We start from the raw sequence: 53,275 nt of genomic DNA, 5'->3' as shown, positions 1-53,275 counted from the left end.
GGTGCAGTACGCATCGATTAAAAATCCCCCGCGCCGCGAGGGAGTGACTCTCCATTAAAACCGGGATACCTCAGACCCTCAGGGTCCGACCCCGGAACTTGCCGCTGGGTTGACGCTTACCGGTGCGGCGGCGTCAGCACGCTGGCGATCGCCTTCGGCAAGGTCTCGGGATAGTCGCGGCTGAAGTGCAGGCCGCGGCTTTCGCGGCGCGACAGGGCGCTGTTGACGATCATCGAGGCGACGTCGACCAGGTTGCGCAGTTCCAGCAGATCGTGGGTGATGCGGAAATTGCGGTAGTACTCGTCGATTTCTTCCTTGAGCAGGGCGATGCGGTGCTGGGCCCGCTCCAGGCGCTTGGTGGTGCGCACGATGCCGACGTAGTTCCACATGAAGCGGCGCAGTTCGTCCCAGTTGTGGGCAATCACCACTTCCTCGTCGGCGTCGGTGACGCGGCTTTCGTCCCAGTCCGGCAGATACGGCGTGCCCAGCTTTTCCTTGCTTTCGATATCCTGCGCGCAGGCGCGGCCGATCACGATGCATTCGAGCAGCGAGTTCGATGCCAGGCGATTCGCGCCATGCAGGCCGGTGCAGGCCGTTTCGCCGACCGCGTACAGGCCCGGCAGGTCGGCGCGGCCGGCCAGGTCGGTCACCACGCCGCCGCAGGTGTAGTGGGCGGCCGGCACGATCGGGATCGGCTGTTTGGTGATGTCGATGCCCAGCTCCAGGCAGCGCGCGTAGATGGTGGGGAAATGTTCTATCAGGAATTCGGCCGGCTTGTGGCTGATGTCCAGGTGCACGTAATCGAGGCCGCGTTTCTTGATCTCGAAGTCGATCGCCCGCGCCACCACGTCGCGCGGCGCCAGTTCGGCGCGCTCGTCGTGGGCCAGCATGAAGCGCTGGCCGGCCGCCGCGCCTGCTTCCGGCGGCAGTTTCAGCAGGCCGCCTTCGCCACGGATGGCTTCGGTAATCAGGAAGGACTTGGCATACGGGTGGTACAGACAGGTGGGGTGGAACTGGATGAATTCCATGTTCGACACGCGGCAGCCGGCGCGCCAGGCCATGGCGATGCCGTCGCCGCTGGCCGTGTCCGGGTTGGTGGTATATAAATACACCTTGCCGGCGCCGCCCGTGGCCAGCACGGTGTGCTCGGCGGCAAAGGTCAATACCTTGCCGGTCTGCTCGTCCTGCACATACAGGCCGTGGCAGTGCGGCTGAGCGTTGCGCTGCACCGGTTTCATGCCCAGCTTGTCGGAGGTGATCAGGTCGATCGCGCAGTGGTGTTCGAACAGGGTAATGTTGGGATGGGCGCGCACTTTCTCTTCCAGCGTCACCTGCACGGCGTGGCCGGTGGCGTCGGCCGCGTGGATGATGCGGCGCTGGCTGTGGCCGCCTTCGCGCGTCAGGTGGAAACCCAGTTCAGCCGTCGCGTCGCGCGTAAACGGCACGCCTTGCTCGATCAGCCATTCGATCGCTTCGCGGCCGTGCTCGACGATATAGCGCGTGGCGCTCTCGTCGCACAGGCCGCCGCCGGCGACCAGGGTGTCTTCGATATGCTGCTGGTGGCTGTCGCCCGAGTCGAGCACCGCGGCGATGCCGCCTTGCGCCCAGTTGCTGGCGCCATCCAATAGCGCACGTTTTGAAATGATCGCGACCGTGCGCGTCTCCGCCAAATGCAGTGCAACCGAGAGACCCGCCAGGCCACTGCCGACAATCGCTACATCAAATTTCATGACATTTATATTTTTTTAGGGGAAGCATACTATAGTCCATTTCACATCAATCGGTCATGTGTTGAGATAAATTCTGTAAATCAAAGATAGCTGAGGTTGCGGCTTGCGGCTGGTCAAGGCTTGCGTTGAACAGTTCGCCATGATTGCAAGACTAGCTCCTGCCTGCAATTTTCCTGTCGGCATGAGCCTTGCTTCCGGGGGAGACATGATCCGCATATTCAGCCATTACGTGTCGAAGACAGCCTTTGTGCTGCTCTTGCTGGAAATTTTGATATTGCTGTTTTCAGCGACCTTCACTTCCCTGGTCGGACTGGCCGACAGCCTTGGCGCGCTGCGCGCAGGCGAGGTCTACCTGGCGTCATCGATCTTTGCGCTGGTGATGGTGCTGTCGATGAGTGCGCTGGGCATGTACCAGCACCGCTCGCGCGAGGATATCCGCAACACCCTGTTGCGCATCCTGCCAGCCTTTGCGCTTGGTTTCGCCGTGCTGAGCTTGCTGGTACGCTTTATTCCCTCCCTGCATTTCGGGCGCGGCAGCGTGATAATTTTCGGCCTTGGCGCCATCGGCGTGCTGCTGGCGCGGCTGGTGGTGTTCAAGTCCTCGCAGTCGGCGCTGATGGAGGGGCGTTTGATACTGGTCGGCGGCGGCGCGCTGGCCAGGGAGTGCATGGACCTGGCGGCCAGCAAGATCGGCTTTCATCAATTCACGGTGGTGGGCTGCATCAATGTGCCGGGCGAGCAATGCTGCGTGCCGGCCTCGTCAATGTTGCCGGCCGGCTTGTCGCTGCTGGCGATGGCGCGCCATTATGACGCCCAGGAAATCGTGGTGTCCGTCAGCGATCGGCGCAATGGGGCTTTTCCCGCGCGCCAGCTGCTTGAATGCGCGCTCGGTGGCGTGCGCGTGATCGACGCGGCGACGTTTTTCGAACGCGAAACCTGCCAGATCCGCATCGACTCGCTGCAACCGAGCTACCTGATCTATGGCGGCGGCTTCGACCAGAGTTTTATCCGCGCCGCCTCCAAGCGATTGTTCGATCTGGCCGCCAGCGCCACCATTTTCGTCGCCTCGCTGCCATTGATGCTGCTCGCCATGCTGTGCATCCGGCTGGAAGACGGCGGCCCTGTGTTTTACGAACAGGAAAGAGTGGGGCGCGATGGCGCGCCGTTCAAGGTGCTGAAATTTCGCAGCATGCGCTGCGACGCCGAGCGCGACGGCACGCCGACCTGGGCCCAGGCCAACGACAGCCGCGTCACGCGCGTCGGTCACTGGCTACGCAAGCTGCGCATCGATGAGTTGCCGCAGATGCTCAATGTGTTTCGTGGCGAGATGAGTTTCGTCGGGCCGCGCCCCGAGCGCGCGTATTTTGTCGACCAGCTCAAGGAACAGGTGCCTTATTACAATATTCGCCACAGCATCAAGCCTGGCATCACCGGCCTGGCCCAGGTGCGCTATCAATACGGCGCCTCGGTCGACGACGCCGTCAAGAAACTGCAGTACGATCTGTATTATGTGAAAAACAACAGTCTCTTTCTGGACCTGCTGATCCTGCTGGAAACAGTGCAGGTGGTTCTTTTCGGCAAGGGGAGCCGGTGACTGCCAGGCCCGTCCTGCTGGCGGTGGCCGACGCGGCCGCGCTCAGCCATGGCGTCGCTTCGCTGGCGTTTTTCATGCTCTCGCTTTTGCTGATCAGCAACTGGCGCGCCCGCCGCCAGGCGCGCGCCTTGCTGGCCGCCTGCCTGGTAACGGGCGCGTGGGCCACCGGCGTCGTCATGCTGGTGCTGCTGGAGCGCCGCTGGTCGCTGTTTGGCGATGCCCTGGAGTTGCTGCGCACCCTGGCCTGGCTGGTGTTCCTGCTGCTCTTGATCGCGCCGTCGCGCGCGCGACTGCTGGCCCTGGTGGCGGGCGGCAGTGGCGTGGCGGCGATCGGCCTGGTGCTGTGGTGGTCGGCCTTGCCGCAACTGGACGCCGGCCAGGCCGCGTTTGCGCGTACCGCCGCCATCGCCTGCCGGCTGCTGCTGGCGGTGCTGGGCATGCTGCTGGTGGAGCAGTGGTACCGCAATACGCCGCCGCTCAAGCGCTGGGGCATCAAGTTCGCCTGCCTGGGCGTGGGCGGCCTGTTTGCCTATGATTTTTACCTGTACAGCGACGCGTTGCTGTTTCGCGAGATCAACGACGATATCTGGGCCGCACGCGGCATCGTCGATGCGCTGTGCGCGCCGCTGCTGGCGGTGTCGGCCGCGCGCAATCCGGGCTGGGCGCTGGGTTTGTCGGTGTCGCGCCAGATGCTGTTCCGCTCGGCCGCCTTGCTCGGCTCGGCCATCTATCTGCTGGCGATGGCGGCCAGCGCCTATTACCTGCGCTATTTCGGCGGTGCCTGGGGCGCCCTGATGCAGATGGCCTACCTGGGTGGCGCCATGCTGCTGCTGGCCGGCGTGCTGTTTTCGGGCGCGCTGCGCGCCAGGCTCAAGGTATTCATCAACAAGCATTTCTACAAGGCCATCTTCGATTACCGCGAAGAATGGCTGCGCTTTACGCGCGCCTTGTCCGAAGACGGCCCGGCCCTGGGCGAGCGCAGCATACAGGCCGTGGCGCAACTGGTGGAAAGCCCGGCCGGCGGCCTGTGGATATTGCGCGAAGAAGGCAGGCTGAGCCCGGCAGCGAGCTGGAACTGGCCGCCCCAGCTGCCGTTTGAACCAGCTGACGGCCCCTTGTGCCGTTTCCTGGAAGCGCGGCAATGGGTGATCGAGGTCGACGATTGTCATCGGCAGCCGCAGCATTATGGCGGCCTGGCCTTGCCGCCGGCGCTGCTGGCGCTGCCCGCCATCTGGCTGCTGGTGCCCTTGATGCTGCACGGAAAACTGTTCGGCGTGGTGGCGCTGGCGCGGCCTCGGGCGCGTCTGGGCCTGAACTGGGAAATTCGCGATGTGCTGAAAATTGCCGGCAGCCAGGCTGCCAGCTACCTGGCGCACCGCGAATCGCTCGATACGCTGACGGTGTCGCGCCAGTTCGACTCGTTCAACCGCATGTCGACCTTTATCGTGCACGACCTGAAAAACCTGGTGTTTCAATTGTCGCTGCTGCTCAGCAATGCGGAAAAGCACCGCGCCAATCCGGCTTTCCAGCAAGACATGCTGGCCACCCTTGAGCATTCCGTGCAGAAAATGAAGACCCTGCTGCAAAAGCTGGCGCGTGGCGAAACCCCGGACGCCGCTTCGCCGCTGCAGCTGGACGGCTTGCTGCAGCAGGCGGTGGCGGCCAAGGCCAGCCTGGCACCAAAGCCGCAACTGGAAATTGTCGATGGCGAACTGACGGTGCTGGCCGACCGCCTGCGCCTGGAGCGCGTGCTGGGCCACCTGATCCAGAACGCCATCGAGGCCACCGCCAGCAACGGCCAGGTGGCGGTGCGCCTGCGGCGCGAACAGCGCACGGCGGTGGTTGAACTGAGCGATACCGGCGCTGGCATGAGCGAGCAATTCATCCGCGAACGCCTGTTCACGCCGTTTGACACCACCAAGACGGCCGGCATGGGCATCGGCGTGTTCGAGAGCCGCGAATATATCCGTGAAGTAGGCGGCAGCCTGGAAGTGCGCAGCGAACCGCAGGTAGGCACCACGTTTCGCGTGATCCTGCCGCTGCACCCGGCCTGAGCCACCACCACACTGCGCAAAGGAAACCGCATGGGCAAGCAGAAACTGCTGGTGATCGAAGACGATCTCGGCCTGCAAAAGCAGTTGCAATGGAGTTTTGACGGCTATGAGGTGCTGCTGGCGGGCGAGCGCGAGACAGCGCTGGCGCTGGTGCGGCGCCACCTGCCGGCCGTCGTCACGATGGACCTGGGCTTGCCGCCCGACCCGGACGGCGCCACCGAAGGGCTGGCCACCTTGCAACAGATACTGGCGCTGGCGCCCGACACCAAGGTGATCGTGCTGTCGGGCAACCAGGAGCGCGCGCATGCGCTGAAGGCGATCGCCATGGGCGCCTATGATTTTCACCAGAAGCCGTTCGATGCCGACATGCTGGGCCTGGTCATCGCGCGCGCCTTTTACCTGCACGCGATGCAGCAGGAAAACCGCCGCATGCTGCAAACCCAGGCCGACTCGCCGCTGGCCGGCATCGTCAGCCGCGATCCCGGCATGCTCAAGCTGTGCCGTAGCGTGGAAAAAGTGGCACCCTCGTCGGCCAGCGTGATGCTCTTGGGCGACTCGGGCAGCGGCAAGGAGCTGATCGCGCGCGGGCTGCATGCGCTCAGCAGCCGCAGCAGCCAGCGCTTTGTCGCCATCAATTGCGCGGCGATACCCGAAAACCTGCTTGAAAGCGAGCTGTTCGGTTATGAACGGGGCGCGTTTACGGGCGCGGCGCGGCAGACCCTGGGCAAGATCGAACTGGCCCATGGCGGCACTTTTTTTCTCGATGAAATCGGCGACATGCCGCTGGCGCTGCAGGCCAAATTGCTGCGCTTTTTGCAGGAGCGCGTAATCGAGCGCGTGGGCGGGCGCGGCGAAATCGCGGTCGATGTGCGCGTCGTCTGCGCCACCCATCAGGACCTGAAAGCCCTGGCCGGTCAGGGGCGTTTCCGCGAAGACCTGTATTACCGCCTCAGTGAAATCGTGCTGCGCATCCCGCCGCTGCGCGAGCGGGCCGGCGACTGCGCCTTGCTGGCCCACCATTTCAAGAACAAGTTCTGCGCCAGCGAAGGGCGCGCCAGCCTGCATTTCAGCAATGACGCCCTGCAGGCAATCGAAGCGCATGACTGGCCCGGCAATGTGCGTGAAGTGGAAAACTGCATCAAGCGCGCCGTCATCATGTGCGACGGCCCGCAGATCACGGTTGACGACCTGGGCCTGCCGGACCATGTGCAGGCGGCAACGCCCGACGGCAGCGTCAACCTGCGCCAGGCGCGCGACGCGGCCGAGTACAAGGTCATGGTGCGCGCGCTGGCGCGGGCCGACGGCAATATCGTCAAGGCGGCCGAGTTGCTGGGCGTGAGCCGCCCGACCCTGTACGACCTGATGAACCACCACGGCATCAAATAGGCGCACCATACTGGTTCAAATATCAAGTTTGTGTATGGCGTCGCACATACGCAGGCGGCGCGGCGCGGCATCCTTGTACTCATCAACTACAAGGAGGCGCCATGAACGCAATCAGCTTATTAATGAAGGATCACAAGGACGTCAAGGCATTGTTTGCCCAGTACGAAGGCCTGAGCGACCGTTCCTTTGCAACCAAGAAAAAACTTGCTGATCAAATCTGCCACGAACTGACCGTGCACACCCAGCTGGAAGAAGAAATCTTCTATCCGGCCGTGCGCCGTCCCATCCACGATGGCGACCTGATGGACGAAGCAATCGTCGAGCACGCCAGCGCGAAGGAACTGATCGCGCAAATCCTTGCCATGGACCCCAGCGAAGACCTGTATGACGCCAAGGTCACCGTGCTGTCCGAGCAGATCGAACACCATGTCAAGGAAGAAGAGGGCGACATGTTTCCCAAGGTGCGCAAGACCGGCGTCGACCTTGATGCGCTGGGCGAGGAAATGGCCGCCCGCAAGCAACAGCTGGCCGTTGCAGGCGTTTGAATCACACGATAATATTTTCATTACAGGGGAAACTCATGCAAGCTACGCAATTGTCCGTTTCGGACCTGAATCAACCTGGCGTCTCCTGGGGCGCCGTCATCGCCGGCGCCGCAGCGGCCGCCGCCTTGTCCTTCATCCTGCTGATCCTGGGCGTGGGCCTGGGCCTGTCGTCGGTCTCGCCATGGTCGTTCAATGCGACGGCGATCGGCGTGGGCACCATCGCCTGGCTCGCTTTCATGCAGCTGGCCGCGTCCGGCATCGGCGGCTATATGGCCGGCCGCCTGCGCGCCAAATGGAGCTCGGTGCATACCGATGAAGTGCATTTCCGCGATACCGCCCACGGCCTGTTGGCCTGGGCCGTGGCAACTCTGCTGACGGTTGCCATGCTGGCCGGCGGCACGCGCGCCGTGCTGAGCGGCGCCATCGATGCGGGCACGGGCGTGGCAGCGGCGGTTGCGCCAGCTGCGGCCGCCGGCGCCGGTGCAGCAGCATCGAATGCCAGCGAAGGCGGCAGCGGCGGTAATCCACTCGATTATTTCTCGGACATGCTGCTGCGCTCGGCACCTGCGCCAGCTACCGCAACCGGCGCGCCGGCCATGCCTGTTGCTGATGCACCGGTCAATACCGCCGACCAGCGCGTTGAAATCGGCCGCATCTTCGCTTCCAGCCTGTCTGCCGGCAGCCTGGCCGCCGATGACCGCGCCTACCTGGGGCAAGTGGTTGCCAAGCGCACCGGCCTGACGCAAGCCGAAGCCGAAGCCCGTGTCGACGCCGTCTATGGCCGCGCCGCCAAGGCTGCCGCCGACGCCAAGGCCAAGGCCCAGCAAGCGGCCGAAACGGCACGCAAGGCTGGCGCCCATACGGCACTGTGGATGTTTGTTGCCCTGTTGCTCGGCGCTTTTGTTGCCGCCCTGGCTGCAACCTTTGGCGGCCGCCAGCGTGACCACGAGCGCGTGCTGCGCCACGTGTCGATTTAATTACTCACTTTATTACAGGAGAAACTCCATGCGTTCCATCCTCTTGCTGTTGCTGGGTATCCCCCTGCCGATCATCATCCTGATCGCCATCTTCGTACGTTAAGCGTTTCCGCTTTGCGGACACAAAATCGGGCGCATACCGCAAGGTCTGCGTCCGATTTGCTTTGTGCTGCGCCTGACGGCTGTGTAAGATAGCCGCACCACTTTTCCGAGAACTTTTATGACTGCCACTTCCAAGCGTTCCTTCCTGAAAACCGCCGCGATTGCCGTTCTGGCCGGCACCATGCTGGCCTCGTGCTCGACCCTGATCGGTCCGCGCGATGTCAATGTGTCACTTGGCAAGATGCAGCAGGGGCTGGAACGCCGTTTTCCGATCGACAAGCGAGTGCTGTCGGTGCTGGAAGTGAAGGTCAGCAATCCGCAGTTGTCCTTGCAGCCTGAACGCGAACGGGTGGCGCTGTCGGTCGACGCCAGCGTGACGCCGCCGTTTGTGCGCCAGCACTGGCGCGGCAACCTGGCCATTTCGGGCCGTTTGCTGCTCGATGCGCAGCGCAACGCCGTGTACCTTGCCGACGCCAGCGTGGACCGGGTCAATATCGAGGGAATGGATGAGTCGCAGCAGCGCCAGTTCGCCAAGGTAGCCAGCCTGTTGGCCGACCAGCTGATGCACGAAACGCCGATCTACACCTTCAAGCCCGAGGAACTGCGCTATGCGGGCGTGCAGTTCGTGCCGACCCGGTTGCGCACTACTGCCAGCGGGCTGGTGGTGACGTTTGAACCGGTGAAATAAGAAGAATACGACGTCCATGAAAAAACCGCCCGAAGGCGGTTTTTTTGAGTCTGATACGCCTCAAATGTAATAAATCAGTGCAATCACGGCAATCACCAGCGCGATGCGCGTCAGATTGTAGGCGGTTTTGTTCCATGCCTTGAAACGGCGGCGGTACTGGCCCATGGCCCACGAGATGCGGAACAGCTTGCTGATGCCGCCGGCCTGGTCGCCCAGCTCGTTGGGCGAGGCGGCGGCCGTCATCAGGGTGCGGCCCAGCCAGCGATTCAGCGCCTGAGTCCAGCGGTAGCGCATCGGGCGTTCGATGTCGCAGAACAGGATGATGCGGTCGCTGTCGGCGTCGTTGCGGGCCCAGTGGATATAGGTTTCGTCAAACATCACGGCCTGGCCGTCGCGCCAGCTGTGGCGTTCGCCGTCGACATCGATAAAGCAGCGGTCATCGTTCGGCGTCTGCAAGCCCAGGTGGTAGCGCAGCGAGCCGGCAAACGGGTCGCGGTGCGGGTTGAGCTTGCCGCCGGACGGCAGTTCCGCAAACATCGCTGCCTTTATCGACGGAATCGATTGCAGCAGGGCAAAGGTTTGCGGGCACATCTGTTGCGCCGACGGGTGGCTGGCGTCATACCATTTCAGGTAAAAACGCTTCCAGCCATATTTGAAGAAAGAATTGAAGCCGACGTCGTCGTTCTTTTCGGCCGCCTTGATCTTTTTCAGCTCCTGCAGTCGCAACGCTTCATCGCGGATGATCTGCCAGTTCTGCTGCAGCGGCGCCAGTTCGGGAAACTCGGACACAGCCAGGTAGGGCGTGGCCGGCACTTTTGAAAACGCGTGCATGAACAGGTTCAGCGGCGCCATGAACGACGAGTGATCGAAGATCTGGCGGCGAAATGGCAGGCGCACCTTGCCGCGGAAATGGATATGTAAAACGGAAAAAACAAAAATGCCCAGCAAGGCCCACTTCATACTCAACCTCGATTTGAAAGAATGGGGCAATTATAACCAGTTAATGACCGGCCCTATGGACGAGGCCCGTCTGCCAGACGTGATCGGTGACCTGTAAAAATGCGCGAGCTTGTCGTTGCGATAAGTTAAGTGCCACACATTGCAGAAAAATAAGTGCGAAAAATTTGTTTAAAAGCAAATAATTTGTGCTTTTAGTCATCAAAATTAAGTTTCTGAAAATCTTTTTTCGTTTCTCATGAGTTATAGTTTCGCCCGTACAAGAACCCGCCGGCCACCGTGCTCGCCCTTCCTGTATTGCCACCCCGACAGCCCAAAAAACGCCAGTCACCGGCCTGCACCCCAGCCAGAATGCCGCCTCTTACGCAGTACCTGCCGCATCGGCGCCGCACGCCGGACCCTTATCCGGCCAGCATGTTCACTACAGGAACAGGAATTATCATGAAGTCTACAAGTAGTCTTACCATCGGCATGCGCCTGACCCTGGGCTTTGCCGCCCTGGTGGCGCTGATGCTGGTACTGGCCGCCTTCGCCATGTTGCGCATCGGCGCCATATCGAGCGCCATGAGCGCCCAGGAAACGGTGCAACAGCAAAAACTCGAACCGCTGTACGTGGCGCGCGAAGCGCTCGACCAGACGGGCCTGGCCGCGCGCAATGCCTATATTTTCCACGATGAGGCGGCTGCCATCCGCGAGCTGGCCATCCTGGACCAGCAAAAAGCGCTGTACCTCGCGGCGCTGGCCAAACTGACGCCGGTGTTCAAGGGCGACGCGCAATTCGACAAGGTGAGCAGCGGGCTGAATGCGATGGCGCAGGAGCTGCTGCGCCCGCGCCAGTTGCGCGAGGCGGGCAAGATGGAAGAATATGGCGCCTTTCTGGTCAATGACTGCAGCCCCTTGCGGCGCCAGATCGTGATCGATATCGATACGGTATTGAAGTCGGTGCAGCGCGAATCGACGCTGGCCAGCGAAGCGGCGCACGCCATCTACGGCCAGTCGGTACGCTGGATGGCGGTGCTGGCCGCAATCAGCGTGCTGGTCTGCGTGGTGGTCGGCACCGTCATCACGCGCCGCTTGCTGCGCCAGCTTGGTGGCGAACCCGACTATGCGGCGGCGATTGCCGACCGGATTGCCCACGGTGAACTGGCGATCGAGGTGATCACGCGCGCCGGCGACGACAGCAGCATGCTGTTCGCCATGAAAACCATGCGCGACAAGCTGTCGGCCATCGTTGGCAAGGTACGCCACGGCACGGAAAGCATTGCCGCCGCCTCGACCGATATCGCCTCGGGCAACCGCGACCTGTCGCTGCGCACCGAACAGCAGGCCAGTTCGCTGGAAGAAGTGGCTTCGTCGATGGAGCAACTGATCGCCACCGTGCGCCAGAATGCCGAAAACGCCCAGCAGGCCAACCACCTGGCGCGCGAGGCGTCGAAGGTATCGGAGCAGGGCGGCAAGGCGGTGGCCGAAGTGGTGCAGACCATGAGCCTGATCAATGCCTCATCGAACAAGATCGTTGACATTATCGGCGTCATCGACGGCATAGCCTTCCAGACCAATATCCTGGCGCTCAACGCCGCCGTCGAAGCGGCCCGGGCCGGCGAGCAGGGGCGCGGCTTTGCCGTCGTTGCCACCGAAGTGCGCAGCCTGGCGCAACGCTCGGCCGCCGCCGCGCACGAGATCAAGGCATTGATCAACGACTCGGTCAGCAAGGTCGGCACCGGCACCGTGCTGGTTGAAAGGGCGGGCGCCACCATGCATGACGTGGTGGCCGGCATCGGCCGCGTGACGGGCATCATGGCCGAGATCAGCCATGCGACCCAGGAACAGGGCGCCGGCATCGAGCAGATCAACCGCGCCATCGTCGACATGGACAAAGTCACGCAGCAGAACGCGGCACTGGTCGAGCATGCGGCCGCCGCCGCGCATCAGCTGCAAGAGCAGGCGCAACAGTTGGAGCAGGAAGTGGGCATCTTCAAACTGGCCCACGCGCAGCACAAGCCGCTGCTGCTGGCCGCCTGAAGGGTCTCCTGGAAAGCGTGCAGATTGCGTTTTAGGCGCTACAATGGAAGTCGGACCAGCGCCCCCAGGATCGCATATGCAGCTGCACAGGAGTCACGATGTGGACCGCCCGAAGTTCGCCTTCAATGCGAGGGCGAAGCCGCGGGTGCTGCGCAACGTGCTCGGTGCCATCGGCTGGGCGGTGCTGACGTGCGCGCTCTGCTTTGCCATCCTGGCCACCGCCAAGGCGCTGCTGCCGCCGCAGTACTGGGGCGCACACACGGGGTTGGCCAGGTTTCAGCGCGAGATGTCGCTGCCGCTGTTGCTGTTCTGGGTGGTCATCTATTCTCCCATCCTAGAAACTTTTTTGGGCCAGCTGCTGCCGCTGGAAATCCTGCGGCGCTTCGGCATCGGGCAGCCATTGAGTATTTTTATCGGCGCCATCCTGTGGGGCATCGTCCATTACCTGAGCGGCGGCTTGCTGCATGCAATCGTCGCGCTCGGTTCAGGCGCCATGTTCAGCTTTATCTACTTGCGCTACCGCGAACCGGGCGTGGCATCGGCTTACGCCACCACCGCGCTGGCTCGCGCCATCAACAATTCCCTGCTGCTGGTCGCCGTTGCCTATGGCTTTGACGCCTGAGGCTGCCCTTTGCGCAGCAAATACAACAGCAGCAGCGCGGTTGCCACCGCCACGGCCGACAAGCACAGCAGCAACTGGCGGAATGCCGCGTCGTAGGTGGTTCTCAGCAGTTCTAGCTGGCCCGGCAGCAATTGCGCGGCTTGCCGCAAGTCGCCCAGCGCGGCGCGGCTGGCCGCTTGCACCAAAGGCAGGTCCGCCGGCAGCTTGTCGGCCAGGCTGATGCCGATCAGGCCTGACAGCACGGCGCCGGCCACCGCCAGCGCCACGCCATCGGCCGACACGCGCACCGTATTGAAGATGCCGGTAGCCATGCCGGCCCGCTGCGGCTCGACCACGCTCAACGCCATCGCATCCATCAGGCCCCAGGGCAAGCCGATGCCCACGCCGATCAGCAGCAGCGGCCATGGCGTTGCCGCGCCGGTCGACGCCAGCCAGGCCAGGCCCGCAGCCGCCACCAGCAGGCCGGCCGAGCACAGCATGGTGGCGCTGCACCAGCGCAGCAGCAACGCCGCCGCCAGCGGCACCAGCAACAGCGGCGCGGCCAGCGCCATCATCAGTTGCCCGGCCGCCAGCGGCGCCATGCCGTCGACGCCGATAAAACGCCCGGGCAGCATGACCACCAGCACGATGAACAGGAAAGCGGGCGAGGCGGCCAGTACCTGCACGCCGACAAAGCGGCGCTGGCGGAACAGCGACAGGTCCAGCAGCGGCTGCGCGGCGTTTTTCTCGATGCGCAGGAATGCCAGGAACAGCAGCAGCGCCGCCAGCCCGGGCCATAGAACGGCCGGGCTGCGCCAGCCGTGTTCGGGCGCCAGCAGCAGTGCTACCGTCAACAGCCCGAGCGCGCCGCTGAAACTGATGGCGCCGGGCCAGTCCAGCCGACCGCCGGCATGGCTGGAGTCGCGCGGCACGCTGGCCCACGCCAGCAGCAGTCCCAGCATGCCAAGCGCGGCGGTGGCGTGGAAGATGGCGGGCCAGTGGGCCACCGCCAGCACGGCGCCGGCCGCCAGCGGTCCGAACGCCAGGCCGACGCCGAAGGTGGTACCCAGTAAACTCATGACCCGGTTGCGCGCCGCGCCCTGGAACAGCGGCGACAGCGAGGACATGGCGGCGGCAAACGCGGCGGCGCCACCGAGGCCCTGCACGAAACGCAGCACGGCGATCAGTGGCACCGACGGCGCCATGGCGATGGCGATGGTGGCCATGCAAAACAGCATCAGCCCCGCCAGCCAGACCCTGCGCCTGCCCAGCAGGTCGGTCAGGCTGCCGGCCACCATCATGGCGCTGCCATAGCTGAGAATATAGGCGTTAAGTACCCAGTTCAGGGCGGAGGGACTGGCACCCGGCAGCTGGCTCAGGGCCGGCAGCGCGACGGCCGGACCGGTAAACGAGAGCGGTATCAACAGGCCCGTCAGGCAGGCGGCCAGTACCTGCAGCGACAGCGTCCAGCGGGTGGCAGGCTTCAAAACAATATGCATGATGACTCGCGGTAAGGAAAGAAAAGCGAGTATGAGCGCCAGGCGATTGCAGAAAAATAGGCTAGACTGACAAACACAGCGGACAAATATGTCTTGAATCAAGCAAGGGAAGCGTATGGATAGCCTGGGCAGTATCGCCATGTTCGTGCAGGTGGCCGACAGCGGCAGTTTTTCGGCCACCGCCCGCCAACTGGGGCTGTCCTCCTCGGCGGTGGGCAAAAGCGTGGCGCGCATGGAGGCGCGGCTGGGTGCCCGCTTGTTCCGGCGCAGCACGCGCCATTTGGCGCTGACGGTGGAGGGGGAACAGTTTCTGGCGCGCTGCCGGCGCATCCTGTCTGAAGTCCAAGCGGCCGAGCAGGAGCTGAGCGCATCGAGCAAGGGTCCCAGCGGCCGTTTGCGCATCAGCCTGCCGCGTTACAGCGGGCTGTTTCATGCCGTGATCCTGGAATTCATGCAGGCTTATCCTGCCATCGAGCTGGACCTGGATTTTTCGGACGGCCTGGTCAATGTCATCAGCGGTGGCTATGACGCGGTGGTGCGTACGGGCGCGCTGGACGATTCCGGCCTGACGCGGCGGCGGCTGTGCGGTTTTCGGCGGCTGCTGGTGGCGGCGCCAGGCTACCTTGCCCGCCATGGCACGCCCGGCACTCCGGCCGAACTGGCGCGCCATGTGCAGTTGCATTATCGGTTTCCCGCGACAGGCAAGCTGGAGCAGTGGCCGCTGGGGCCGGATGATGGTCATTCTCTGGCCAGCCTGGTATGCAATAGCGTTGAAATGCGGGTTTTCCTTGCCGTGCAGGGGCGCGGGATCGCCTACCTGCCTGCTTTTACGGTGCAGCAGGAGGTGGCGGATGGACGTTTGGTAAGCTTGCTCGATGAGTTCACCCGGCAGGAAGGGAGTTTTTGGGTGTTGTGGCCCGCGAGCCGGCAGTTGCCTGCCCGCTTGCGTGCCTTTATCGATTTCCTTGTCGAGCATTTTGAAAAAGGCGCGCCGCAGACGTACTAGATCGCTTTTCTCGCCACGCTGACATCCCGGTGGGGTGCGGTCTGTCCAGTACGGCCGGCATTTGTTATAGTTCCAGCCATCTTTCTCCACCACCCTAGCTACTGCCCATGACGAATGTTCTCAGCACGCCCCGCACTTTCGGTACGCCCCTGTCTTCCACCGCCATCAAGGTCATGCTGCTCGGTTCCGGCGAACTGGGCAAGGAAGTGATCATTGCCTTGCAGCGCCTGGGCGTGGAAGTGATCGCGGTCGACCGTTATCCGAATGCGCCCGGCCATCCGGTAGCGCACCGCTCGCATGTGATCGACATGAGCGACGGCGTGGCGCTGGCGGCGCTGATCGAGCTGGAAAAGCCCGATCTGGTGGTGCCGGAAATCGAGGCGATCGCCACGGATACCCTGGCGGCGCTGGAAGCGGCCGGCCAGATCACCTGCATTCCGACCGCACGCGCGGCCCAGCTGACGATGAACCGCGAAGGCATACGCCGGCTGGCGGCCGAGGACCTTGGCGTGGCCACGTCGCCATACCGCTTCGCCAGCAGCTTGCACGAATTGCAGCTCGCCTGCCAGGAAATCGGCTTTCCGTGCGTGGTCAAACCGGTCATGTCGTCGTCGGGCAAGGGCCAGTCCAAGCTGGATAGTGCGGCGGACGTGGAAGCTGCCTGGGCTTATGCGGCCAGCGGCAGCAGGGTCGATACGGGCCGGGTGATCGTCGAAGGCTTCATCGATTTTGATTACGAGATCACCTTGCTGACGGTACGCGCCATCGGCAGCTCGGGCCAGCTCGAGACGCAGTTTTGCGAGCCGATCGGCCATTTGCAGGTGCAGGGCGACTATGTGGAATCGTGGCAGCCGGCGCGCATGGCGCCGCTGGCGCTGGTGCGCTCGCGCGAGATCGCGCGCAAGGTGACCGATGACCTGGGTGGCCTGGGTCTGTTCGGCGTCGAGCTGTTCGTCAAGGATGACATGGTATGGTTTTCGGAAGTGAGTCCGCGTCCGCACGATACCGGCATGGTGACCATGGCAACCCAGGTGCAAAGCGAATTCGAGCTGCACGCGAAAGCCATCCTGGGCCTGCCCGTCAATGTGGCGCTGCGCTCGCCGGGCGCGTCGGCCGTCATCTATGGCCAGCTCGACGCGAAGGGCATCGCCTTTGAAGGCGTGGCCGACGCCTTGCGCGTGCCGGGAACGGACCTGCGCCTGTTCGGCAAGCCGGAATCGTTTGCGCGCCGCCGCATGGGCGTGGCGCTGGCCTGCGCCGACGAGATTGACACCGCGCGCCAGCGGGCCGTGCTGGCGGCATCGAAAGTTCAACCCGTGGAGAAAAAATGAGCGAAGAAGAGATCCCTTATGTAGCCCCGTCGGAACACGCGGTAGTCGGCAAGGACGCTGGCGCGCAGATGCTGGCCAATGCCTGCGCCGCGCGCGACGCGTTTTATGCCAGCCTGGGCGCCATCGACGGCGATGTGCTGGCGCCGCTGGTCAACCCGTCCTTCATGGGCGGGCCACGCTGGCCGTCACTGCGCCAGGCCTGGCGCGTGATACGCCGGCCTGACTCCATCATCATCGCCAGCGATGGCCTGAGCGATCCGTTCGAAGACGACGACGATATTTTCGAGCCACGCGGCTATCTGGTGGAGGTGTGCGTGGAGGCGCCGCTGTCGAGCTTCGAGGATGGCGATATCGCCGGCTCGTGGCTGTTCGACCTGGTGTATCAATTGAGCCAGAACGTGGCCGATCACGGTTCGATCGATCTGCTGGTCGAGCGCCATGGCAGCGTGTCGATGGCGCTGGACCTGCAAGCGCCACCGGATGGCCTGGAAGACGAGAATGAACAGGTGGGCGTGCTGATCGATACGACCGCGCCGGGCATTCCTGCCGCGTTCGACACACCGTATGGTCCGGTGATGATGCTGACGGCCACAGTGCTGCAGCCGCAGGAACTGCGCTTTATCGGCGAGGCCGAAGACCGTGCGGCAGCGCGCGCGGCGCTGGCCATGGCCTTGGCCGCCTCGCCGACCAGGCGCCTGAGCGTGGCCAGTCGCCCGGCCGTCATTCTGCCGTAGCGGCGGCCCTTGCTTCGGCCGGCGGCTCTTGCCACTGGCCGGCTTTTTTCAGCTGGTTTTTCAGGCCCTGCAAAGGAAAACCCAGGGCATAGGCCTTGGCGGCATGCTCGCGCGCCTGCGCGTAGTCCTTGCGTTTCACCTGCAGCAGGCCCAGGTTGTACTGCAAGGTGGCGTGTTCGGGTTCACGGCGCGCCGCTTCCTGCAGCTGTTCCAGCGCTGCTGCGTCCTGCTTGGTGGCCAGCAGGTAGTTGCCGAACACCATGCGCGCCGTGGTGTCGTGCGGCGCATAGGCGATCGCGCGCTCGAAGTAGCAGCTGACCGTGTAGCGCGCGCCGACCGGCTGCACGCGCTTGTCGCGCAGGCCCAGCTTGGCCATGGCGGCCAGCGCCCGGTGATGGTTGGGGAAGTGCTCGAGCGTGTAGCTGATGTCACTGCCCAGGCTGCCCGTCATGCCTTGCTTGAGGGTTTCCACATTGCGTGAAAAGTGATATTGCTCGACCACTACCAGCCCGGCGCGGTCTTCCGCATTGGTGTAGTCGCCACCGGGCTGGTGTTTCACGTACGGCGGGCAGTTCGACTGCGCGTTGGCGGCGCCGGCCAGGCAGGCGCAGGCGCAAAAAATCAGCACGATTTTCATGATGGACTCCGGTGGGTGACCTGGTCGAGCAGGTCGGCCAGCGCATGGCTGCGCGCCTGCCGCGATTGCAGCGCGATGGCGCCGTGGCTGGCCAGTGGCGCGCGGCCCTGGCGCGCCAGCTCGATGAAACGCAACAGTGCGCGCGCGCAGTCGGCGCTCGACGCCAGCTGGCCGATGGTGTCGATGCCGCACAGGCGCAGCTTGGCTGCACTGTCGCCGGCCAGGTCGGTCAGGGCCAGCACGGGCAGGCGGCAGCGCAGGTATTCATACAGCTTGGCGGGAATCTGGCCATTGCAGTTGGCCGCCTGCAGCAGCAGCAAGCCGTCGGCCGACTGCATTTCGCGCAGCGCTTCCTGGTGTGCCTGTAGCGGCGCCAGGGTAACGAGGTCGGCGATGCCGTATTTGTCCAGCAGGCCGGCCAGCCAGGCGTCATGGCCGGTGGCGCGCAGCAGCAGCTGGAAATTATGCGCGTTCAGGACGCCGCCCTGGCGCAGCCGGGCCAGGGCGACGAACAGCGCCTGGGGATCGCGCTCGGACGGATAGATCACGCCGCTGTGCAGCAGCAGAAAGCGCTTGCGGTGGCGCTGTGGCGTGGCGCCGGCGTCAAACCCGGCCTCGTCGTAGCCATTTTCGATCAGGCAGAAGCGCCCGGCATCGACATGCGCCAGGCGCCGGCGGTGGCTGTCGAGGGCGCCCGGCGTGGTGCAGACGATGGCCGCGCTGCGCGCCGCGATGCGCTGTTCGATCCAAGCATGCAGTCGGTGCAGGCGGGCATTGGCGGGATATGGCGCTTGCGGGTCGCTGTCGTCGATCATCGGGTCGCGCTGGTCGGCGATCCACGGCAGGCCGGTCAGCTTGTGCAAGGTCAGGCCGATCAGGTGGGCGGTGGCGATCGGGTAGGTGGACCAGATCGCGTCGGGCCGGTAGCGCCGTATCATGGCCAGCCCGGCCGGCACGGCGCTCAGCCACCAGGAACTCCAGCGGTCGGGCAGGGCCAGGCAGGCCGGATAGCGCCCGCGCAGCGACAAGTGGCGCGCCGCGTCCAGCGCCGCGCTGCGCCGCACCGTCAGCTGGCCGTCGTCGTGCGCCACAGCGCTGGTATGGACATGGGCGTGCGCGCTGGCGCTCAGCACCAGCGGCTGCCAGCCCGCTTCGGGCAGGTAGCGCGCAAAGCCCTGGGTGCGCAGCACGCCGCTGCCGCCTTGCAGCGGCGGGAAATGGTAGGCGATCATCAGCACGCGGCGCGTCAGCATGAGCTTATCCAGTCAGCGCACAATTGTTCGACCTGCGCGCGTGCGGCGGCGCTGGAAAAAGTATGGTTGGCGCCCGCCACTTCTTCCTGGCGCCAGCTGCGGCTGCTGCCCAGTTCGCGCCAGGCGCGGTCGCGCGCCAGCAGGGTGGTCCATTCGCGCGCGCCCAGGTCGTCGCCGCTCAGGATCAGCAGCACCTTGCCGCGAAAGCAGCCCAGGGCCCGGAACAGCAGGTTGGCCGGCGCCTCCGCCCCTGCTGGCCGGTGCTGGCTGTCGGCAGCGACCTGGCGCAGCGAAGTCAGGCTGTCTTTCATTCGCACGCCGCCGCCGGCCAGCTTGCGCCAGAATGCCGCTTGCAGCAGGCGCGGCAAATAGTAATGGCGCAAGGTGGCGCGCGCCAGGCCCGCCGGGCTGCGTACCCAGGGGTTCAGCAATATCAGGCCATTGATGCGTGGATCGCGCGGCGCGTGGCAGGCGGCCGCCGTGGCGCCGTCGCACAGGCCCCACAGCACTACCTCGCGCAGGGCCGGCACGGCGGCGAAAAACTGCGCCAGCGCGGCGGCGATGTCGGCGTCGACATCGCGGTAGTCGCGCGGTGCACCTTCGCTGTCGCCCATGCCGCGGTAGTCGAAGCGCAGCACGGCCATGCCGCGCGCAGCCAGGAAGCGTGCCAGCAGCACGAACTGGCGGTGGCTGCCGGCACGGTACTGCGGCCCGCCCGTGACGATCAATACGCCGCGCGGCCCCGGCGTTGCCGGCAGGGTCAATATGCCAACCAGGCGCGCGTCGGCATCGCCAGCGCAGCGAAAGCGCAGCGCCAGCTGGCGCACCGGCTCGATGGCAGCCATCTCATTGTTCATGCTGGGGTTCTCCCTGTTGTTCTCCCTGTTCCAGCCAGCCGTGGCAGACGCTGGCGGTGGCGTCCAGCAGTTGCGGGCATGCCAGCAATTCGGCGCTGCTCCAGAAGGGGCCGTCGCCAAAGCCGGCCACCTGCAGCGCCACGCCGTCGCCGCGCCATTGCGTGGCCAGCCTGGTAGCCGCTGCCGGCAGCAAGGTGGCGTCGCCGGCCAGGTATTCCAGCCAGTAAACCGGCACATCTGGGCGCAGCTTGGCAGCCGCCATGGCGTCGATGGCCTGCGCCAGTGCCGGCGCCAGCAGGTAGCCGGCCACTTCGAGCGCGCGCCCGGCCGCCAGTTCGGCACGCGCGTGGCCGGGCGCTTCGGTGTCGCCAGCCAGCATGCGGCCGGCCAGGCGCAGGCGCAGGAAGCGGTCGATGGCGCGCCGGCCGTCCAGTTCCGGCTGCCACAGCAGCAGCCGCTCCAGCGGGACCGGCGCATGCGCGGCCAGTTGCAGCGCCAGCAGGGCGCCCAGCCGCAAGCCCCACAGGGTCAAGGGGCCGTCGACGCGCTGCGCCAGCCAGGCGCAGGCCAGGTGCAGGTCGTTGCGCCAGATGCTCCAGCGCGCGTCGCCGAAGTCGCCGCTGCTGTCGCCACAACCGTACAGGTCGATCTGCAGCACGCTGTAGCCGGCGGCGGCAAAGGCACGCGCCTGCATGGCGGCCACATGGCGGCTTTTGTTGAGCTCTTCGGCAAACGGGTGGATATACAAAATGCCGCCACGCGCCGGCTGGCCAGGCGCGGGCAGGTGCAGCAGGCAGTAGCGCTGGCCGCTTTGCGCCGGCAGGAAGAACGGCAGCAGGCTGGTGGTGGCGTTCAGCATCAGCGCAAATCCGCTTGCGCCAGCTTGGCGTCGACAAACGCCTGCAAGGTGCCGACCGTGGCGAAATGGCGGGCGTGGATATCGTCGTCCTCGATGGTGAAGCCGAAATGGTCTTCCAGCGCGGCGATCACGCCGATCACCGCCATCGAATCGAGCTCCGGCAGGCTGCCCAGCAGCGGCGTATCGTGCGCCAGCGGCTGCGCACCCAGTCCCAGCGCGGCGCGCAGGATGGCGGTGATGGTGTCAAGTGGCGGCATGGCGGCTCCTGGGTAAATGATCAAAGCGGAAACTGGGGAAACTGGCGGGGTGGCGTGACAAATGCAGATACGGCGGCAGGCTGGCGATCATCCATTGCCAGCGGCCGCAGCGCACAAAGGTGGCCGTGCCCAGGGCGACGGCGCCCAGGCGCGCATGGGCCGCCAGCGAGCTGCGGTTGAAACGCGAAATACGGCTGCATGACCAGCGCACGCCCTGCGCATGAAGTACGGTGTTGGCTTCTTCCCACAGGCGGGCGAACACCAGCGCGCCGCGCTGCCCGGGATGCACCCATACGTCCAGGTCCCAGGAAACTTCCGGCGCCAGCACATAGCGCGCGCGCACCTCGTCTTCCTGGCAGGCGCCGCGCAGCATCCACAGCCAGCCGGCCATGGGCTGGCCAGCATCGTTTGCGTTGTCAACCTGCGCCACCAGGCATTGCGCGCCCTGGTCGTAACGCTCCTGCAGTACCGCCAACGGCCGTTCAGGGCCGGGCGGCAGCGCCTCGGCCGCCAGGCAGGGCCTGATGGCGATCGTCTTGCCGCGGCCCCGGCACAGCGAACCGGGCGCCACGGGCTGGGCCACGAACTGATAGCGGTGCAACGCGCAGCGCCCGCCAGGCACGGTCTGCAGCAGGCGCGCGCACGCATGCCAGGCGCTGTCGCGCCAGCCCAGCTGGCGGACGGTGGCGGCGATACGGGGAACGAAGTTCAGGAAGCAGGCCATGGCGGAACACGATAGAGCGGCTGGGCAGCCAACGTTGTCCATTAGAGCGCAGCGGCGCTGATGAGTCTTGCGCCGCCTCAAGATGTGCCACCGGGGCCGATTAGTTGATAAAAATCAAGAACCACGCCGCCGTTTGTCCCAATCATAGGGGGATGCATGAAATGCATCATGCTTGGGAAGGGTAAACGATGGCAACACTGATCCATGATTTCATCTTCGAGACGGCGCGCCTGGCGCCCGCCGCGCCGGCGCTGAGCTACCAGGGCGTGCCGCTGGCCTATGACGCGCTGGCGCAAGGCGTGCGCGACTGCGCCAGCGCGCTGCTGCAGCTGGGTTTGCAGCGTGCCGCGCGGGTGGCCGTGTACCTGGAAAAACGCCAGGAAAACGTGATTGCCATGTTCGGCGCGGCGGCCGCCGGCGGCGTATTCGTGCCTGTCAATCCGCTGTTGAAACCCGAGCAGGTCGCTTATATATTGCACGATTGCGCAGTGACCATGCTGGTCACCTCGCGCGAACGGCTGGCCCGGCTGGCGCCGGTGCTGGCAAGCTGCCCTGGCTTGCGCGCCATTATCGTCACCGGCGAGCGCGGCGCCGATACCGCCCTCGGTGGCGCGCAGATACTGTCCTGGTCGTCGGTGATGGAGCTGGGCGCTGACCTGCCAGCAGCGCCTCAGGCCATGATCGACCAGAATACGATCGATCAGGACATGGCGGCGATTTTATACACCTCGGGCAGCACCGGGCGGCCCAAGGGCGTGGTGCTGTCGCACCGCAATATGGTGGCCGGCGCGGTGAGCGTCTCGTCCTACTTGCACAACACGCCGCAAGACCGCCTGCTGTGCGTGCTGCCGCTCAGCTTTGACTATGGCCTCAGCCAGCTGACCACGGCGTTTGCCAGCGGCGCTTGCGCCGTGCTGATCAATTACCTGCTGCTGCGCGACATTATCGAAGCGGTGGAGCAGGAAGCGATCACCGGCCTGGCGGCAGTGCCGCCGCTGTGGATACAGTTGTCGCAGCTGAGCTGGCCCTTGTCGGCCCCCTTGCGCTATATCACCAATTCGGGCGGCGTGATGCAGCCTGGCACGGTCGACAAGCTGCGCGCGCAGCTGCCGCGCACGCAGATCTTCCTGATGTATGGCCTGACGGAAGCGTTCCGCTCGACCTATCTGCCGCCGGAACAGCTTGAAACACGGCCCGATTCCATCGGCAAGGCGATTCCGAACGCACAGGTGCTGGTGCTGCGGCCCGACGGCAGCGTGTGTGACGACGACGAGCCGGGCGAACTGGTGCACCGTGGCGCGCTGGTGGCGCTCGGCTACTGGAACGATGCGGCGCGTACGGCCGAGCGTTTCAAGCCGCTGCCGCCGCTGGCCGACGGGCTGGTGCTGCCGGAACTGGCGGTCTGGTCGGGCGACACGGTGCGCCGCGACGCCCAGGGATATCTGTATTTTGTCGGCCGCAATGATGAAATGATCAAGACCTCGGGCTACCGGGTCAGCCCGGCCGAGATCGAGGAAGTGGCGTATGCCAGCGCCCTGGTGGCGGAAGCGGCCGCGCTGGGCGTGCCGCATCCCTTGCTGGGCGCGGCCATCGCCCTGCTGGTAACCGCCGCGCCCGGCGTGGAACTGGAGCGCGAGGCGCTGCTGGCCGCTTGCCGGCAACGCCTGCCAGCCTACATGATGCCGCTGTGGGTCGAGATCCGCAGCGAGCCGCTGCCGCGCAATCCCAACGGCAAGATCGACCGGGTGCTGCTGGCGCGCGAGATTGCCGATGTGCTGGCCGCCATCCCCGTCAATGCCGGGGAGCGGCCATGAACGCGCGCGGCCTGCCGGTGCATGCGGCGCTGCAACAACTGGCGGCGCACGATGATGTACTGCAGTTTGGCGGCCTGGCGTTGACCCGGCTGGCCCAGCGCGTGGGGCGTACGCCGTTTTATGCCTACGACCGCGCGCAGATCGCGCGGCGGGTGGCGGCACTGCGCGGCGCGCTGCCACCCGCCGTGCACTTGCACTACGCGATGAAGGCCAATCCGATGCCGGCCGTGGTGCAGTATATGGCCGGGCTGGTCGATGGCATCGACGTCGCTTCGGGTGGCGAACTGGCCACCGCGCTTGACACCACCATGGCGCCCGGGAGCATCAGTTTTGCCGGGCCGGGCAAAAGTGACAGCGAACTGGCGCGGGCGGTGGCGGCGGGCGTGCTGATCAATGTCGAGTCGCGCGCCGAGCTGGAAAAACTGGCGCTGGCCAGCGACCGGCTGGGTGTGGCGGCGCGGGTGGCGGTGCGGGTCAACCCCGATTTTGCGCTGCGCCGCGCCGGCATGCGCATGGGCGGCGGCGCCCAGCCGTTTGGCGTCGATGCGGCGCTGGTGCCGGCCCTGCTGGCGCGCATCGGCCAGCTGCATCTGGATTTTTATGGCTTTCATGTGTTCAGCGGCTCGCAAAACCTGTCGGCCGCAGCGCTGGCCGAAGCGCAAACTGCCAGTGTCGAGCTGGCGCTGCAGCTGGCCCATGACGCGCCGTCCGCCTTGCGCGTGCTCAATATCGGCGGCGGCTTCGGCGTGCCATATTTCGCGGGCGATACGCCGCTGGACCTGGCGCCGCTGGCCGACAATTTGCAGCGGCAACTGGACAAGCTGGCCAGGGCGGCGCCCGGCGCACGGCTGAATATCGAACTGGGCCGCTATCTGGTGGCCGAAGCCGGCATCTATGTGTGCAAGGTGATCGAGCGCAAGCTGTCGCATGAGCAGGTATTTCTCGTCACCGATGGCGGCTTGCACCATCACCTGGCCGCGTCGGGCAATTTCGGCCAGCTGATCCGCAAGAACTATCCGGTAGCGATCGGCAATCGCCTGCACGGTGGCGAGCGCGAAGTGGTATCAGTGGTGGGGCCGTTGTGCACGCCGCTGGACTTGCTGGCCGAACAGATGGAAATGGCGCGCGCGGCCGAGGGCGACCTGGTGGTGGTGTTCCAGTCGGGCGCCTACGGCCTGAGCGCCAGCCCGACTGCTTTTCTCGGCCATCCGCTGCCGGCCGAGGTGCTGGTATGAGCGGCCTGTGCGGTTGGCTGGCGGCCGGCGATGCCGCGTCCATCCTCGCCATGGCGGCGCCCCTGTCGCGCTTTGACCAGGCGCCATTGCAGTGGTGCACGTGTGAGAAAGGCGCGGTGGCCGTCGCCGCTGGCGCGGGCGCAAGCCATGTCCATCAGCAAGACGACTTGCTGATTGCCATCTGGGGCCGGCCCATGCTCGATGCATCCGCGCTGGACGTGGCGCGGCGCCTGGCGCCGATCTGGCTGGCGCGCGGCGCGGCCGCCTGCGCGGCCCTGCAGGGCGAATTTGCGCTGGCCATCGTCGATGGTTTTTCTGGCCAGTTGCTGCTGGCCGTCGACCGCGCCGGCAGCTATCCGCTCAGCTATGCGGACCAGGCGCAGGGCATATTCTTTGCCTCGTCACAGGACGCCATGCTGGCGCATCCGGCCTTGCGCGGCGCGCTTGACCCGCAGGCGCTGTATCACTACCTGTTTTTTCATATGGTGCCGGCGCCGGGCACGGCGTATCTGGGCTGGCAGCGCTTGTTGCCGGGAGAATACCTGCACGTGCGCGCAGGCAAGCAATGCAAGGGCAGTTACTGGTCGCTGGCGTTCCAGGAAAAATCCATCGACACCTTTGCCAGCCGCCAGCAGGCCTTTTTGCGCACCTTGCGCCTGGCGGTGGAAAGCAGCCTGGGCGACGCGGCGGACACCACCGGCGCTTTTCTCAGCGGCGGCACCGACAGTTCCACCATCGCCGCCATCGTCGGCCAGGTCACGGGGGCGGGCGCGCGCACCTATTCGATCGGCTTTGACGCGCCCGGCTACGATGAGATGGCGTATGCGCGCCTGGCCGCCAGCCATGCCGGCTGCGTGCACCATGAATACTACGTGACGGCCGACGACGTGCTGGCCGCAATTCCTTCGATGGCGGCCCTGTTCGACCAGCCGTTCGGCAACGCCTCGGCGATCCCCGCCTACTATTGCGCAAAAATGGCGCGCGAAGACGGCATGACGCGCATGCTGGGCGGCGATGGCGGTGACGAATTGTTTGGCGGCAACGAGCGCTATGCCCACCAGGCCCTGCTGTCCAGCTATGAGCGCCTGCCGGCCATGCTGCGCCAGGGACTGATCGAGCCCTTGTTGTTCCGTCATGGCGTGGCGCGCACCTCACGGCTGGCAGGCAAGGCGCGCAGCTATATCGAACAAGCCTCCACGGCACTGCCGGCCCGGCTGGAACGTTATAACCTGCTGCAGCGCTATGGCCACCACACGGTACTGGAAGAGGGTTTCCTGGACACCATCGACCCCGGCCTGGCGCTCGACAGCCTGAACAGCGCCTGGTGGCGGCGGCCGGAACGCCAGTTGAGCCAGATCAATGCCTTGCTGGCGCTCGACATGCGTTTTACCCTGGCCGACAACGACTTGCCCAAGGTGCGCAAGGCCTGCGAGCTGGCCGGAGTGGAAGCGGCGTTTCCCTTCCTGCACGACGCGATGGTGGCGTTTGCGGCCAGCCTGCCGCCCGGCGACAAGCTCAGGGGCATGCAGCTGCGGCCGTTTTTCAAGCGGGCGCTGGCCGATATCTTGCCGCGGGCTATCTTGCGCAAGAAAAAGCACGGCTTCGGCCTGCCGTTCGGCCTGTGGCTGCAAAGCCACGCGCCGCTGCGCGCGTTTGCCTTCGACAATCTGTCCCGGCTGCGCCAGCGCGGCATCGTGCGGCCAGGCTTTATTGATGATCTTCAAGGCCGCTTGCTGCTGGAGCACCCGGCCTACCATGGCACCATGGTGTGGATATTGATGATGCTGGAGCAATGGCTCAGCGCGCATGCATTGAGCCTTGGCGCCGGTTCTGGCGCAAGCGCCACAGAAACGCCAGGCGTCCTCGATCCCACGGCGTGAAGCGCGGCAGCTGGAACAGGTCCAGCCCGGCGCCCGGCCGCGCCACGCCCCAGTCGGTGGCCAGCGCCGCCTTGAAACCCAGGCTTTTGACGATCTCGACATGGGCCGGCCCGTAATCGCGGCCGGCCTTGCCGTTCGGATAGGCAAACACCGTCACGGGCGTTTGCAGCAGCTGTTCCAGCTGGTGCTTGCCGTTGGCGATATCATTGCGCGCGGCGCGCTCCGACATGGCGGCCAGGATCGGATGGCTGACCGTGTGCGCGCCGATGCCCATGCCGGCCGCGTACAGGTGCCGCAACTGCGCACTGGTCAGCATCGCATGCTCGTGGCGCGGCGTGGCGCCGCCAGCGCGCCGGCGAATCTCGACTGCCAGGCGCTGGCGCTGTTCGAACGGCAGGTATTTCAGGCGCGCCAGCACATCGCCGATGGCGGCGCGGCGCTGGGCCAGGCTGGCCAGCGGCAGGCAGTCCAGCCCCAGGTCGCGCAAGTCCAGGCTGGCGCCTGACGCATGGCGCACGGCGTCGATCACGCGGTCATTCCACATCTGCCCGCCATTGAGGTAGCCGGTGGCAATAAAAAACGTGGCGTGCAAGCCATATTGCAGCAGCAGGGGCAGCGCGTGTTCGGCATTGTCGGCATAGCCATCGTCAAACGTGATGCAGGCCGCGCGCGGCGGCAGGCTGCCGTTCTGCAGGCGCTGCAAGGCCAGCGGCAAAGGCAGCACCGTGTAGAAACGCCTGAGCAGGCGCAACTGGCGTTCGAACAGGGCGCGGTCGACTTCGCCCGGGAACAGCGGGTCGGGCCGGGCCAGCACCCGGTGGTAGATCAGGATCGACAGTTCCGGTCCGCTCATGGCTGGCCTGCCATGCCGGACTCGGCCGGTGCCTTGCGCAGCGGCACTGTGCGCTGCGCTTTCACATGTTGCTCGACCAGCATGCGGGTAGCGATCAGCGCCGCCATCAGATAATACGGCATGTCGAAATACAGCAGGCTGAGGAACGCGCCGCCGACGGCAAAGCCCACCATGCTGGCCTGGCACATGGTCGCCAGGCCCAGCGCCCAGGACAGCTCGGGCTTGCCGCGCGACAGGCGGATGATGGCGGCTGCCGTGCGCCAGGTGGCCCAACCCAGCGCCAGGTAAATCGCCAGTCCGACGAAACCATGTTCACCGAGGGCCTGGAAATAAATGCTGTGCGCCGCGTGCACGTCCTGAGGGTTGGGCGCATAGCGGGCAAAGATGCCCACATCGGACACTTCAAAGCCGCCACCGAGAAAGCGGTCGCGCGCCAGGTTGTATGCCATCTGCCAGGCATTCAGGCGGCCCTGGGCCGAACTGTCTTCCTGGAACGTGTTGATGGTATCCATGCGCTCGGTCCAGCGTTCGGGCATGAAAGCGAGCAGCAATGGTCCCAGCAAACACAACAGTGCCCCCAGCGCCACCTTTTTGCCGCTCTTGATCCACATGAACAGGCACATGGCGGCAATCGCCAGCAGGCCGCCGCGCGAGTACGAACCGAGCGCAGCCAGGGCGCTCAGCACCATTGCCGCGCTCAAGCCACGGCGCACCCAGCGGTTTTCGCTGTTTTGCTGCAGGTAATACATCAACGGTATGGTGATGATCAGCGCCAGGGCCAGCGCATTGTTGTCGCCAATAAAAGTCGCTTCCGGCCCCCACACCCGCTCCGTGCCGCCGCTGCGGATGGTAAAGATGCCGCCCTTGACGCCATAAAAGCCGATCGATACCACCAGCACCCACACCAGCCTGATGATATCGGTGCGCGTGCGTATCAGCATCATCACCACAAAGCTCATCAGCATGATCTTCATGACCTTGTTCCACTGTATCCACGATGGCCCCGGCAGCAGCGCAAACGGGGTCGTCACGTTCATCCACAGCACGAACAGCAGCAGCAATACGCTGACCGGCGTCATCGGCAGGCTCTTGGGCGTGCGCGACAGCAGCATGCTGAACATGGTGGCCACGGCAATCATCATGGCAAACGGCAACTGGGTGGCAAAGCCCCAGCCTTGGGTGTGCGGATTCATCACGCTGACCCAGACCCACATCAGGGCGCCAGTGGCGGGCACCTTGAAAATGAAGGGGAGCGAGCCGAACACGATCAGGGTAATCAGTATGTCGCGCATGGAGAGAAGGTTTCCTGGCTGGCGGTGTCGCCTAGTGTTATCGCATCGCAGGCGCCTGGCATTGATGCCTGTCAACAGCTGGGGAAATTGGCTCAGTACACTGCTGGGTAACCTTGCATGCCCCAAAATGCCCCAAACCCAGGAGACGCGCGCTTGCTGACCGTACTGATGGCGACCTATAACGGCGCCGCCACCTTGCCCGAAGTGCTGCAGGCGTACACGGCGCTGCGCAAGCCTGCGGGCGGCTGGCGCCTGGTGATTGCCGACAATGGCAGCAGCGATGCCACCGCCCTGGTCATTGCCGCCTTCCAGGGACGCTTGCCCCTCTGCACCTTGCAGGTGGCGCGGCGCGGCAAGAATGCCGCCTTGAATGCCGCGCTGGAGATGGTCCTGCGCAAGAGCGGTGACGGCCAGGAACTGCTGGTATTTACTGACGACGACGCGATTCCCCGGGCGGACTGGCTGCAGCGCCTGCAGCAGTGCGCCGCGCGCCAGGCCGGCCATGCCCTGTTTGGCGGCGCCATCGTGCCCGCCTGGCGCGTGCCGCCTGCGCCCTGGCTGCTTGAACAGACGCCAGCAGGGCTGACTTGGGGCCTGACCGAAGCCGGTTTGCCGGACGGCCCGATCTACCCGGGCCTGGTGTGGGGCGCCAATATGGCGGTGCGGCGGCGCATATTTGCCGACGGCCTGCGCTTCGACGACAGCATCGGCCCGAACGGCGCCAGCTATGCCATGGGCGGCGAAGTCAATTTCAATCTGCGCCTGGCGCAAGCGGGCCACCAGGCCTGGTTTTGCCCGCAAGCATGCGTGGCCCATATCATCCGCGCGCAGCAGGTGGCGGTGCCGTGGCTGCTGCGCCGCGCCTGGCTGCATGGACGGGGGCGCTTTCGCCAGCAAACGGCCAGTACCGTGCCGCGCTGGATGCTGGGCCGTTTCCTGCGCGACAGCGTCAAGCTGGTGGCCGCCTGGCTGCGGCGCGACCGGCAACAAATGTTCGTGCGGCGCTGGGAATTGGCCAATATCGCCGGCTATTGCCAGGAAGCGTGGCAAAAAGCGTGGCAAAACAAGGTGCGGCGCCCGGCACGTATCCTGATTACCAGTTATTCGGGCGAGCTGGGCGGCATGGAACTGCGCATGGCGCAGGAAGCGCACCTGCTTGACGGCGCCGGCTATCACAGCCTGCTGGCGCTGCGGCGCTTTCCTGGCCATGCGCGCTGGGCGCAAGGCTTGCGGGCGCAGCAGGTAAGGATCAGCGTCTACCAGCCGCCGCTGTTCATCGAGCACTGGCGCTGGCGCCGCGTCAATCTGCTGCGTGCGCGGCTGACAGGCGCCTGGCGCTTGCGGCGCTACCGGGCCGACCTGGTCCATGTGGCGTTTTGCTGGACCGCTTACGGCGCCTCTATCCTGTGGCAGGCCAGCCGCTGCCGGCTGCCGGCCGTGATCAGCGTGCACAATGCGTTTCCACTCGAACCTTTTACTGCCTGGCAGCGGCCGCTGCTGGCCACGGCCATGCGCTGCGTGAAGGGCGTGTATGCCGTCTCGCCATCGGCCTTGCAGCATTTCCTGGACCTGTACGGCGACATGCTGGCGCCGGGCACGCGCCTGGCGGTGATACCGAATGGCGTCGATACCGAGGTATTTGTCGTCTCGCCGCAGCGGCGCCGGCTGGCGCGCGAGCAGCTGGGCCTGCCGCAGGACGCGCTGGTGCTGGGCTCGGTCGCGCGGCTGTCGCCGCAAAAGCGGCCCGAGGCGCTGCTGGCCCTGTTTTTGCGCCTGCTGCCGCGCTTTCCCCGACTGTACCTGGTGCTGGCCGGCAGCGGGCCGCTGGAAGCGGCGCTGCGGCTGCAGGTGCAGGCAGCCGGTGTCGATGGGCAGGTGATCTTTGCCGGCTACCAGGCCCGCATCGAATTGCTGATGCCGGCCTTCGACCTGCATTTGTTGCTCAGTCGCAACGAAGGCTTTGGCATCGCCACCATCGAAGCGATGGCCTGCGGCGTGCCGGCGGTGGGAACGGATGTGCCCGGCACGCGCGATATCCTGCAAGATTGCGCCGGCGGCCTGCTGCTGCCGCTGGCCGACGAGCTGGCCGCCTGCGAAGGCGTGGCCGGCCTGCTGCAGGACGCGCCCCGGCGCGCGCAAATGGCGCTGGCGGCGCGCCACGAAGCCGAAGAGCGCTATTCGATGCCGCGCCTGGAACGGCAGTTGCGCCAGTTCTATGCCGGCCTGGTCTGACCGGCGGCGCCCGCGATGAGCACCACGCGTCATTCCCTGCTGTTTTCTTTTGCCGAAAAATATACGGTGCTGCTGCTGGGCATCGTTGCCACCATGATGCTGTCGCGCTTGCTGACGCCGGCCGAAGTGGGCGTCTATTCGCTGGGCGCGGTGCTGGTGGCGCTGGCCCAGGTGGTGCGCGATTTTGGCGTCGGGCAATATCTGATCCAGGAAAAACAGCTCGACATGGTGAAGCTGCGCGCCGCGCTGGCCACCAGCCTCCTGGTTGCCTGGCTGCTGGCGCTGCTGGTGCTCGCTGCCAGCGCGCCGCTTGCCAGTTTTTACCAGGAGCCACGGCTGCGGCTGGTATTGCAATTGCTGTCAATCAACTTTGTCCTGATCCCGTTCAGCGCGCTGACCATGCCCATGCTGCGCCGGCAGCTGCGCTTTCGCGCCATTTACGCCATCAATGCGACCAACAGCGTGACCAATCTGCTGGTGGCGGTCGGCTTGGCGCTGCTCGGTTACAGCTACATGAGCCTGGTGTGGGCGGCACTCGCCGGCAGTCTGGCGTCACTGCTGGCGAGCCTGCTGCTGCGGCCGCGCGAACTGCCGTGGTTGCCAGGCCGGCAAGGGATGCGCACGGTGGTGGCGTTTGGTGCGTACTCGACCGGAGGCGGCCTGATCGATGAAGCCGGCGTGGCGGCGCCGGACCTGATTATCGGCAAGCTGATCGATATCGAAAGCCTGGCCCTGTTCGGCAAGGCGCAAAGCGTGCTCAATATGTTCAACCAGATGATTACCAGCGCCATCTCGCCGGTGGTGTTTCCGCTGTTTGCCGCCAACGAGCGCGCCGGCGGGCAGGGCGGGGCGGCGCCGGCTTACCTGCGCACGGTCAGCTATATGACGGCCTTGAGCTGGCCGTTTTTCTTCTTTCTTGCCTGCATGGCTTTGCCCTTGGTCAAATTGCTGTACGGACAGCAATGGATCGCCTGTGTGCCATTGATACGCATCATGTGTCTGTCATCGGCCGTGTATAGCATGTTCAGCATGGCACGCTATTTGTTGGTGGCGACCGGCAAGATGCGCGTGCAGGTCGGCATCGATGCCTGGTCTGGTGTGCTGAAGGTGGCGCTGCTGCTGGCGGCGGCGCCGTTCGGCCTGGTGGCGGTGGCCTGGGCGGTGGTACTGGCCCTGCTGCTGCGCAGCGCGCTCAGTTACCGTTCTCTGCGCGCCGCCTGTGGCCTGGACTGGCGGTTGGTGCTGTGTACGGCAAGGAAAAGCCTGCTGTTATGTGTTGCTGCCGCACCGGCGCCGCTGCTGGCGGCGCTGTGGCTGCCAGACGAGCTGCCGTTGCTGGTCTTGCCGGCCACCGCGCTGGCCAGTTTGCTGTGCTGGATAGCCGGCATTTTTCTGTTGAAACATGAATTGGCTGCCGAGTTTTTGCTGCTGCAGCGCAAGCTGGCAGGCAAGATGCTGGCGGCCCGGACACCGCCCTGAGGGAAAATCATGCGTGTTGGCATCCTGTCTTATCCCATGCTGTTCCAGCGCGACGGCGGCCTGCAGATACAGGTGCGTGAAACCGTTGCCGCCCTGAACCGCCTGACGCCCTGCGCCGGGCAGCCGCTGCAGGTGCGGTTGGTGGACGTCAATCACGACCGGCTGGCCGATTACCAGCTGATCCACGTGTTTTCCGCGATCAACGGCAATTTTCGCATCGTTGAAATGGCCAACGAACTGGGTTTGCCGGTGGTGCTGTCGCCGCTGCTGTCACCGGACTGGAGCCGCGCCACCGCCCGGCGCGCCGAACTGGCGGACCGGCTGGCGGGCCGCCTGACCGACTGGATGGTGCAAACCAGTTACGCCCAGACCAAGCGCGCGTTGCAACTGGCCAGCCTGGTGATTGCCCTGGGGGCAGCCGAGCACGACGCCATCATGCACGGCTTTGGCGTGGTGCCGCAGAAAATCCGCGTGTTTCCGAACGGCGTCAATCCGCATTTCTTCACGGCCAATGGCGACCTGTTCCGGCGCGAGACGGGCATTGCCGGCCCCTTCGTGCTGATGGTGGGCAGCATTTCACCGTACAAGAATCAGCTGGGCCTGGCGCTGGCGCTGGCTGGCAGCGCCTTGCCCGTGGTGCTGATCGGCGCCGCGCCGCGCCACGAATTGCCGTATCTGCAGCAATTGCTGGCCTTGCCACATGTCAGCTGGCTGGGCAGCCTGGAACACGCCGATCCGCTGCTGGCCAGCGCCTACCATGCAGCCGCCGTGGTGGCTTTGCCCAGCCAGGGCGAAGTGCTGCCTTTGTGCGTGCTCGAAGCGCTGGCGGCCGGCACGCCCGTGGTAATGACGGCGCAAAGCGCGCTCGACTTGCCCGATTCCACCTTTGCGCTGCGCAAGGTGCGCTGGGACGACGGTGCGGCCCAGCGCCTGGCGATCGAACAACTGGTGGCCGAGCAACCCGAGCACGCGAGGGTACAGGCGCTGGTCAGCCAGTTCAGCTGGGACCGGGTGGCCGGCCAGATCGCCGACTGCTATGTCAAGCTGCATGGCGCCAGCCAACCCTCAGGGAGCCAGCATGCTGTTTAACTCGTTCAGTTTCTTGTTTTTCTACCTGCCGATCGTGCTGGCCGGCTACTTTTTGCTGGGCCGCCTGGGCCGGCCGCTGCTGCCCGCCGCCTGGCTCGCTTGCGCCTCGCTGTTTTTCTACGGCTACTGGGAGGTGCGCTATGTGCCACTGCTGCTGGCGTCGATTACCGCTAACTACCTGGGCGGACGGCTGATCGGCGCCAGCGCGGGGCCGGCCAGGAAGCGCGCGCTGGTGGTGGCGCTGGCCGCCAATCTGTGCTTGCTGGCCTGGTACAAATACGCCAATTTCTTTGTCGACAGCGTCAATACCCTGGCCACCTCTGCTGGCGCTGATGGCTTGGCGCCGCTCGAGATCATCCTGCCGATCGGCATCTCTTTCTTTACCTTTACCCAGATCGCCTTCCTCGTCGATTGCTACCGGGGCGAAGTGCGCGAATACCGCTTTATCCATTATGTGCTGTTTGTCAGCTATTTTCCGCACCTGATTGCCGGGCCGGTGCTGCATCACCGCGAGATGATGCCGCAATTTGCCGATGCGGCCAACACGCGCCCCCATGCCGGCAATTTTGCCATCGGCCTGTCGATCTTCGTGGTCGGACTGGCCAAGAAGGTGCTGATTGCCGACAACCTGTCGCCGCTGGCCATTCCCGTGTTTGCGGCCGGCGCCCAGCCGACCCTGATCGAGGCGTGGATCGGCGTGCTGGCCTACACCTTCCAGCTGTATTTCGATTTTTCCGGTTACTCGGACATGGCGATCGGCCTGTCGCGGCTGTTCGGCGTCAAGCTGCCGCTCAATTTCAATTCGCCCTACCAAGCCGTCAATATCGCCGAATTCTGGCGCCGCTGGCACATGACCTTGTCGCGGTTCCTGCGCGACTACCTGTATATCGCGCTCGGTGGCAGCCGCCGCGGCCAGGCCATGCGCTACCGCAACCTGATGCTGACCATGCTGCTCGGTGGCTTGTGGCATGGCGCCGGCTGGACCTTTGTCATCTGGGGCGGCCTGCACGGCGTGTACCTGGTGCTGCAGCAAGCCTGGCAGCAACGGTTTGGCGTGGCGGCCAGCCGCTGGTGGCCACCGCTGCTGACGTTTTTCGCCGTGATGCTGGCCTGGATCTTCTTTCGCGCTCCCGACCTGGCCACCGCCTGCGACATCACCGGCGCCCTGTTCGGCGCCAATGGCGTGAGCCTGCCGCGTGGCCTCGAAGCGCTGCTGGTGCCGCTGGCCAACTGGGGCTGGCAGCCGGCTTTCGATGGCATCCGCTGGATAGAACTGGCCGGACCCGGCTTGCCGGTGCTGTTGCTGGCGATGCTGCTGGCCTTCAAGGCGCCCAATACGCAAGAAATATTTGCTCATTACGAGCCTTGTATTGAAAGAATATTTCAAGACGGGCAACTCGGCCTGCGGGCCTGGCAGTGGCGGCCCACGCGCCGCTGGAGCCTGGGTTTTGCGGCGCTGTTTGTTGCCTGCATCTTCGGCATGAACCGCGTCACCGAATTTCTCTACTTTCAATTCTGATCATGGAACCTTCCGACACCCTGTCGTCACGCCGCTATCTGGCGCTGTTCTGCGGCTGCGCGGCCGGCGCGCTGTTGCTCGTTTCCACTGTGAATTACCAGGTCGATCCCTATCTGTTGCACCAGTGGGACAGCCCGTTGCTGCAGCGCCTGCAGCCGACGCGCGAGAAACTCAGCGTCTGGGGCAAGACCTACGCCGTGGCGCGCTACCGGCCGGCGGTCGTGTATATCGGCAATTCGCGCACGGAAATGGGTTTGCCGGCCGGCGTGCGCGCGCTGTTCGACGGCAAGACTGTCTTCAACAGCGCCGTCTCGGGCGCCTCGATTGGCGACGCCATGCTGCTGGCGCGGCATGCGGCGCGGGTCAGCCATGTCGACACCATGGTGTGGGGCATCGACGCACCGTCGTTTTCCATGGAGCAGGGTTCGGCCGGCATCGAGCCTGGCCTGACCGATAGCGGCCCGGGTTTTTTTGCGCGGCGCGCCTTGCTCAACGTCAAGCGCGGCCTGACGGTCGACATGACGCAAGACACCTTGCGCCTGCTACAGGGCAATTTCGGCAGCGTGTGCTTGTCCAGCCTGGCCCTGCACGGCCAGCGCGACCACCGCTGTTTCAGCGACCGCATCAAGGGTTGGGGCGGCACCGCGCCGGCGATGGTGCCGCGCCTGCAGGAATTTGGCGACGGCGCCGGGCCGACCGCAGATGCCTTGCAGGCATTTGACGCCACCGTCGGCAAGCTGTGCCGTGACGGCACGCGCTTGCGCCTGTATATCAATCCTACTCACGCGATGACGATGGACGTGCTGTACTGGCGCGGCAAATGGCCGGCCATGGAACAGTGGCAGCGCGACATTACCGCGCTGACCGAACGCCACCGCGGCCAGGGCTGCGATGTGCGCCTGCATGACTTTTCCGGCTTTAACAGCATCACCAGCGAAGCGATTCCGCAATTTGGCGGCGCGCGCGAAATGCGTTATTACTGGGAAGCATCGCATTACCGCGACAATGTGGGCCGCATGATTTTGTCGCGCCTGTTCGGTGGCGGCGAGCACGATACGGCGCCGCCCGACGACTTCGGCATCGAATTGCGCAGCGCAACCCTGGCGGCACACCAGCACGCCATGCGGGACGCGCGCGACCTTTTTCACCAGGATCATCCACAGGAAACCGCCTTCGTGCGCAAGCTGATCACCATGCCGCGCGTGCGGCAATAGCATGCCGATTTGGCATCGCCGGGCCAGCGTGCGCTATGATGGCGTTTTGCGCCAGCGCACTACTCTTTTTCCCGGGATGCTCCATGAAAATCGCCTTCTTTGGCAGCCAGCCTTACGACCGCCGCTTCTTCGATGAAGCACTGCCATCCCAGCCTGACGCCTCCAGCATCGAACTGGTCTATCACGACGCCTTGCTCGCTGCCGACACCGCCATCCTGGCGCAGGGCGCCGACGCCGTCTGCGTGTTCGTCAACGATGTGCTCGATGCCACGGTGCTGAAAGCCTTGCATGGCTACGGCGTGCGCGCCATTTTGCTGCGCTGCGCCGGCTATAACAACCTGGACTTGCCAACCGCCAGGCGGCTGGGCTTTTTTGTCGCGCGGGTGCCGGCCTATTCTCCCGAAGCGGTGGCCGAACACACCCTGGCCATGGTGCAGACCCTGAACCGCCACACGCACCGGGCCTACGCCCGTGTGCGCGAGGGCAATTTCTCACTCGATGGCTTGCTGGGGTTCAACCTGCATGGCAAGACGGTGGGCATCGTCGGCACCGGCAAGATCGGCCTGGCCACGGCGCGCATCTTCAGGGGCTTCGGCTGCAAAGTACTGGGTCACGATCCGTTTCCGTCGCCTGATTTCGCCGGGCTGGGCGCCATGGTGGACTTGCCGCAGCTGCTGGCCGAAGCGGACATCGTCTCGCTGCATTGCCCTTTGCTCGACAGCACGCGCCATCTGATCGGCCCGGCCACCTTGCCGCTGATGAAGAAGGGCGCCATGCTGGTGAATACCTCGCGCGGCGGACTGATCGATACCGGCGCCGTCATCGAGGCGCTCAAGTCGCGCCAGCTGGGCGCGCTGGCGATCGATGTGTACGAGCAGGAAAGCAGCCTGTTCTTCCACGACCATTCGTCCGACATCATCGACGACGATATCTTCCAGCGCCTGATGACTTTCCCGAACGTGCTGGTGACGGGCCACCAGGGCTTCTTTACCATCGAAGCGCTGCGTGAAATCGCCGCCATCACCTTCCACAACCTCGATTGCTTCCGCAATGGCGGCGATTGCGGCAACAGCGTGGCCTGATTACGTTGGCGTCGCCTTCTTTTTGGCCGGCGCTTTCGGTTTCGGCAGCGGCAGGGCGTCGGTGGTGCGCCGCGCCAGCTGGACCAGCCAGTCGCGCTCGTCCCACTGTTCGCCGCCGATCAAGAACCAGTTCTTCGCTTGCGGATAGGGCGGCGCTTCCTGTGGCGAGCCTATCCAGTCGCGTCCGGCATCGGTAGGCTTGATATACAGCTGGTCGTCGGCGACAATCGCGAACATCTTGCCATCGCAATACAAACCTGTTTCGCCGAACATTTTCTTTGCCACCAGCGCGCCCGCGCCGGCCATCTGGTCGAGCAGGAAGTCGACCGTGCCTTGCTGTGATGCCATTATTCGCTCCTTGAGAGCGTCCAGTGTAGCGCAGAAATCGGCTACACTGCCTGGCTATCGTTGCAGGATCACCAACATGAACGCCATCGTCCACCACGGCATCACCATCGTTACGCTGGCCATCGGCACCGACGTCGCCAGTTGCTGCCTGCAGGGACAGACGGCGATTTGCGAACGGCTTGATGGCTGGTGGCTGTATTTTGTCGACAGCGACGGCAGCATCGACGGCTACGACAGCCCGTTCGCCAGCCATGCCGAAGCGCTGTGGGCGGCCAGGGCGGCCGCCGAGTTCAGAGCGCAATAGATGCCGCGCTATCAATTCAACGGCGCCAGCGCTGCCTGCGGCTGACGTACTTCAGGCGCGGCCGCATCAAACGCGTTTTCCTTCAACAGCCGCGCGCAGCCTTTTTCACACGCCAGCTGCGACTGGCGCAGCAGCGGCATTTCGCTGCGCCAGCGCCGCAGGATGGCTTGTTCGTCGCTGCGCGCGGCGTCGTCCAGGAAGACCGCCGCGCCCGGCGCCAGACGGGGAAACAGCAGCGGGCCGGCCGGGTAGCGGGCCAGCTTGCCGGTTGCCTGCGGCGGGCCGTCGATCACCAGCATGTCGATCGGCAAGCCGGCGGGCAGGTGGCCGGTGTCATACCAGGGCCAGATTTCACCCTGCAAGGAGTGCGCGCGCAGCGGTGCGTCGATCACCTGGGCCCAGGCAGACAGGCCGTGGCGCGCCAGTTCGGCCCGCGTCTGCGCCGCATACACGGCATCGTGTTCCAGGCTGTAGACCTGGCCGGCGCCCTGCAGCTGCATGCAGCGCGCCAGCACCACGGTCGAGGCGCCGCTGCTGCATTCGACCACCACCTGCGGCCGTGCCGATCGCGCATGGCGCGCCAGTTCCAGCAGGAAATCGGGCGAGCCGGCCCAGCCGCGCGTGCGCGGCAGGCTCCTGTCCAGTTGCAGCTCGCGCTGCAGGCCGTCGAGCGCCTCGAGCTGGCGAAACAGGGTGGCCGGCGCGCTGTCGGCCTGGTCGCGCAACTGATGCGCCAGCAAATGGATCAAACGGACCTTGTGCAAGGTCCAGGCGCACAGCAGCAGGACGAGGGCGAGCAGTACGGCAGCGAGGTAGTCGGACATGGAAGACCCTTTCTGGAAAAATCAGGTGACCTTGCTGATCACATAGCGGTATTTGCCGGACGCTTCGGCGGCGATCTCGTCCACTTCGTCGATATCGACCGCCACCTGTGCGCCCAGCCTGGCCTGGAAGCCGGCCACGATGACCGAGCGCGTCGGCGCATCGAGCTCAGGCAGGCACACCAGCAGCACGCGCGTTTGCAGCAGGCTTTCCTGAATGATCTTGAAGCTGCGCACCTGCGGCAGTTCGCGCAGGATATACACCAGCGCCAGGCCGTGCATCACGGTGCCGTCCGTAGCGGTCAGGAAATCGGTGCTGCGGCCCTCGATTCTTTGCAGCAGCGGCAAGCCGCGCCCGCAGCTGCAGGGTGCGCTGCCCAGCGCGCCGACGTCGCCGGTGGCGTAGCGGATGAAGGGGTAGTCGCGCGTGGCCAGGTGAGTGACGACGATTTCGCCCAGGCTGCCCGGCGGCAGCGGCTGGCCGGTGGCGTCGACGATTTCGACGATGATGTCTTCGGCCGTGATGTGCATGCCGCCGTGCGGGCATTCGTGGGCGATGAAGCCGGCGTCGCGCCCGCCGTAGCCATTGGCCACCGGGCAGCCGAAAGCATTGGCGATCTGCGCGCGCTGTTCATCGTAAAGGCGCTCGGAGGTGACGAAGGCGACCTTGACGCCCAGGCCGTCGAGCGCCACGCCGTGCGCGCCGGCATGGCTGGCGATGCGGCACAGCGCCGACGGGTAGCCGAACAGCATGCGCGGACGCAGGCGGCGCAGCCGTTTGATGAAGCCGTCGACCCTGACGGGCGACATGGCGAACGCCGGCAGCAGGGTGCTGCGCAGCAGCCAGTCGCGCAGGCGGCGCAGGCGGTCCTGGGCATGCAGTTCGATCGGCGAACCCCACAGCACCACCTCGCGCTCGCCGATATCGACGCCCCACCAGCGCGTGGCACGCCATTTGGCGGCGATATCGTGGCTGATGCGCTTGCGTCCAAGGAAAAACAGCAGCGGCTCGCCACTCGAGCCGCCGGTGGCGAACGGGCGCAGGCCGTCGGCGCGGTCCGACTTGAAGGCCTCGCGCGCAGCGTTGATATCGCTCTTGCGCAGCAGCGGCAAACGCGCCAGGTCGGCCAGGCTGTCGAGCTGGCGCGGATCGAAGCCGATGCGCTGGAACAGCGCGCCGTAATAGGGCACATGCGCGCCGGCGTGGCGCAGCAGGTGGCGCAAGCGCGCCAGGCGCCAGCGTTCGAGCTGCTGCGCGCTCCACCATTGCGAGCGCTCCATGCGGCGCAGCAGGCGCACGCTGTCGTGCCGCTTGAGCTTTTCGTGCAGCGGAAACAGCCAGTGGGCCACCAGCCTGACATAGCCGGCCGGACGCGGTGCGGCCAGGATGCGGCGGTACAGCGCCGCCAGTTGCGGCCCGACATGGCGCCAGTCGAACTGCGCCGCATGCGCCAGGCCGCTGGCTGCCAGCCGGCGCGCCAGTTGCGGCTCGCGCAGCAGGGCCAGCATGGCCTGCGCCATGGCCGGCGCGTCGCCGGGCGACACCAGCAGCCCGGTCACGCCGTGCCGCAGCAAGGCCGGTATGCCGCCCACATTGGTGCTGACCACGGGCACGCCGCAGGCCAGCGCTTCGAGCACGGAAATCGGCATATTGTCGGCCAGGCTGGGATTGAGCACGATATCGCTGGCCTGGTACAGCGCCGGCATGGCGGCGTTGGCCACATGGCCGGCAAACGTCACCGCTTCGATCACCTGCAGCTTGATGGCCAGGCTTTCCAGCGCGGCGCGTTCGGGACCATCGCCGGCCAGCACCAGCCGCGCGGCGGGAAACGCCTCGCGCACGATGGCAAACGCGCGCACCGCGCTGGCGTTGTCGTACAGCGCCTGCAGGTGGCGCGCCACCAGGATCACCGGGCCGCCAGCGGCGCGTTCGCCGGATGCCGGCGTGAACCTGCGCAAGTCGACCACGTTGGGCACGATATGGGCGGCATGGCCACCTTGTTCGAAGATCTGTTGCAGGAAGCGCGATGGCACGGCAATGGCGTCGGCGCGCAGCAGGCTGGCGTCGACCAGGCGCCGGTGGCGGGCAAAGAAGGTTGCCGCCTCGCCACCACGGTAATTGAGCAGCACGGGTTTGCCGCACAGGCTGGCGACCCACAGCGCCGGCGCACCCTGCAAATGCCAGGACCAGCCCGAATTGGCCATCACGTGGAACAGGTCGACCGAGCGGCTGGCGCGCCACAAGCGCCACAGGAAGACCGGCAGGCGCAGGGCCGCGCGCAGGTAGCGCACGCGCGCCAGCCACGCTGGCAGCACCTCGGCATTGACGGCCAGAAGTTCCACTCTGGCGCCTTCGGCGCGCAGCAGCGCCGCCAGTTGTGCGGTCTGGTTGGCCATGCCGCCGGCCGGCGGCGCCTGCGGGCCGACCAGCGCGATGCGCATGCCGGCGAGCATCATCTTGCGCGCTCCGCCGGCTGCCGCGCCATGCCGCTGGCCGTGCGTTGCGCACTGAGGCGCCGGTAGATGTCGGCGTAGCGCGCCACGCTGCTGGCCCAGCTGCGTTCGCGTTCCACATAGGCGCGCGCGCGGCGGCGCAGCAGCGGCCAGCTGGCCGGCTGGTCCAGCAAGGCCAGCACCGCTTGCGCCAGCGCAGCGGCGTCGTTGGCGCGAAACAGCACGCCGGTCTGGCCATCCTTGATCAGTTCGCGGTGGCCGCCGACGTCCGACGCGGCCACCAGCCGGCCCTGCGCCATCGCCTCGAGCGGCTTCAGAGGTGTCACCAGTTCGGTCAGGCGCATCGGCAGGCGCGGATACACCAGCACGTCGATCAGCTGGTAATACTGCGCCACCTGTGCGTGCGGCACGCGCCCGGCAAACACCACCTGCTGCGCAATGCCGAGCGTATCGGCCAACGCGCGCAATTGCGCTTCCTGCGGACCGCCGCCGGCCAGCAGCAGGCGCAGCCGTGGCGCCGCCGCCAGCATGCGCGGCATCGCGCGCAGCAGCAGCGCCAGGCCTTCGTAGGCGTAGAACGAGCCGATAAAGCCGATCACCGGGTGGCCTGCCAGTCCCATGCTCGCTGCCAGGCCTGGCTGCCGGGGCGCCGCATCGAAGGCGCCGACATCGACGGCGTTCGGTATCACGGTGATTTTGTCGGGCGGCAGGCCGCGCGCGCACAGGTCCTGGCGCAAGCCTTCGCAGATGGTGGTGATGGCGTCGGCGCGGCGCAGCGCGTGGTTTTCCAGCATGCGCGTGAGGCGGTAGCGCAGGCCGCCGGGACGGCTGCTGCCATGGTCGGCGGCCGCGTCCTCCCAGAAGGCGCGCACTTCGTAGACCACCGGGATGCCCAGTGCGCGCCCCACTCTCAGGGTGGCGAGCGCGTTCAGGGCCGGCGAGTGCGCGTGCAGGATGTCGGGTTTGTGCTGCAGCGCGAGCTGGTGCAGCCGCTGCGCCAGGCCCTGGACCACGCTCCACTGGCGCAGCACCGGCAGGTGCGCCCACCATTGCTGGCCGGGCGCGGTACGGTAAAAGTGCCAGCCGTCGATCGCCTGGTCCGGCGCGTCGGCCGGGCCCTGCTTGGCGCTGGTCAGGTGCAGGGTGTCCCAGCCCAGCGCGCGCTGCTGGGTCAGGATGGCCACGGTGCGAAAGGTGTAGCCGCTGTGCAGTGGCAGCGAATGATCGAGTATGTGCAGGATGCGCATGGCCGGTTCCGTATCAGCGATGGTGGCGGGCGGGGTGATGGTCAGGCGGTGGCCAGTTCCCGCGCCGTGGCGGCGGGCAGTGGCAGTACCTGGCGCAAAAACGACTCGAACATCAGCAATGACCACAGTGGCGCGCTATGGTCGCGCCGGCCCGAGCCATGCTGTTCGATCAGTTGTTCGACATAGTCCATGTCGAACAAGCCGCATTGCGCCATCACCGGGCTGGTCAGGCGCTGGCGCAGGCGTTCGCGCAGCGGTCCGCGCAGCCAGGCCGCCAGCGGCACGGAAAAGCCCATCTTCCGGCGGTACAGCAATTCGTCGGGCAGCAGCGGGCGCAGCGCTTTTTTCAACAGGTATTTGCCGGTGCCGCCCTGCAGTTTCAGCTGCGGCGGCAGGCCCGACATCCAGGCCACCAGTTCATGGTCGAGCAGCGGCGAACGAACTTCCAGCGCGTGCGCCATGCTGGCGCGGTCGACCTTGGTCAGTATGTCGCCGGGCAGATAGGTTTTCAGGTCCAGGTATTGCACTTGCGACAGCGGGTCCTGTGCCGGGCTGGCCAGGGCGTGGCGGCGCAGCACTTCGACCGCGCGGTAGCCCTGCAGGCTGCGCCGCAGTTCGGGGCTGAACAGGCGTGCGCGCATGGCGTCGCCGAGGATGCTGACGCTGTGAAAATAGGCGTCGGTGGTGTCGCGCGCCAGGCCCTCGAAGGTGGTCTTGGCGCGCAGGAAACGCGGCGCCCAGTCGGCCTTCGGGTAAAGCCGGCCCAGGGTGCCGAACAGCGAGCGGCGCAAACCGTGCGGCAGCATGGCGCGCACTTTTTCTTCGCGCGCATGCAGGCTGTAGCGCCGGTAGCCGGCCAGGCTTTCATCACCGCCATCACCGGACAGGGCCACCGTCACACGCCGGCGCGCCAGCTGGCACACGCGGTAGGTAGGCATGGCCGAACTGTCGGCAAACGGTTCATCGTACAGCGTGGCCAACAGGTCGATCAGTTCGAAATCGTCGGACTCGGCCTGCTGCGCGTGGTGCAAAGTGCCATAGCGGCGCGCCACCATGCTGGCGTAGCGGGCCTCGTTATAAGCCGGGTCGCCGAACGAGATCGAGCAGGTATTGACGGGCGCGGCGCTGGCGCCGGCCATCATCGCCACCACCGCGCTCGAATCGACGCCGCCGGACAAAAAGGCGCCCAGCGGCACTTCGGCCACCATGCGGATGCGTACCGCTTCGCGCAGGCGTGCCAGCAACTCATCGCCTGCCTGCGCTTCGCTGGCCGGGGCATGCGGTGCGAACGGTATATCCCAGTACTGGCGCGGCGCGGGTAGCGGCTGGCCGGCGCGGATGCACAAGGTGTGGCCCGGCGGCAGCTTGTGCGCATGCCGAAAGATTGAGCGCGGCTCGGGCACGTAGCCATACGCAAAATAGTCTTCCACTGCCAGCGGGTCGAGCTCGCGCGGCATGGCCGGGTGCGCCAGCAGCGCCTTCAGTTCCGAGCCGAAGGCCAGCGTGCCGTCGGTCAGCTCGCCGTAATACAGGGGCTTGACGCCGAGCCGGTCGCGCGCCAGGAACATCAGGTGGCGCCGGCGGTCCCACAGCGCAAACGCAAACATGCCGCGCAGGCGCTGCACGCACTGTTCGCCCCATTGTTCCCAAGCGTGCACGATCACTTCCGTGTCGCTGCTGGTACGGAACTGATGGCCGAACTGGCGCAGTTCGGACGTCAAAGCGCGATAGTTGTAGATTTCGCCATTGAAGACGATGGCCACGCTGCGGTCGGCATTGAACAGCGGCTGCTGGCCGCTGGCCAGGTCGATCACCGACAGGCGCCGGTGGCCCAGGCCGACGCCCGGTTCGCGGTGCATGCCGTCTTCGTCCGGCCCACGGTGGCGCAGGCTGTGGGTCAGGCGCGCCAGCAGTTTTGCATCGATGTCGCGCTGGCCTTGCAGATCAAAGATACCGACGATGCCGCACATGGAGGTCCTTTCAGGGGGAGGTGGAAAGCGGGGCAGGCGCTGGGGCGCCTGTCAGGCGGTCATACACGGCCAGGTAGGCGCCGGCCATGGCGGCCAGGCTGTGTTCGGCCAGCACCTGGCGCCGTCCGCGTGCGCCGTGGAGCGCACCCAATTCAGGCGAACGGTAGTAATCGAACAGCGCCTCGGCCAGCAGTTCGGGCGAGCGCGGCGGCACCAGCGCGCCGCTCCAGCCCGCTCGCACCAGTTCCGCATTGCCGCCCACATCGGTGGCCACCACCGGAAGGCCGGTGGCCATCGCTTCCAGAATGGTGTTGGAACTGCCTTCGGCCAGCGAAGGCAGCACGAACAGGTCCATGGCGCGCAGCATTTGCGCGACGTCGTCGCGTGCGCCGGGCAGCCAGGCCTGGTGCTGCACGCCGGCCTTGGCCAGCAGGTCCAGGCAGGCCTGGCGGCAAGGACCATCGCCGACGATCATCAGGCGCAGGTGCGCCCGTTCGCGCGGCCCCAGTTTTGCCAGCAGCAGCAAGAAGGCCCGCACCAGCGATAGCTGGTCTTTCACGGCCGCCATGCGGCCCACGCTGCCGATCACATACGCACCAGGGCACAGGAAGCCGGCTGGCCCCAGCACGGCAGGCGGGCCCAGGCGCGGGTGAAACTGCACGCTGTCGACGCCATTGCCGATATGGCTGACTGTGGCGGGCGGCGCGCCGATGGCCTGCACCAGCCACTGGCCCAGGTCGGCGCTGACGGCGATGAAATGCCGGATCAGCGGGCGCATCAGCTTGCGCAGCAGCCGGTATTTGCGCTTGTCGCCTTGCAGGTCATCGATGTCGCGCCCGTGTTCGCCATGGACGCGCAGGCGCACGCCGGCAATCGCCGCCAGCAGCTGCGCCTCGATGCAGCCGAGGTTGCGCGTATGCACCAGGCTGGGCCGCAGTTGCCGCAGCAGCCGGTACAGGCGCAGATAATGCGCCGGATCCTTGCCTTCGCGCTTGCCCAGGCTGATGACCTCGACCCCGGGCGCGCTCAAGCGCTGGCGGAAGTCGGTGGCGTTTTTCAGGCAAACGATGGCGTGCCGGTAGCGCCCGGGCGGCATATGGTTGATCAGGTTGACCAGGCCGTTTTCCAGCCCGCCCACATCGAGCTGGTGGATGACATGCACGATCAGTGGCGGTGCGCCGGCCGCCGCGCTGGCGTCGAGGGGTTCAATGCGCATGCGGCAGCTCCCCCAGCGCCTGTTCGATGCCCGGCAGCGCCGCCTGCAAAAAAGCTTGCAGTTGCGCGCGCGGCGGCGGCGCCAGTTCGTCGTAGGCGGTCGACACCATGATGTCGGCGCCATCCTGGCGCGTGCCCAGCAGCTTGCCGCGGGCCAGCAGCAGCTTGACCAGCGCCGGCCTGGCCGTCAGCACGCCTCCCTGCTGGTAGCTGCGCCAGACCAGCACCCGCTCGCTGCCATGCGCCAGCACGGTCTCACGCATCTGCAGCACGCCTCCTGGCAGGTCCAGGCTGCGCGTCTGCTGCGCCAGCGGCAGCCAGTGCGGCCCGAACGGCAGCACCTGGTGTGTCAGCAGTTCGGCATTGCGCGCCTGCTGCGCATACCAGGCCAGTTGCAAGCTCGCCTGCATGGTTCCTTGCGCATACGTCGCACCCGTGCGCAGCGGTGCACCGGCCAGTGCGGCGCTCCAGTCGGGTGCCTTGCCGTGTTCGAGGCGCCAGCCTGGCGGCGTCGGCAAGGCTGGCGCGGCCAGCTGGCGGCCGGCGGCCGGCGCTTCCTCGCTGCGCCAGGCCAGCGCCGGCCAGGCGGTGGCGATCATCACGCAGGCGGCAGCGGCCCTGACGGCGGCCAGCGGGGGGGCGGTGCGCGCTGGCGGCACCGGCGCGGCGGCGGCCACTGGCACCGGCGCGCGTTCGCGCCAGCGGCCGGCGAGCAGCAACAGCAGCAACATCACCAGGCCGAAGAACAGCCAGCCATAGACCAGGTGATCGACGCCGACCGCCAGGCGCATGTCACTGTGGTGGCCCAGCATGACGATCAGCCAGGCGCGCACGCCGTTGGCCAGGATCGGCACCAGCAGCGCGCAAGCCATCACGGCCAGGCGCCGGCGCATGCTGCGAAAATGTAAATGGGCAAATAACGCACCGAGGGCCAGCGAGGCGATCACATAGCGCAGGCCGCTGCAGGCCTCCACCACCGACCAGTTACCGCTGGGCAGTGAAAAATAATTGCCGTCCCTGAACACGGGCACGCCAGACAACTGCAGCGCGCCCACCGTGAAGCTGGCCGTGAAGTCGATCAGCGGCGGCAGGAATACTTCGCCAAACGGTACTGCCAGGAACAGGTAGCCCAGCGGAAAAGCCAGCAGGCGCATGGCGGGCCAGCCGAGGATGGCCAGCACGCAAGCGGGCAGCATGGCGGTGGCCGCATATTGCTCGGCCACTTGCACATAGGCCAGGTCGGCCAGCAGCCACGCCGCGCCCAGCACCAGCAGCAGCGCCACGCCCGCCATCGATGGCCGCGGCGGCAGGGCGGCCAGGCGCGCGCGCTGGCGCCAGGCCAGCCACAGGCTGATCGGCACGATCAGAAAACCGTGGGCAAAGGTCTGCGAGCGCGACCACGTTTCAAGCATGCTCCAGAAGGTGGCATGGTACAGCAGCACGATGGCGGCCATGGCCAGCAGCAGGGCCGGCACGCCATGGCTGGGCGCGGTGGGCGCCGCTACTGGCTGCGGCTGCGGCTGCGGCGCAGGCATGCCGGCGGCGACAGTGCGCGAGGCCAGCTTCACGGAGCCGGCTCCGGTTGCGGCTGCAGGCCGGCCCGGCCTGCAGGCAAGGCGCTGGGCCTGGCGTCGAGCATGGCGCCCAGACCCTGTAAATTGCGCTCCCATTGATAGTCTTGCAAGATCATCTGGCGCGCCGCCACGCCCATCGCCGTGCCGGCGCTGTTGCCCGGCTGGGCAGCGGCGCGCAGCACGCGCGATGCATGGTGGATGAACTCGGCCTCGTCGCGCGCCAGCAGCAAGTCCTGGCCGGGTCGGGCCGCGATGCCTTCGAGCGCCTGTGGCGAGGCCAGCACGATCTTGCCCATCGCCATCGCTTCGAGCACCTTGTTCTGCACCCCGCGCGCGATGCGCAGCGGCGCCACGGCAAGGGTGGCGCCAGCCAGCCAGGGCCGGATATCGTCCACCGCGCCGGTCACTGTCACGCCGGCAACCTTGGCCAGGGCCTGCACGCGCGGCGCCGGCCGGCTGCCGACGATATAAAAAGCCAGCTGGGGAAACTGGCGCCGCAGGGCCGGCCACACATGACGCACGAACCACTGCACCGCATCGATATTCGGCCAGTAATCCATCGCGCCGGTAAACACCAGCACCTGCAGGCCGGGCGGATACGGATCGGCCTTGCAAGCACCGGGCGCAAAATAGCCGCTGTCGACGCCGTTATTGAAGTGCCGCGTCTTGCGCCGCGCCATCGGCGCGCACAGGCGAAACAGCGCCGCTTCGGCTTCCGAGACAAAGCTGGCGGCCGAGAACTGCTGCGCGATATGGCGTTCGTATTGCAGCAACTGCTGCGCCTCGCGCTGGTACAACTGCGACAGAGGCCACGGCTTGCTGTCGGCATACTGGCGCCATTTGTCGGAATCGACGTCGACAAAGTCGATCACGCGGTGCAGGTGGCGTGCGCTGCTACCGTCGATGTACTGCGCCATGGGACCCGAAAACGCCAGCGCGTGGCGTACTTTGCCGGTCGCCAGCAGGCCGTCGACCCAATCGAGCAGGCGCTCGTCGCGGTAGTACTGCACGCTCATGGCCTGGCGCGACAGCAGCGCCTGTACCGCGCGCCAGCGCGCCGCCGTCAAACGCAGGTCGATAAAGCGCGTGCTGGCGCACAGGGCGGCCACCTGACGCGTGTATTGCCAGTCGGCCTTGTCGTCGATAAAGCAGCCCAGGTGCACGCGAAAATGCCGGCTCAGGTATTGCAGCATATGCCAGGAGCGGATCTTGTCGCCCTTGTTGGGCGGATACGGTAGCCGGTGCGCGAGAAAAAGCAATTCGCGCATGGCTAGCCCAACTGCCGCACGAGATGCGGCCCCAGCAGGTTGGCCAGCGGCAGCGGCAGGCGGCGCCAGGCGCGGATGAACAGCGCGTATTTCGGATTCAGCGGATTGACGTCCGGCAGCGCGCTGGCGCGCACCAGCCTGTAGGCATACGGCAATGCTTGCGGCGCAAAGCCCCAGTTTTTCTTGAAGTCAAAGGCACCCGTGCCAAGCTTGCTGCGGCCGAAATCGAACTGCCGCACGCCACGCTCACCGGCGCGGCGCATCAGTTCCCAGTACATGAAGTCGTTGGCGCCGCTGCTGCGCGCCAGCACGCTGCCGGCGCCGTAGTAGGGCAGCACCTCGCCGCGAAAATAAAACGACAGCACGCTGGCCTGCGCCTGCTGGCCCTGGTAGACGGTGAGGACGTCGCAATCGTCGCCGAACACCGTGCGCAGCAGGGCAAAGTGGCGGCGTGCAAATACCGGCGTACCCAGGCGGTGCACGCTGGCCGCATACAGGGGAAAGAAACGCTTGAGATCATGCTCGACGGCACTGTGCAGGCCGGCGGCGATGGCCTTGCGCAAGACCGCGCGCTGCTTGCGCGGGATCGCCAGCAGGTTTTGCTCGTCGTCGGCCAGCAGGGTCTTGCGAAACGTGGCGTACAGCGGCTTGCCTTGCCAGCCTTCAAGGATATCGCCATCGCGCTGGCGGTATTCCAGGTGGCCCACTTCGAGCTCCTGCGCCAATTGCCGGGCGCGCGCATCGAGGGCGCGCCTGGCTTGGAGGTCGACGGCGGCAATGCCGCCATACACGCAAAAGGGCAGCGAGACAAGCGCCTTGCCGCTCAGCAGGCCGCGCATGTGAACCAGCGGCAGCACGCCCAGAATGCGGCCGTTCTGTTCGGCATACAGGAAATGGCTGGCATGGCCGAAGCCTTGCTCCATGATCGTCTGCCAGCCGGCACGGTGGAAAAAGGTAGCCTCGGGACAGCTGTGCACGAAGGCGTCCCAGCGGCCATGGTCTTGCGGCAGCAGCGTGCGGATCGTGATCACGCTGCTGCGCTGGGCGGCGGCTATCACGTCTGCCGCGCTGTCGCCAGGGTGGTGCGCCTCATGCATCATGTGCCCTCGAGAAAAATGCGGTCCATGCGGTCCCAGGCAAAATCGCTCGTCAGGCGCGCCAGCCGCGCTTCCATCCGCCCCAGGTTCAGGTAGTGGCGAAAACGTGTTTTCCAGCCCGGCCCTAGCGGCCGAGGTTGCCCCGGATCGAGTTCCCAAGGGTGAAAATAGAATATGCCAGCTTGGCCATCGCGCGAATTGATGCGGCGCAAAAGCCAGCGCGACAATGGATATGGCAGCAGCCGAAAGTAGCCGCCGCCGCCGGCGGGATAGTTGCGGCGGCCCAGGCGCATCGTGCTGACCGGCAATTCCAGCACGCCTTGCGCGCCGCGCGGCCGCCAGGCAAAGCGCGGCGCATCGGGCATGCCGTAGTGGTCGTGGCGGATCGGGTAGATGCTGGAGCTGTAGCGGTAACCCGCTTCGCGCAACACATCGAAAGCCCACAGATTGTCCGCGCCGATGGAAAAGCTCGGGGCGCGGTAGCCCAGCACCGCCTGGCCTGTCAGTTGTTCGAGGATGGTCTTGCTCAGCACCACATCGTGCAGGAATTCGATGCGCGACTGCTGCCAGGCGCGCAGGTGGGCGTGGCCATGGCTGGCTATTTCGTGACCGGCGGCGGCAACCCGGCGCAGCATGGCCGGATAGCGTTCGGCGATCCAGCCCAGGGTAAAGAAGGTCGCGTGGATGTTCTTGCCCTCCAGCAGCAGCAGGATGCGCTCGACGTTGGCCTCGACCCGGCATTCCAGGCGCGGCCAGTCGGCGCGCGCGATATGCGGCGCAAACGCCGAGACCTGGAAATAATCCTCGACATCGATGGTCAGCGCATTGCGCACGGTGGACGGGTTCATGGCGCACAGAGCCGCATGGCCAGCCATCCGGCGGTGGTGGTGGCGATGCGTTCGGCCGCGTGGCCGTCCCAGTTTTGCGGGATGCGCCCGCGCTTGCCGCCGGTGCGCAACACCTGGCGCGCCAGTGACAGGATGGCGGCCGGGTCGGTGCCGGCGATAGTATTGCTGCCTTCGTTGACGGTGGCGGGGCGCTCGGTATTGTCGCGCAAGGTCAGGCAGGGCACGCCCAGCGCCGTGGTTTCTTCCTGGATGCCGCCCGAATCGGTCAGCACCAGGCGCGCGCCCTGCATCAGGCCCAGCATTTCCAGGTAGCCCAGCGGCGGCAACAGCACCATGGCGTGCTCGCGCAGCCGCCGCTCGATCCCGGTTTTTTCCAGCACCGCGCGCGTGCGCGGATGGACCGGGAACAATAACGGCAGCTGCGACGACAGCGCACACAGCGCTTCCATCAGTGCGGCCAGGCGCGCACCATCGTCGACGTTCGAGGGCCGGTGCAAAGTCAACAGGCCGTAGGCGGGCGGGCAATCCTGGCCATGGGCCTGCAAGCTGATGCGCGGCGGCACCGCTTCGGGCAGCTGGCGCAGCAGGCTGTCGATCATCACATTGCCGGCAAAATGAATGCGTTCCTGCGCGATGCCTTCGCGCAGCAAATTGGCGCGCGCGCCTTCTTCGCTGGTAAATAGCAGGTCCGACAGCTGATCGGTCAGCACGCGGTTGATTTCTTCGGGCATGGCGCGGTCGCCGCTGCGCAAGCCGGCCTCGACATGGATCACCGGCGTGCCCAGCTTGGCCGCCACCAGCGCGCAGGCCAGCGTGGAATTGACGTCGCCCACCACCAGCACGGCATGTGGCGCCAGTTCGGCATGCACGGTTTCATAGCGGCGCATGATCTCGGCCGTTTGCTGCGCGTGGCTGCCGGAACCAACCCCGAGGTTGATATCGGGCGCACGCATGCCCAGGTCGACAAAGACCTGGGCATTCATGGCCGTATCGTAATGCTGGCCGGTATGCACCAGGCTGATGCGTACCTGCGGCGCAAGGCGCGCAAAGGCGGCCAGGATCGGCGCCATCTTCATCAGGTTGGGCCGCGCGGCAACGATGCACAGCAGATGGGGCCGTGCGGCTGGCAGGGCAGGGTCGGACATGGGGCCTCCTTAAAATCGCATGGTGAGGGTGGCGCTGACGCCGTTTTCACGAAAATCACCGCCCCGGTTGCTGCGGTGCTGGGTACGGCGCACGTCGATCGCCGCTGTCATGTTCGAACGCAGCACGCGGCTGTAGCCTGCCGTCAACGTCAGGTTGTCGTCGCGCCGCGGCACGCTGAGCGAGCGTGTGCTGGCGTAGCCGGCCTGCAGATTGACGCTGCCGCGCGCGGAAGAACGCCAGCTCCAGCCGGCGCTGGCGCCCAGCTGGCGCGTGCGGTCCGCCGTACTCAGGTCGATTTCGGGCAGCAGGCCGCTGTCGATTCCGCTATTGGTCTGCGCCGTGCGGTCAACCGCGGACATGCCGAGTATCAGCGTGCTTTTCGGGGTGGCGCGGGCCAGGTTCAGTTTCAACTGCTTTTGCAGGTAGTAGCGGTGGCTGAAATAATTGAGGCTGCCGAGCGGCCCCTGTGTGTTGGCGTTGCGTAAGAATGCATCGATGCGCAGGCGCCGGTCTTGCGCGTTGGGAAAGATGCCGAGCCACAGCTGGTCCAGCAGGCTGGCCGCGTCGCTGTCGCCCAGGCGCAGGAACTGGGCCGGCATGGTGGTGATGTCTTCGCTGTATTGCAGCGACCAGTTGTTGTGGCGCTGCAGGAAGCGCGCATCGAGGCTGTAGGTCTGGCCGAAGAAGCGCCGGCCCGTGCTGAAGGCCACGCTGGTGCGCGGTGACGGCGTCCATACGCCGCCCACCGACCAGAAGCGCCCTTGCGGATCGCGCCCGTTGCTGGCCTCGTAGCCTTCCTTTTCCGCGCCGACGCTGGCGGTGCCCGACCAGGTACGGCTGAAGGGGTAGCGCAAGCCGACGCTGGCGCGTTCCTTGCGCTGCGGCGGCAGCACCTTGTCTTCGGTGCGGCGCAGGTCATAGCTGGCGTTCCAGGTCCAGCCGCGTCCGCGCGGCTCGCCACCGAGCAGCAGTTGCAGCTCGTCGCTGTGGGTCGACAACAGATTGTTTTCGCTGGAAACATCGGCGCGCGTGTAGCGCAGCTCGGCCAGCCCCAGGCCGCGAAAACGGTGGCGCAGGTAGGGGCTGACGACGGTGGCGCGCACGCTGCTCTGGTTGCTGCTGTCGGGCAAGGCGTCGATCACGGGTGCACCGAACGGCGACACGTTCTGGCGGCTGATGCTGGCGTGCCCGTCCAGGTAAAACCAGTCACGCACCAGTTCGGAGTTGGCCCCCGCCTGCAGTTGCACGGTGTCGGAGCCGGCACGCTGGCGCGACATGAATTTGCGCCAGCTGGCGTCGAGGTGAAGCTGCAGCCGCGGGCCGCTGGCAATCAGCGCGATGGCAGGGGCAATTTCGGTGATGAAATCGGATTTTTCCTGGCCGGGCGGGGCCAGCAGGGCATTGTCGGTATAACTTTCACGCAGGCGCACCGAGGGCGCCACCAGCCAGTCCAGCGCCACCGCCGGTGGTGCCGCCAATAG

At 65.8% G+C, this 53,275-nt stretch carries 44 protein-coding genes (1 of these 44 running past the window's edge); 21 read left to right on the top strand and 23 right to left on the bottom strand.

The window, feature by feature from the left end; genetic code table 11:
- Positions 1-116: 116 nt before the first annotated feature.
- Positions 117-1,730 carry an L-aspartate oxidase gene (nadB, locus tag AC0Z42_RS20600; RefSeq protein ID WP_485470046.1) on the bottom strand — a complete coding sequence of 538 codons (1,614 nt, stop codon included), beginning with the start codon at positions 1,728-1,730 and terminating at the stop codon, positions 117-119.
- 205 nt (positions 1,731-1,935) lie between these two features.
- Here nadB and AC0Z42_RS20595 point away from each other — a divergent pair, with 205 nt between their 5' ends.
- The 6 genes from AC0Z42_RS20595 (at position 1,936) to AC0Z42_RS20570 (ending at position 9,076) form a co-directional block, all read left to right on the top strand.
- Positions 1,936-3,324, top strand: coding sequence for a TIGR03013 family XrtA/PEP-CTERM system glycosyltransferase (locus AC0Z42_RS20595; protein ID WP_485470045.1), 1,389 nt, complete (start codon positions 1,936-1,938; stop codon positions 3,322-3,324).
- Positions 3,325-3,398: 74 nt separating this feature from the next.
- The gene (prsK, locus tag AC0Z42_RS20590) at positions 3,399-5,378 is read left to right on the top strand and encodes an XrtA/PEP-CTERM system histidine kinase PrsK (RefSeq protein WP_485470055.1); all 1,980 of its coding nucleotides are present in this window, start codon (positions 3,399-3,401) and stop codon (positions 5,376-5,378) included.
- Positions 5,379-5,408: 30 nt separating this feature from the next.
- Positions 5,409-6,764, top strand: coding sequence for a PEP-CTERM-box response regulator transcription factor (prsR, locus tag AC0Z42_RS20585; protein ID WP_485470044.1), 1,356 nt, complete (start codon positions 5,409-5,411; stop codon positions 6,762-6,764).
- 101 nt (positions 6,765-6,865) lie between these two features.
- A complete protein-coding gene (locus AC0Z42_RS20580; RefSeq protein WP_485470043.1) occupies positions 6,866-7,309 on the top strand; it encodes a hemerythrin domain-containing protein in 444 nt (147 codons plus the stop codon).
- 35 nt (positions 7,310-7,344) lie between these two features.
- A complete protein-coding gene (locus AC0Z42_RS20575) occupies positions 7,345-8,286 on the top strand; it encodes a hypothetical protein (RefSeq protein ID WP_485470042.1) in 942 nt (313 codons plus the stop codon).
- 220 nt (positions 8,287-8,506) lie between these two features.
- Positions 8,507-9,076: a DUF1439 domain-containing protein gene (locus tag AC0Z42_RS20570; protein WP_485470041.1), complete on the top strand. Its 570-nt coding sequence runs from the start codon at positions 8,507-8,509 to the stop codon at positions 9,074-9,076.
- Between the two features lie 60 nt (positions 9,077-9,136).
- On the opposite strand, the gene lpxO is transcribed toward AC0Z42_RS20570, so the two are convergent.
- Positions 9,137-10,036 (bottom strand): lipid A hydroxylase LpxO, encoded by a 900-nt coding sequence (gene lpxO / locus AC0Z42_RS20565; RefSeq protein WP_485470040.1) that lies wholly within the window; start codon positions 10,034-10,036, stop codon positions 9,137-9,139.
- A gap of 438 nt (positions 10,037-10,474) precedes the next feature.
- Here lpxO and AC0Z42_RS20560 point away from each other — a divergent pair, with 438 nt between their 5' ends.
- Together AC0Z42_RS20560 and AC0Z42_RS20555 are read left to right on the top strand one after the other, a co-directional pair.
- Entirely contained in the window at positions 10,475-12,055 is a 1,581-nt protein-coding gene (locus tag AC0Z42_RS20560; protein WP_485470039.1) for a methyl-accepting chemotaxis protein, read from the top strand.
- 76 nt (positions 12,056-12,131) lie between these two features.
- Positions 12,132-12,677, top strand: a complete 546-nt coding sequence (locus tag AC0Z42_RS20555) for a CPBP family glutamic-type intramembrane protease (RefSeq protein ID WP_485470038.1) — start codon at positions 12,132-12,134, stop codon at positions 12,675-12,677.
- Here the strand turns inward: AC0Z42_RS20555 and AC0Z42_RS20550 are convergent.
- Complete coding sequence (locus AC0Z42_RS20550) at positions 12,659-14,155, bottom strand: MFS transporter (protein WP_485470037.1); 1,497 nt, start codon at positions 14,153-14,155, stop codon at positions 12,659-12,661. The genes AC0Z42_RS20555 and AC0Z42_RS20550 overlap by 19 nt on opposite strands.
- A gap of 115 nt (positions 14,156-14,270) precedes the next feature.
- Between AC0Z42_RS20550 and AC0Z42_RS20545 the strand changes: the two genes are divergently transcribed.
- The 3 genes from AC0Z42_RS20545 to AC0Z42_RS20535 all read left to right on the top strand — a co-directional run bounded on the left by AC0Z42_RS20545 (position 14,271) and on the right by AC0Z42_RS20535 (position 17,226).
- The gene (locus AC0Z42_RS20545; RefSeq protein ID WP_485470036.1) at positions 14,271-15,161 is read left to right on the top strand and encodes a LysR family transcriptional regulator; all 891 of its coding nucleotides are present in this window, start codon (positions 14,271-14,273) and stop codon (positions 15,159-15,161) included.
- Positions 15,162-15,268: 107 nt separating this feature from the next.
- Positions 15,269-16,492, top strand: a complete 1,224-nt coding sequence (gene purT / locus AC0Z42_RS20540; RefSeq protein ID WP_485470035.1) for a formate-dependent phosphoribosylglycinamide formyltransferase — start codon at positions 15,269-15,271, stop codon at positions 16,490-16,492.
- Complete coding sequence (locus tag AC0Z42_RS20535) at positions 16,489-17,226, top strand: hypothetical protein (protein WP_485470034.1); 738 nt, start codon at positions 16,489-16,491, stop codon at positions 17,224-17,226. Before purT ends, AC0Z42_RS20535 begins: the two co-directional genes overlap by 4 nt.
- Here the strand turns inward: AC0Z42_RS20535 and AC0Z42_RS20530 are convergent.
- Genes AC0Z42_RS20530 through AC0Z42_RS20505 form a run of 6 tightly spaced genes read right to left on the bottom strand, consistent with a single transcriptional unit; the run spans position 17,213 to position 21,813 of the window.
- On the bottom strand, positions 17,213-17,863 hold the full coding sequence (locus tag AC0Z42_RS20530) for an ABC transporter permease (RefSeq protein ID WP_485470033.1): 651 nt from the start codon (positions 17,861-17,863) through the stop codon (positions 17,213-17,215). The genes AC0Z42_RS20535 and AC0Z42_RS20530 overlap by 14 nt on opposite strands.
- Entirely contained in the window at positions 17,860-19,116 is a 1,257-nt protein-coding gene (locus AC0Z42_RS20525) for a glycosyltransferase (protein WP_485470032.1), read from the bottom strand. Before AC0Z42_RS20525 ends, AC0Z42_RS20530 begins: the two co-directional genes overlap by 4 nt.
- Positions 19,110-19,973: a hydrolase 1, exosortase A system-associated gene (locus AC0Z42_RS20520; RefSeq protein WP_485470031.1), complete on the bottom strand. Its 864-nt coding sequence runs from the start codon at positions 19,971-19,973 to the stop codon at positions 19,110-19,112. The genes AC0Z42_RS20525 and AC0Z42_RS20520 overlap by 7 nt, the downstream gene beginning before the upstream one ends.
- Entirely contained in the window at positions 19,963-20,832 is an 870-nt protein-coding gene (locus AC0Z42_RS20515; RefSeq protein ID WP_485470030.1) for a hydrolase 2, exosortase A system-associated, read from the bottom strand. The genes AC0Z42_RS20520 and AC0Z42_RS20515 overlap by 11 nt, the downstream gene beginning before the upstream one ends.
- Positions 20,832-21,089 carry an acyl carrier protein gene (locus tag AC0Z42_RS20510; protein ID WP_485470029.1) on the bottom strand — a complete coding sequence of 86 codons (258 nt, stop codon included), beginning with the start codon at positions 21,087-21,089 and terminating at the stop codon, positions 20,832-20,834. Before AC0Z42_RS20510 ends, AC0Z42_RS20515 begins: the two co-directional genes overlap by 1 nt.
- Entirely contained in the window at positions 21,076-21,813 is a 738-nt protein-coding gene (locus AC0Z42_RS20505) for a GNAT family N-acetyltransferase (protein WP_485470028.1), read from the bottom strand. The genes AC0Z42_RS20510 and AC0Z42_RS20505 overlap by 14 nt, the downstream gene beginning before the upstream one ends.
- A gap of 188 nt (positions 21,814-22,001) precedes the next feature.
- On the opposite strand from AC0Z42_RS20505, the gene AC0Z42_RS20500 reads away from it, so the two are divergent.
- From AC0Z42_RS20500 to AC0Z42_RS20490, 3 genes are read left to right on the top strand one after another with little or no spacing between them, the layout of a single operon-like run.
- On the top strand, positions 22,002-23,627 hold the full coding sequence (locus AC0Z42_RS20500) for an acyl-CoA ligase (AMP-forming), exosortase A system-associated (RefSeq protein WP_485470027.1): 1,626 nt from the start codon (positions 22,002-22,004) through the stop codon (positions 23,625-23,627).
- Positions 23,624-24,862, top strand: a complete 1,239-nt coding sequence (locus tag AC0Z42_RS20495; RefSeq protein WP_485470026.1) for a pyridoxal-dependent decarboxylase, exosortase A system-associated — start codon at positions 23,624-23,626, stop codon at positions 24,860-24,862. The genes AC0Z42_RS20500 and AC0Z42_RS20495 overlap by 4 nt, the downstream gene beginning before the upstream one ends.
- Complete coding sequence (locus tag AC0Z42_RS20490; protein WP_485470025.1) at positions 24,859-26,742, top strand: asparagine synthetase B family protein; 1,884 nt, start codon at positions 24,859-24,861, stop codon at positions 26,740-26,742. The genes AC0Z42_RS20495 and AC0Z42_RS20490 overlap by 4 nt, the downstream gene beginning before the upstream one ends.
- Here the strand turns inward: AC0Z42_RS20490 and AC0Z42_RS20485 are convergent.
- Both AC0Z42_RS20485 and AC0Z42_RS20480 read right to left on the bottom strand, forming a co-directional pair.
- Positions 26,660-27,595: a polysaccharide deacetylase family protein gene (locus AC0Z42_RS20485; protein ID WP_485470024.1), complete on the bottom strand. Its 936-nt coding sequence runs from the start codon at positions 27,593-27,595 to the stop codon at positions 26,660-26,662. The two genes, AC0Z42_RS20490 and AC0Z42_RS20485, sit on opposite strands and share 83 nt — an antisense overlap.
- Entirely contained in the window at positions 27,592-28,887 is a 1,296-nt protein-coding gene (locus AC0Z42_RS20480; protein WP_485470023.1) for a putative O-glycosylation ligase, exosortase A system-associated, read from the bottom strand. Before AC0Z42_RS20480 ends, AC0Z42_RS20485 begins: the two co-directional genes overlap by 4 nt.
- 153 nt (positions 28,888-29,040) lie before the next feature.
- On the opposite strand from AC0Z42_RS20480, the gene AC0Z42_RS20475 reads away from it, so the two are divergent.
- The 6 genes from AC0Z42_RS20475 to AC0Z42_RS20450 all read left to right on the top strand — a co-directional run bounded on the left by AC0Z42_RS20475 (position 29,041) and on the right by AC0Z42_RS20450 (position 37,502).
- Positions 29,041-31,119 (top strand): glycosyltransferase, encoded by a 2,079-nt coding sequence (locus AC0Z42_RS20475; protein WP_485470022.1) that lies wholly within the window; start codon positions 29,041-29,043, stop codon positions 31,117-31,119.
- A gap of 15 nt (positions 31,120-31,134) precedes the next feature.
- Entirely contained in the window at positions 31,135-32,598 is a 1,464-nt protein-coding gene (locus AC0Z42_RS20470; RefSeq protein ID WP_485470021.1) for an oligosaccharide flippase family protein, read from the top strand.
- A gap of 9 nt (positions 32,599-32,607) precedes the next feature.
- Positions 32,608-33,687: a glycosyltransferase family 4 protein gene (locus AC0Z42_RS20465; RefSeq protein ID WP_485470020.1), complete on the top strand. Its 1,080-nt coding sequence runs from the start codon at positions 32,608-32,610 to the stop codon at positions 33,685-33,687.
- A complete protein-coding gene (locus AC0Z42_RS20460; RefSeq protein ID WP_485470019.1) occupies positions 33,677-35,206 on the top strand; it encodes an MBOAT family O-acyltransferase in 1,530 nt (509 codons plus the stop codon). The genes AC0Z42_RS20465 and AC0Z42_RS20460 overlap by 11 nt, the downstream gene beginning before the upstream one ends.
- Before the next feature lie 2 nt (positions 35,207-35,208).
- Positions 35,209-36,420, top strand: a complete 1,212-nt coding sequence (locus tag AC0Z42_RS20455; RefSeq protein WP_485470018.1) for a hypothetical protein — start codon at positions 35,209-35,211, stop codon at positions 36,418-36,420.
- 83 nt (positions 36,421-36,503) lie between these two features.
- Positions 36,504-37,502 (top strand): 2-hydroxyacid dehydrogenase, encoded by a 999-nt coding sequence (locus tag AC0Z42_RS20450; protein ID WP_485470017.1) that lies wholly within the window; start codon positions 36,504-36,506, stop codon positions 37,500-37,502.
- On the opposite strand, the gene AC0Z42_RS20445 is transcribed toward AC0Z42_RS20450, so the two are convergent.
- Positions 37,503-37,850 (bottom strand): TfoX/Sxy family protein, encoded by a 348-nt coding sequence (locus tag AC0Z42_RS20445; protein WP_485470016.1) that lies wholly within the window; start codon positions 37,848-37,850, stop codon positions 37,503-37,505.
- A gap of 76 nt (positions 37,851-37,926) precedes the next feature.
- Here AC0Z42_RS20445 and AC0Z42_RS20440 point away from each other — a divergent pair, with 76 nt between their 5' ends.
- Positions 37,927-38,154 (top strand): hypothetical protein, encoded by a 228-nt coding sequence (locus AC0Z42_RS20440; RefSeq protein ID WP_485470015.1) that lies wholly within the window; start codon positions 37,927-37,929, stop codon positions 38,152-38,154.
- Positions 38,155-38,165: 11 nt separating this feature from the next.
- Here the strand turns inward: AC0Z42_RS20440 and AC0Z42_RS20435 are convergent, their stop codons facing one another.
- The 11 genes in view from AC0Z42_RS20435 to AC0Z42_RS20385 are tightly spaced (at most 41 nt apart) and all read right to left on the bottom strand, a layout consistent with a single transcriptional unit that may run on beyond the window.
- Positions 38,166-38,978 carry a class I SAM-dependent methyltransferase gene (locus tag AC0Z42_RS20435; RefSeq protein WP_485470014.1) on the bottom strand — a complete coding sequence of 271 codons (813 nt, stop codon included), beginning with the start codon at positions 38,976-38,978 and terminating at the stop codon, positions 38,166-38,168.
- A 21-nt stretch (positions 38,979-38,999) separates the two neighbouring features.
- Positions 39,000-41,432 carry a glycosyltransferase gene (locus AC0Z42_RS20430; protein WP_485470013.1) on the bottom strand — a complete coding sequence of 811 codons (2,433 nt, stop codon included), beginning with the start codon at positions 41,430-41,432 and terminating at the stop codon, positions 39,000-39,002.
- Positions 41,429-42,676 (bottom strand): TIGR04063 family PEP-CTERM/XrtA system glycosyltransferase, encoded by a 1,248-nt coding sequence (locus tag AC0Z42_RS20425; RefSeq protein WP_485470012.1) that lies wholly within the window; start codon positions 42,674-42,676, stop codon positions 41,429-41,431. Before AC0Z42_RS20425 ends, AC0Z42_RS20430 begins: the two co-directional genes overlap by 4 nt.
- Positions 42,677-42,717: 41 nt before the next feature.
- Positions 42,718-44,646 carry an XrtA/PEP-CTERM system amidotransferase gene (locus AC0Z42_RS20420; RefSeq protein ID WP_485470011.1) on the bottom strand — a complete coding sequence of 643 codons (1,929 nt, stop codon included), beginning with the start codon at positions 44,644-44,646 and terminating at the stop codon, positions 42,718-42,720.
- 10 nt (positions 44,647-44,656) lie between these two features.
- Complete coding sequence (locus AC0Z42_RS20415) at positions 44,657-45,862, bottom strand: TIGR03088 family PEP-CTERM/XrtA system glycosyltransferase (RefSeq protein WP_485470010.1); 1,206 nt, start codon at positions 45,860-45,862, stop codon at positions 44,657-44,659.
- Positions 45,852-47,429: an exosortase A gene (gene xrtA / locus AC0Z42_RS20410; protein ID WP_485470009.1), complete on the bottom strand. Its 1,578-nt coding sequence runs from the start codon at positions 47,427-47,429 to the stop codon at positions 45,852-45,854. Before xrtA ends, AC0Z42_RS20415 begins: the two co-directional genes overlap by 11 nt.
- On the bottom strand, positions 47,426-48,703 hold the full coding sequence (locus AC0Z42_RS20405; RefSeq protein ID WP_485470008.1) for a TIGR03087 family PEP-CTERM/XrtA system glycosyltransferase: 1,278 nt from the start codon (positions 48,701-48,703) through the stop codon (positions 47,426-47,428). The genes xrtA and AC0Z42_RS20405 overlap by 4 nt, the downstream gene beginning before the upstream one ends.
- Before the next feature lie 2 nt (positions 48,704-48,705).
- The gene (locus AC0Z42_RS20400) at positions 48,706-49,800 is read right to left on the bottom strand and encodes a FemAB family XrtA/PEP-CTERM system-associated protein (protein WP_485470054.1); all 1,095 of its coding nucleotides are present in this window, start codon (positions 49,798-49,800) and stop codon (positions 48,706-48,708) included.
- Positions 49,800-50,648 carry an XrtA system polysaccharide deacetylase gene (locus tag AC0Z42_RS20395; protein WP_485470007.1) on the bottom strand — a complete coding sequence of 283 codons (849 nt, stop codon included), beginning with the start codon at positions 50,646-50,648 and terminating at the stop codon, positions 49,800-49,802. Before AC0Z42_RS20395 ends, AC0Z42_RS20400 begins: the two co-directional genes overlap by 1 nt.
- Positions 50,645-51,793, bottom strand: coding sequence for a non-hydrolyzing UDP-N-acetylglucosamine 2-epimerase (wecB, locus tag AC0Z42_RS20390; RefSeq protein ID WP_485470006.1), 1,149 nt, complete (start codon positions 51,791-51,793; stop codon positions 50,645-50,647). Before wecB ends, AC0Z42_RS20395 begins: the two co-directional genes overlap by 4 nt.
- Positions 51,794-51,802: 9 nt before the next feature.
- Positions 51,803-53,275, bottom strand: the 3' portion of a protein-coding gene (locus AC0Z42_RS20385) for a TIGR03016 family PEP-CTERM system-associated outer membrane protein (protein WP_485470005.1). It continues 48 nt past the right edge of the window; the window shows 1,473 of its 1,521 coding nt (coding positions 49-1,521); the start codon falls outside the window, past its right edge; its stop codon occupies positions 51,803-51,805.

Source organism: Janthinobacterium sp. 1L-D-8-B-C4 (genome assembly GCF_057291295.1).
The sequence above is the reverse complement of the archived record's forward strand: the minus strand, read 5'-3'. Positions and strand labels throughout refer to the sequence as shown.

Coding starts and splice junctions, on each gene's coding strand:
- AC0Z42_RS20485 (WP_485470024.1), bottom strand. CDS start 27,595: ATGAGCGGACCGGAACTGTCGATCCTGATCTACCACCGGGTGCTGGCC.
- AC0Z42_RS20505 (WP_485470028.1), bottom strand. CDS start 21,813: ATGGCCTGCTTCCTGAACTTCGTTCCCCGTATCGCCGCCACCGTCCGC.
- AC0Z42_RS20430 (WP_485470013.1), bottom strand. CDS start 41,432: ATGATGCTCGCCGGCATGCGCATCGCGCTGGTCGGCCCGCAGGCGCCG.
- AC0Z42_RS20525 (WP_485470032.1), bottom strand. CDS start 19,116: ATGCTGACGCGCCGCGTGCTGATGATCGCCTACCATTTCCCGCCGCTG.
- AC0Z42_RS20420 (WP_485470011.1), bottom strand. CDS start 44,646: ATGTGCGGCATCGTCGGTATCTTTGATCTGCAAGGCCAGCGCGACATC.
- purT (WP_485470035.1), top strand. CDS start 15,269: ATGACGAATGTTCTCAGCACGCCCCGCACTTTCGGTACGCCCCTGTCT.
- AC0Z42_RS20560 (WP_485470039.1), top strand. CDS start 10,475: ATGAAGTCTACAAGTAGTCTTACCATCGGCATGCGCCTGACCCTGGGC.
- AC0Z42_RS20555 (WP_485470038.1), top strand. CDS start 12,132: ATGCAGCTGCACAGGAGTCACGATGTGGACCGCCCGAAGTTCGCCTTC.
- AC0Z42_RS20515 (WP_485470030.1), bottom strand. CDS start 20,832: ATGCTGAACGCCACCACCAGCCTGCTGCCGTTCTTCCTGCCGGCGCAA.
- AC0Z42_RS20530 (WP_485470033.1), bottom strand. CDS start 17,863: ATGAAAATCGTGCTGATTTTTTGCGCCTGCGCCTGCCTGGCCGGCGCC.
- AC0Z42_RS20450 (WP_485470017.1), top strand. CDS start 36,504: ATGAAAATCGCCTTCTTTGGCAGCCAGCCTTACGACCGCCGCTTCTTC.
- lpxO (WP_485470040.1), bottom strand. CDS start 10,036: ATGAAGTGGGCCTTGCTGGGCATTTTTGTTTTTTCCGTTTTACATATC.
- AC0Z42_RS20425 (WP_485470012.1), bottom strand. CDS start 42,676: ATGCGCATCCTGCACATACTCGATCATTCGCTGCCACTGCACAGCGGC.
- AC0Z42_RS20500 (WP_485470027.1), top strand. CDS start 22,002: ATGGCAACACTGATCCATGATTTCATCTTCGAGACGGCGCGCCTGGCG.
- AC0Z42_RS20445 (WP_485470016.1), bottom strand. CDS start 37,850: ATGGCATCACAGCAAGGCACGGTCGACTTCCTGCTCGACCAGATGGCC.
- AC0Z42_RS20535 (WP_485470034.1), top strand. CDS start 16,489: ATGAGCGAAGAAGAGATCCCTTATGTAGCCCCGTCGGAACACGCGGTA.
- AC0Z42_RS20580 (WP_485470043.1), top strand. CDS start 6,866: ATGAACGCAATCAGCTTATTAATGAAGGATCACAAGGACGTCAAGGCA.
- AC0Z42_RS20520 (WP_485470031.1), bottom strand. CDS start 19,973: ATGAACAATGAGATGGCTGCCATCGAGCCGGTGCGCCAGCTGGCGCTG.
- AC0Z42_RS20510 (WP_485470029.1), bottom strand. CDS start 21,089: ATGCCGCCACTTGACACCATCACCGCCATCCTGCGCGCCGCGCTGGGA.
- AC0Z42_RS20440 (WP_485470015.1), top strand. CDS start 37,927: ATGAACGCCATCGTCCACCACGGCATCACCATCGTTACGCTGGCCATC.
- AC0Z42_RS20490 (WP_485470025.1), top strand. CDS start 24,859: ATGAGCGGCCTGTGCGGTTGGCTGGCGGCCGGCGATGCCGCGTCCATC.
- AC0Z42_RS20435 (WP_485470014.1), bottom strand. CDS start 38,978: ATGTCCGACTACCTCGCTGCCGTACTGCTCGCCCTCGTCCTGCTGCTG.
- AC0Z42_RS20395 (WP_485470007.1), bottom strand. CDS start 50,648: ATGAACCCGTCCACCGTGCGCAATGCGCTGACCATCGATGTCGAGGAT.
- AC0Z42_RS20495 (WP_485470026.1), top strand. CDS start 23,624: ATGAACGCGCGCGGCCTGCCGGTGCATGCGGCGCTGCAACAACTGGCG.
- AC0Z42_RS20575 (WP_485470042.1), top strand. CDS start 7,345: ATGCAAGCTACGCAATTGTCCGTTTCGGACCTGAATCAACCTGGCGTC.
- prsK (WP_485470055.1), top strand. CDS start 3,399: ATGCTCTCGCTTTTGCTGATCAGCAACTGGCGCGCCCGCCGCCAGGCG.
- AC0Z42_RS20455 (WP_485470018.1), top strand. CDS start 35,209: ATGGAACCTTCCGACACCCTGTCGTCACGCCGCTATCTGGCGCTGTTC.
- AC0Z42_RS20470 (WP_485470021.1), top strand. CDS start 31,135: ATGAGCACCACGCGTCATTCCCTGCTGTTTTCTTTTGCCGAAAAATAT.
- AC0Z42_RS20465 (WP_485470020.1), top strand. CDS start 32,608: ATGCGTGTTGGCATCCTGTCTTATCCCATGCTGTTCCAGCGCGACGGC.
- wecB (WP_485470006.1), bottom strand. CDS start 51,793: ATGTCCGACCCTGCCCTGCCAGCCGCACGGCCCCATCTGCTGTGCATC.
- AC0Z42_RS20460 (WP_485470019.1), top strand. CDS start 33,677: ATGCTGTTTAACTCGTTCAGTTTCTTGTTTTTCTACCTGCCGATCGTG.
- AC0Z42_RS20480 (WP_485470023.1), bottom strand. CDS start 28,887: ATGCGCGACATACTGATTACCCTGATCGTGTTCGGCTCGCTCCCCTTC.
- AC0Z42_RS20405 (WP_485470008.1), bottom strand. CDS start 48,703: ATGCGCGAATTGCTTTTTCTCGCGCACCGGCTACCGTATCCGCCCAAC.
- AC0Z42_RS20570 (WP_485470041.1), top strand. CDS start 8,507: ATGACTGCCACTTCCAAGCGTTCCTTCCTGAAAACCGCCGCGATTGCC.
- AC0Z42_RS20400 (WP_485470054.1), bottom strand. CDS start 49,800: ATGCATGAGGCGCACCACCCTGGCGACAGCGCGGCAGACGTGATAGCC.
- AC0Z42_RS20550 (WP_485470037.1), bottom strand. CDS start 14,155: ATGCATATTGTTTTGAAGCCTGCCACCCGCTGGACGCTGTCGCTGCAG.
- AC0Z42_RS20545 (WP_485470036.1), top strand. CDS start 14,271: ATGGATAGCCTGGGCAGTATCGCCATGTTCGTGCAGGTGGCCGACAGC.
- prsR (WP_485470044.1), top strand. CDS start 5,409: ATGGGCAAGCAGAAACTGCTGGTGATCGAAGACGATCTCGGCCTGCAA.
- nadB (WP_485470046.1), bottom strand. CDS start 1,730: ATGAAATTTGATGTAGCGATTGTCGGCAGTGGCCTGGCGGGTCTCTCG.
- AC0Z42_RS20415 (WP_485470010.1), bottom strand. CDS start 45,862: ATGCGCATTGAACCCCTCGACGCCAGCGCGGCGGCCGGCGCACCGCCA.
- AC0Z42_RS20595 (WP_485470045.1), top strand. CDS start 1,936: ATGATCCGCATATTCAGCCATTACGTGTCGAAGACAGCCTTTGTGCTG.